The 56,483-nt window shown below is 68.8% G+C and carries 52 protein-coding genes, 1 tRNA gene, 3 pseudogenes and 1 riboswitch (2 of these 57 running past the window's edge); of the genes and pseudogenes, 34 read left to right on the forward strand and 22 right to left on the reverse strand.

What is annotated here, in order from left to right; all coding sequences use genetic code 11:
* Nucleotides 1–242, forward strand: partial view of an FAD-binding oxidoreductase gene (locus KQY30_RS22870; RefSeq protein ID WP_217311262.1) — the 3' portion only. 1,126 nt of this gene lie to the left of the window's left edge; 242 of the gene's 1,368 nt are visible here — the last part of the coding sequence; the start codon falls outside the window, past its left edge; its stop codon occupies nt 240–242.
* 84 nt (nt 243–326) lie between these two features.
* Here KQY30_RS22870 and KQY30_RS22875 read toward each other — a convergent pair.
* Nucleotides 327–694 (reverse strand): annotated as a pseudogene (locus KQY30_RS22875) (SsgA family sporulation/cell division regulator).
* A gap of 446 nt (nt 695–1,140) precedes the next feature.
* Between KQY30_RS22875 and KQY30_RS22880 the strand changes: the two are divergent.
* Together KQY30_RS22880 and KQY30_RS22885 are read left to right on the forward strand one after the other, a co-directional pair.
* Nucleotides 1,141–2,607 (forward strand): RDD family protein, encoded by a 1,467-nt coding sequence (locus KQY30_RS22880; protein WP_217308433.1) that lies wholly within the window; start codon nt 1,141–1,143, stop codon nt 2,605–2,607.
* Nucleotides 2,608–2,788: 181 nt separating this feature from the next.
* Complete coding sequence (locus KQY30_RS22885; RefSeq protein WP_217308434.1) at nt 2,789–3,517, forward strand: RDD family protein; 729 nt, start codon at nt 2,789–2,791, stop codon at nt 3,515–3,517.
* Between the two features lie 22 nt (nt 3,518–3,539).
* On the opposite strand, the gene KQY30_RS22890 is transcribed toward KQY30_RS22885, so the two are convergent.
* Nucleotides 3,540–3,830, reverse strand: coding sequence for a hypothetical protein (locus KQY30_RS22890; RefSeq protein ID WP_217308435.1), 291 nt, complete (start codon nt 3,828–3,830; stop codon nt 3,540–3,542).
* 416 nt (nt 3,831–4,246) lie between these two features.
* Here KQY30_RS22890 and KQY30_RS22895 point away from each other — a divergent pair, with 416 nt between their 5' ends.
* Together KQY30_RS22895 and KQY30_RS22900 are read left to right on the forward strand one after the other, a co-directional pair.
* Nucleotides 4,247–6,658: an immune inhibitor A domain-containing protein gene (locus tag KQY30_RS22895; protein ID WP_217308436.1), complete on the forward strand. Its 2,412-nt coding sequence runs from the start codon at nt 4,247–4,249 to the stop codon at nt 6,656–6,658.
* A gap of 124 nt (nt 6,659–6,782) precedes the next feature.
* Nucleotides 6,783–7,136, forward strand: a complete 354-nt coding sequence (locus KQY30_RS22900; RefSeq protein ID WP_217311263.1) for a hypothetical protein — start codon at nt 6,783–6,785, stop codon at nt 7,134–7,136.
* Nucleotides 7,137–7,335: 199 nt separating this feature from the next.
* Here KQY30_RS22900 and KQY30_RS22905 read toward each other — a convergent pair.
* A pseudogene (locus KQY30_RS22905) lies at nt 7,336–7,917 on the reverse strand (nicotinamidase); the annotation flags it as partial.
* Between the two features lie 203 nt (nt 7,918–8,120).
* Nucleotides 8,121–9,449 carry a nicotinate phosphoribosyltransferase gene (locus KQY30_RS22910; RefSeq protein ID WP_217308438.1) on the reverse strand — a complete coding sequence of 443 codons (1,329 nt, stop codon included), beginning with the start codon at nt 9,447–9,449 and terminating at the stop codon, nt 8,121–8,123.
* Nucleotides 9,450–9,615: 166 nt separating this feature from the next.
* Between KQY30_RS22910 and clpS the strand changes: the two genes are divergently transcribed.
* From clpS to KQY30_RS22960, 11 genes are all read left to right on the forward strand, one after another.
* Entirely contained in the window at nt 9,616–9,921 is a 306-nt protein-coding gene (clpS, locus tag KQY30_RS22915; protein ID WP_046500072.1) for an ATP-dependent Clp protease adapter ClpS, read from the forward strand.
* Nucleotides 9,921–10,499, forward strand: a complete 579-nt coding sequence (locus tag KQY30_RS22920; RefSeq protein ID WP_217308439.1) for a DUF2017 domain-containing protein — start codon at nt 9,921–9,923, stop codon at nt 10,497–10,499. Before clpS ends, KQY30_RS22920 begins: the two co-directional genes overlap by 1 nt.
* A gap of 512 nt (nt 10,500–11,011) precedes the next feature.
* A complete protein-coding gene (locus tag KQY30_RS22925; RefSeq protein WP_254407662.1) occupies nt 11,012–12,346 on the forward strand; it encodes an amino acid permease in 1,335 nt (444 codons plus the stop codon).
* 181 nt (nt 12,347–12,527) lie between these two features.
* Nucleotides 12,528–12,941 carry a Mov34/MPN/PAD-1 family protein gene (locus KQY30_RS22930; protein ID WP_217308441.1) on the forward strand — a complete coding sequence of 138 codons (414 nt, stop codon included), beginning with the start codon at nt 12,528–12,530 and terminating at the stop codon, nt 12,939–12,941.
* Nucleotides 12,937–13,063, forward strand: a riboswitch (cobalamin riboswitch). Its footprint overlaps the gene before it by 5 nt.
* Before the next feature lie 102 nt (nt 13,064–13,165).
* The gene (locus KQY30_RS22935; protein WP_217311264.1) at nt 13,166–14,161 is read left to right on the forward strand and encodes an ABC transporter substrate-binding protein; all 996 of its coding nucleotides are present in this window, start codon (nt 13,166–13,168) and stop codon (nt 14,159–14,161) included.
* Nucleotides 14,162–14,326: 165 nt separating this feature from the next.
* Nucleotides 14,327–15,448 carry an iron ABC transporter permease gene (locus tag KQY30_RS22940; protein ID WP_217308442.1) on the forward strand — a complete coding sequence of 374 codons (1,122 nt, stop codon included), beginning with the start codon at nt 14,327–14,329 and terminating at the stop codon, nt 15,446–15,448.
* Nucleotides 15,449–15,468: 20 nt separating this feature from the next.
* Entirely contained in the window at nt 15,469–16,287 is an 819-nt protein-coding gene (locus KQY30_RS22945) for an ABC transporter ATP-binding protein (protein WP_217308443.1), read from the forward strand.
* 180 nt (nt 16,288–16,467) lie between these two features.
* Nucleotides 16,468–16,602 (forward strand): putative leader peptide, encoded by a 135-nt coding sequence (locus KQY30_RS37175; protein ID WP_302185332.1) that lies wholly within the window; start codon nt 16,468–16,470, stop codon nt 16,600–16,602.
* Nucleotides 16,603–16,712: 110 nt separating this feature from the next.
* The gene (locus tag KQY30_RS22950) at nt 16,713–17,015 is read left to right on the forward strand and encodes a MoaD/ThiS family protein (RefSeq protein ID WP_046509348.1); all 303 of its coding nucleotides are present in this window, start codon (nt 16,713–16,715) and stop codon (nt 17,013–17,015) included.
* A complete protein-coding gene (locus tag KQY30_RS22955; RefSeq protein ID WP_217308444.1) occupies nt 17,015–17,965 on the forward strand; it encodes a PLP-dependent cysteine synthase family protein in 951 nt (316 codons plus the stop codon). The genes KQY30_RS22950 and KQY30_RS22955 overlap by 1 nt, the downstream gene beginning before the upstream one ends.
* Before the next feature lie 667 nt (nt 17,966–18,632).
* On the forward strand, nt 18,633–19,385 hold the full coding sequence (locus KQY30_RS22960; RefSeq protein WP_046509263.1) for an MBL fold metallo-hydrolase: 753 nt from the start codon (nt 18,633–18,635) through the stop codon (nt 19,383–19,385).
* Between the two features lie 100 nt (nt 19,386–19,485).
* Here KQY30_RS22960 and KQY30_RS22965 read toward each other — a convergent pair whose 3' ends face one another.
* Nucleotides 19,486–20,769, reverse strand: a complete 1,284-nt coding sequence (locus tag KQY30_RS22965) for a PTS transporter subunit EIIC (RefSeq protein ID WP_217308445.1) — start codon at nt 20,767–20,769, stop codon at nt 19,486–19,488.
* 275 nt (nt 20,770–21,044) lie between these two features.
* Entirely contained in the window at nt 21,045–22,316 is a 1,272-nt protein-coding gene (locus KQY30_RS22970; protein WP_217308446.1) for a PTS transporter subunit EIIC, read from the reverse strand.
* A 184-nt stretch (nt 22,317–22,500) separates the two neighbouring features.
* On the opposite strand from KQY30_RS22970, the gene KQY30_RS22975 reads away from it, so the two are divergent.
* The 4 genes from KQY30_RS22975 (at nt 22,501) to rdgB (ending at nt 25,264) form a co-directional block, all read left to right on the forward strand.
* Nucleotides 22,501–22,800, forward strand: coding sequence for a glucose PTS transporter subunit EIIB (locus KQY30_RS22975; protein WP_217308447.1), 300 nt, complete (start codon nt 22,501–22,503; stop codon nt 22,798–22,800).
* Between the two features lie 458 nt (nt 22,801–23,258).
* Nucleotides 23,259–23,990 (forward strand): ribonuclease PH, encoded by a 732-nt coding sequence (rph, locus tag KQY30_RS22980; RefSeq protein ID WP_217308448.1) that lies wholly within the window; start codon nt 23,259–23,261, stop codon nt 23,988–23,990.
* Nucleotides 23,991–24,219: 229 nt separating this feature from the next.
* Nucleotides 24,220–24,612 (forward strand): hypothetical protein, encoded by a 393-nt coding sequence (locus KQY30_RS22985; RefSeq protein ID WP_217308449.1) that lies wholly within the window; start codon nt 24,220–24,222, stop codon nt 24,610–24,612.
* Nucleotides 24,613–24,661: 49 nt separating this feature from the next.
* Entirely contained in the window at nt 24,662–25,264 is a 603-nt protein-coding gene (rdgB, locus tag KQY30_RS22990; protein WP_217308450.1) for an RdgB/HAM1 family non-canonical purine NTP pyrophosphatase, read from the forward strand.
* A gap of 54 nt (nt 25,265–25,318) precedes the next feature.
* On the opposite strand, the gene KQY30_RS22995 is transcribed toward rdgB, so the two are convergent.
* The 5 genes from KQY30_RS22995 to bcp form a co-directional block, all read right to left on the reverse strand.
* A tRNA-Leu gene (locus KQY30_RS22995) sits at nt 25,319–25,400 on the reverse strand.
* Nucleotides 25,401–25,452: 52 nt separating this feature from the next.
* Nucleotides 25,453–26,130 carry an HNH endonuclease gene (locus KQY30_RS23000; protein ID WP_217308451.1) on the reverse strand — a complete coding sequence of 226 codons (678 nt, stop codon included), beginning with the start codon at nt 26,128–26,130 and terminating at the stop codon, nt 25,453–25,455.
* Nucleotides 26,130–26,816, reverse strand: a complete 687-nt coding sequence (locus KQY30_RS23005; protein WP_217308452.1) for an HNH endonuclease signature motif containing protein — start codon at nt 26,814–26,816, stop codon at nt 26,130–26,132. Before KQY30_RS23005 ends, KQY30_RS23000 begins: the two co-directional genes overlap by 1 nt.
* Before the next feature lie 76 nt (nt 26,817–26,892).
* Complete coding sequence (locus tag KQY30_RS23010; RefSeq protein ID WP_217308453.1) at nt 26,893–28,299, reverse strand: MFS transporter; 1,407 nt, start codon at nt 28,297–28,299, stop codon at nt 26,893–26,895.
* A 270-nt stretch (nt 28,300–28,569) separates the two neighbouring features.
* On the reverse strand, nt 28,570–29,037 hold the full coding sequence (gene bcp / locus KQY30_RS23015) for a thioredoxin-dependent thiol peroxidase (protein ID WP_217308454.1): 468 nt from the start codon (nt 29,035–29,037) through the stop codon (nt 28,570–28,572).
* A gap of 173 nt (nt 29,038–29,210) precedes the next feature.
* On the opposite strand from bcp, the gene KQY30_RS23020 reads away from it, so the two are divergent.
* Nucleotides 29,211–29,531 (forward strand): DUF3618 domain-containing protein, encoded by a 321-nt coding sequence (locus tag KQY30_RS23020; RefSeq protein ID WP_217308455.1) that lies wholly within the window; start codon nt 29,211–29,213, stop codon nt 29,529–29,531.
* Between the two features lie 153 nt (nt 29,532–29,684).
* Nucleotides 29,685–29,987 (forward strand): co-chaperone GroES, encoded by a 303-nt coding sequence (locus KQY30_RS23025; RefSeq protein WP_046506547.1) that lies wholly within the window; start codon nt 29,685–29,687, stop codon nt 29,985–29,987.
* A gap of 146 nt (nt 29,988–30,133) precedes the next feature.
* Here the strand turns inward: KQY30_RS23025 and KQY30_RS23030 are convergent, their stop codons facing one another.
* Complete coding sequence (locus tag KQY30_RS23030) at nt 30,134–32,749, reverse strand: transglycosylase domain-containing protein (RefSeq protein WP_217308456.1); 2,616 nt, start codon at nt 32,747–32,749, stop codon at nt 30,134–30,136.
* A gap of 342 nt (nt 32,750–33,091) precedes the next feature.
* On the opposite strand from KQY30_RS23030, the gene KQY30_RS23035 reads away from it, so the two are divergent.
* From KQY30_RS23035 to KQY30_RS23050, 4 genes are all read left to right on the forward strand, one after another.
* Nucleotides 33,092–33,892, forward strand: a complete 801-nt coding sequence (locus KQY30_RS23035; RefSeq protein ID WP_217308457.1) for an ABC-2 family transporter protein — start codon at nt 33,092–33,094, stop codon at nt 33,890–33,892.
* Between the two features lie 85 nt (nt 33,893–33,977).
* Complete coding sequence (locus tag KQY30_RS23040) at nt 33,978–34,823, forward strand: ABC transporter permease (RefSeq protein WP_254407663.1); 846 nt, start codon at nt 33,978–33,980, stop codon at nt 34,821–34,823.
* A gap of 111 nt (nt 34,824–34,934) precedes the next feature.
* Nucleotides 34,935–35,999, forward strand: a complete 1,065-nt coding sequence (locus tag KQY30_RS23045; RefSeq protein ID WP_217308458.1) for an ATP-binding cassette domain-containing protein — start codon at nt 34,935–34,937, stop codon at nt 35,997–35,999.
* Between the two features lie 181 nt (nt 36,000–36,180).
* Nucleotides 36,181–36,852, forward strand: coding sequence for a DUF1707 domain-containing protein (locus tag KQY30_RS23050; RefSeq protein WP_217308459.1), 672 nt, complete (start codon nt 36,181–36,183; stop codon nt 36,850–36,852).
* 105 nt (nt 36,853–36,957) lie between these two features.
* Here the strand turns inward: KQY30_RS23050 and KQY30_RS23055 are convergent, their stop codons facing one another.
* Nucleotides 36,958–38,355, reverse strand: a complete 1,398-nt coding sequence (locus KQY30_RS23055; RefSeq protein ID WP_254407286.1) for an SGNH/GDSL hydrolase family protein — start codon at nt 38,353–38,355, stop codon at nt 36,958–36,960.
* Between the two features lie 266 nt (nt 38,356–38,621).
* Here KQY30_RS23055 and KQY30_RS23060 point away from each other — a divergent pair, with 266 nt between their 5' ends.
* Entirely contained in the window at nt 38,622–40,223 is a 1,602-nt protein-coding gene (locus KQY30_RS23060) for a DUF445 domain-containing protein (RefSeq protein WP_254407287.1), read from the forward strand.
* A gap of 390 nt (nt 40,224–40,613) precedes the next feature.
* Here the strand turns inward: KQY30_RS23060 and KQY30_RS23065 are convergent, their stop codons facing one another.
* Genes KQY30_RS23065 through KQY30_RS23075 form a run of 3 tightly spaced genes read right to left on the reverse strand, consistent with a single transcriptional unit; the run spans nt 40,614 to nt 42,140 of the window.
* Entirely contained in the window at nt 40,614–40,943 is a 330-nt protein-coding gene (locus tag KQY30_RS23065; RefSeq protein ID WP_217308460.1) for a hypothetical protein, read from the reverse strand.
* Nucleotides 40,944–40,953: 10 nt separating this feature from the next.
* Nucleotides 40,954–41,649 carry a hypothetical protein gene (locus KQY30_RS23070; RefSeq protein WP_254407288.1) on the reverse strand — a complete coding sequence of 232 codons (696 nt, stop codon included), beginning with the start codon at nt 41,647–41,649 and terminating at the stop codon, nt 40,954–40,956.
* Nucleotides 41,646–42,140, reverse strand: a complete 495-nt coding sequence (locus tag KQY30_RS23075) for an ATP-binding protein (protein WP_254407289.1) — start codon at nt 42,138–42,140, stop codon at nt 41,646–41,648. The genes KQY30_RS23070 and KQY30_RS23075 overlap by 4 nt, the downstream gene beginning before the upstream one ends.
* 374 nt (nt 42,141–42,514) lie before the next feature.
* On the opposite strand from KQY30_RS23075, the gene KQY30_RS36645 reads away from it, so the two are divergent.
* The 3 genes from KQY30_RS36645 (at nt 42,515) to KQY30_RS23090 (ending at nt 45,886) form a co-directional block, all read left to right on the forward strand.
* Nucleotides 42,515–43,861, forward strand: a complete 1,347-nt coding sequence (locus KQY30_RS36645) for a hypothetical protein (protein ID WP_254407290.1) — start codon at nt 42,515–42,517, stop codon at nt 43,859–43,861.
* Between the two features lie 20 nt (nt 43,862–43,881).
* Nucleotides 43,882–44,757, forward strand: a complete 876-nt coding sequence (gene ribD / locus KQY30_RS23085) for a bifunctional diaminohydroxyphosphoribosylaminopyrimidine deaminase/5-amino-6-(5-phosphoribosylamino)uracil reductase RibD (RefSeq protein WP_254407664.1) — start codon at nt 43,882–43,884, stop codon at nt 44,755–44,757.
* 145 nt (nt 44,758–44,902) lie between these two features.
* On the forward strand, nt 44,903–45,886 hold the full coding sequence (locus KQY30_RS23090; protein WP_217308462.1) for a hypothetical protein: 984 nt from the start codon (nt 44,903–44,905) through the stop codon (nt 45,884–45,886).
* 155 nt (nt 45,887–46,041) lie between these two features.
* Here KQY30_RS23090 and KQY30_RS23095 read toward each other — a convergent pair whose 3' ends face one another.
* From KQY30_RS23095 to KQY30_RS23115, 5 genes are all read right to left on the reverse strand, one after another.
* The gene (locus tag KQY30_RS23095; protein WP_217308463.1) at nt 46,042–47,646 is read right to left on the reverse strand and encodes a P-loop NTPase fold protein; all 1,605 of its coding nucleotides are present in this window, start codon (nt 47,644–47,646) and stop codon (nt 46,042–46,044) included.
* Complete coding sequence (locus KQY30_RS23100; protein ID WP_217308464.1) at nt 47,643–48,392, reverse strand: hypothetical protein; 750 nt, start codon at nt 48,390–48,392, stop codon at nt 47,643–47,645. Before KQY30_RS23100 ends, KQY30_RS23095 begins: the two co-directional genes overlap by 4 nt.
* Nucleotides 48,393–48,642: 250 nt before the next feature.
* The gene (locus KQY30_RS23105) at nt 48,643–49,569 is read right to left on the reverse strand and encodes a YDG/SRA domain-containing protein (RefSeq protein ID WP_217308465.1); all 927 of its coding nucleotides are present in this window, start codon (nt 49,567–49,569) and stop codon (nt 48,643–48,645) included.
* A 27-nt stretch (nt 49,570–49,596) separates the two neighbouring features.
* Nucleotides 49,597–50,601 (reverse strand): SEC-C metal-binding domain-containing protein, encoded by a 1,005-nt coding sequence (locus tag KQY30_RS23110; protein ID WP_217308466.1) that lies wholly within the window; start codon nt 50,599–50,601, stop codon nt 49,597–49,599.
* 300 nt (nt 50,602–50,901) lie between these two features.
* Nucleotides 50,902–52,407, reverse strand: a complete 1,506-nt coding sequence (locus tag KQY30_RS23115) for an MFS transporter (RefSeq protein ID WP_217308467.1) — start codon at nt 52,405–52,407, stop codon at nt 50,902–50,904.
* A 299-nt stretch (nt 52,408–52,706) separates the two neighbouring features.
* Here KQY30_RS23115 and KQY30_RS23120 point away from each other — a divergent pair, with 299 nt between their 5' ends.
* The 4 genes and pseudogenes from KQY30_RS23120 to KQY30_RS23135 all read left to right on the forward strand — a co-directional run bounded on the left by KQY30_RS23120 (nt 52,707) and on the right by KQY30_RS23135 (nt 55,992).
* A complete protein-coding gene (locus KQY30_RS23120) occupies nt 52,707–53,237 on the forward strand; it encodes a helix-turn-helix domain-containing protein (protein WP_217308468.1) in 531 nt (176 codons plus the stop codon).
* Between the two features lie 178 nt (nt 53,238–53,415).
* Entirely contained in the window at nt 53,416–53,760 is a 345-nt protein-coding gene (locus KQY30_RS23125) for a DUF6412 domain-containing protein (RefSeq protein ID WP_217308469.1), read from the forward strand.
* A gap of 325 nt (nt 53,761–54,085) precedes the next feature.
* Nucleotides 54,086–54,787: pseudogene (locus KQY30_RS23130) on the forward strand (YidC/Oxa1 family membrane protein insertase); the annotation flags it as partial.
* A gap of 344 nt (nt 54,788–55,131) precedes the next feature.
* Nucleotides 55,132–55,992, forward strand: coding sequence for a fumarylacetoacetate hydrolase family protein (locus KQY30_RS23135; RefSeq protein ID WP_217308470.1), 861 nt, complete (start codon nt 55,132–55,134; stop codon nt 55,990–55,992).
* A gap of 124 nt (nt 55,993–56,116) precedes the next feature.
* Here KQY30_RS23135 and KQY30_RS23140 read toward each other — a convergent pair whose 3' ends face one another.
* Nucleotides 56,117–56,483: the 3' portion of a heme-degrading domain-containing protein gene (locus KQY30_RS23140; protein WP_254407665.1), read on the reverse strand. 71 nt of this gene lie beyond the right edge of the window; only the last 367 of its 438 coding nucleotides appear in the window; the start codon falls outside the window, past its right edge — the gene reads right to left on this strand; the stop codon is at nt 56,117–56,119.

A 56,483-nucleotide genomic window follows, 5' to 3' on the forward strand; every position in this document is an offset into this window, starting at 1 on the left:
ACCCGACCGTCTGCTTCGACCCGGCCGACCCGGACGAGTCCCGGCGCGCCCGCGAGTCCTTCGACGAGATCATGGCGCTCGGCCTGGAACTGGGCGGCACCATCACCGGCGAACACGGCGTCGGCGTACTGAAGAAGGAGTGGCTGTCGCGCGAACTGGGGCCCGTGGGGCTGGAGTTGCAGCGCGGCATCAAGCGCACGTTCGACCCGCTCGGCCTGCTCAACCCGGGCAAGCTCTTCTGACGGGCCGGCCCCGGCCCGCCCGCACCTGTCCCGTACCGGTGACGGTTCGCGCGGCACGTCGCATGGCGCGTCGCGTGCCACGGTCTACCGCTCGCCGTCCGCCGATCCGTCCGACGGCCACGGGTCGCGCAGCCACAGATCGTCCCCCGGGGTGGCGGCGAGCAGCCGGGCGAGGCCGTCGTCGATGCCGAGCTGCTCGCTCTCCGTCCCCGGCGGCACGATCCGCAGCGTGCGCTCCAGCCACGCGGACACCGCCACCAGGGGCGCCTCCAGCAGCGCGTCCCCGTCGGGCGAGGAGAGCGCGACGCACAGCACGCCGCGCCCGTCGATCCTGGTCGGCCAGATCCGTACATCGCCGTGCCCGCAGGGCCGGAACACCCCTCCACCAGCAGCTCGCGCGCGAAGTTCCATTTGACCGGGGTGTCGGAACCGGTGTGAAAGGTGATGTGCACGGCATACGGATCGTCCGTGCGGTAGGTCAGCCGGGCCGGAACAGGAATCCCGCGCTCCGGCGACAGCACCAGACGCAACTCCAGATCGCGCTCCACGACAGTGTCCATGAGCGGCACTTCCTCTCCTGACGGTGGCCCCGCGACGGGCCCGTACCAGGAGAGAGGCCCCGGCCCGCCGTTTATTACGCGACTTTCGGCGACGACTTCGAAGCCGCCCGCGCGCGGCCCGCGCACCCCGGCGCGTCACCCGCGCTGCCTGCCCGTTCGTGCGCCCCCGGCTCGCCCTTTTGGCACTGGAGCCCGGCTGTTCGTACACCATGGCGAACATTTCTCTGCCCACATCCTTTCGAATGCGGCCTTTCTGCTGTTCCCCTTCTTCAGGCATCTGAGTTCTTCGTTAATGTCTTCCCTGGCGAACATGGTGTGAGTGAACGGAGTTGGGGTCAGTGGCTACTCCTCCTGGTGACGGCGGGAACGTACCCCGGGAAGGGTTCTACCCAGACCCCTCCATCCCTGGATATGTCCGCTACTGGAACGGCGCGGCCTGGGTGCCCGGTACGAGCCGGCCCGCGCCCCAGGGCGGCGAGACGGCGCAGCCGGGTCCGGCCGCCGCGCCGCCCGCGGTCGACGAGACCGGACCGGTCTTCCTCGACGAGGAGCCCTCCGAAGGACCCCGGCAGGAACCGGCGTCCGCCTGGCAGGCCGACGCCTCCCGGCAGACCGGCTTCGGCGGCGAGCGGGACGAGCGGGTGTCCTGGGGCGCGGGCGGCCAGGATCCCCGGATCCCCGCGCCGTCGGCTCCGCTCGACCCCGCGCCGCCCGCGCTGCACGAGGTGCCGCCGCCCACCCCCGGCGATCCGACGGGCGGCGCGCTGCCCGGCGTACGCGCCCTCGGGCCGGGCACGGACGACGGCCCGCCGTCGGCGCCCTCCGAAGGCACGGTCGCGATCCGCGCGATGCGACGGGGTGTCAGGCCGGACACGGGCCGGGACTCCGGTCCCGGCGCGGGAACCGGCGCCGATACGGGCCGCCCGCCGGCCCCGCGCGACCCGGAAGCCGGAGCGGGCGCGGGTGCCGGAGCGCAGCCGCCCGTCGACAGCACCGTCGCCATCCGCGCCCTCCGCGCGGCCCGCCGCGCCAAGGACGACGACGCTGTCGCCGCCGCGGGCCGGACCGAAGGCACCATGTCGATCCGCGCGCTCAACCAGGGCGCCTCCCACACCGGCACGGCCGTACCGCCCGCGCACCCCCGGTCACCGTCCCAGCCGCAGGCCCCCGTCAGCTCCGGCTCCGGCGGCGGCGCCACGTCGTGGGCCCAGCAGGCGCATCCGCTGGCCCAGCCGATGACCCCCGGCGCGCCGGACCATCCGGTCGTGCCCTGGAAGCCGCCGGTCGACGACCCGTTCCTACAGGCGGCGCAGGCCCAGGCCGCCGCCAGGCCCGCCGGGCTGGCCAAGCGGCTCGTGGCCAGGCTGATCGACTCCCTCGTCCTGGGCGCGCTCGTCGGCGCCGCCTCCCTTCCCCTCTACTCCCGGGCCCGTACGCATATCGACGCCAAGGTCGAGGCGGCGAAGGAGACCGGAGAGACCGTCACGGTCTGGCTCATCGACGGCACGACGGCCGGCTATCTCGGGATGGCGCTGGCGGCGCTGCTGATCCTCGGGACGCTGTACGAAGCGCTGCCGACGGCCCGCTGGGGGCGGACACTCGGCAAGAAGCTCTGCGGTCTGGAAGTACGGGACATCGAGTCCCACGAGGCCCCGGCCTTCGGTGCGGCGCTGCGCCGCTGGCTGGTCTACGGTCTGCTGGGCGTGCTGGTCGTGGGCGTTCTGAATGTGCTGTGGTGCCTGGTCGACCGGCCCTGGCGGCAGTGCTGGCACGACAAGGCGGCGCGTACGTTCGTGGCGGGCTGACGCCGAACGCGAAATGGAGGCCGGCCCGTAAAGGCCGCCGCACCCGTGAAGGACGTCGGCCCGTAACGGCCGCCGCCCCCCTGAACGCCGCCGCGTCCACAGGACTCCGGACGCCCGCCGGACTGCTCCGAACGGCGGGTGATCCGTTGCGTGTCTCTGCCCCGCGCGGTGCACTGCCCCCATGAGCAACGATCAGCCGCCGCCAGGACCGGCACCCGATGACGACCCGTTTCTGAAGAAGCCGCAGGAACCCCCGTCACCGGAAGGCCCGCAGGGCCCGCCGTCCCCGGGGGCCGGCTCGCCGTACGGTGCTCCTTATGGCGGCGACGGCGGTCCGCCGCCGGGCGGCCCCTACGACCGGGACGTCCACGGCCGGAACGCCTACGGCGGCGGGCCGTTCGGCGGTACGGATCCGCTCGCCGGAATGCCGCCGCTCGCGCCCTTCGGCAGACGGCTGCTGGCACGGATCATCGACGCCCTGATCATTTTCGTACCGCTGGCGATTCTGTCCGGATTCTTCGGAAGCTGGCGCGGCCGGGCGAACAGCAGCAACTGGGACGACTTCGCCAATCAGGTGAATACGGGAACGCAGTGGCTGTGGTCGGTCATTTCCGTGATCGCCTTTGTCGGCTACGACACCCTGATGGCCCGGAAAACCGGCCAGACGCTCGGCAAACGCTGGATGAAACTGCGCGTCGCGATGCTCAACAACGGCGCGGTGCCCGACACAGGCACCTCGCTGCTGCGCGCGATCGTGCTCTGGCTGCCCGCGCTGCTGTGCTGCCTGATCATCTGGTGGGCCATCATCATCCTGAGCATCGTGGCCAGCAGGCCCTACCGGCAGGGCCTCCACGACAAGGCGGCCAGGACCGTCGTCGTACAGGAGCCGGAGCAGCGGCCCACGCCCTAGGAGGCAGGACGCCGGACACGACCTAGCGGCGCAGCGAGTGCTGGAAGCGCGACTCGGCGCCCCTGCGGATCCGCGCGGCGGGCGCCCGGTCGCGGGACGGCTCCGCGCTGCCCGCCGTACGAGCCGCCCGGTCCGACGCCCGGCCCGGCGCGGGCACGGTGACCGTGACCAGAAGTCCCAGGGCGAGCGCGGCGATTCCGATCACCACGGCGCCGGCACCGGTGGTGATCCCCGAGAGCAGCAGCATGACGACGGTGGAACAGACGACGGTGGCGGAACCATAGGCGAGCTGTGCTGCAGTCGGACGCGGCATGGCGGAATCCGTCCTCGGAGCATCGGTATCGGGGGTGTCTCGCGCACTCCGCACAGGCCGCAACGGCAGGGCAGATGCGAGCAGTTCGCACTCTCAGTCGACTCTAAGGCGGTGCATGCCCGAGGGGAACGGGCCGTAAGCGTGACCTCACCCACGGTTCCGTCGCATGGGGGGCGCATCGAGTCACACCCCTCGCCAAGCGGCTTGAATTGTGTGCCTGTTGTCCGAATTCCTCCATGTCCGCGCTGTTCGGCCGGCGGAAACCGGGCCCTCGTATAGTGCAGTTGACCAGTGCAAGTCAAGGTCTGTCTTTTCTCTCTTAACTCCGGTCGAATGTCGTCACTTATGACGCAGACGCGCGCGGATCCCTCACTCCCGGTCCGCGGATCGCGTGCGCCGGGGAGGAAAAGCATCAAGTGATCAGAAACAGACGGGCGAAGAGAATGTCCGCGGTGATCGTGGCCCTGGCCGCGACCGCCGCCACGGCTTCGGCCTTCACCACGGCCCAGGCCGAGGACAGTCCCGCATCCGGCCCCGCGGGTATCGAGCGCCGTGACCCGGCGCCGCAGAAGGGGCAGGTCGAACACGACCTGGAAGGCCCGTTCAGCAAGCAGCAGGAACAGCAGCGCGAGGCAGCGCTCCAGCAGGTCATCTCCGGTGCCGCCAAGGTGGAGAAGCGCGGCGGCTCCAACGTGGTCAGGCTCGACAACAAGAAGTACGTCGAGCTGGGCCGGGAGAAGACCGACAAGATCTTCACGATCCTCGTCGAGTTCGGCGACCAGGTCGACAACACCACGACGTACGACCCGGACGGCCCGGGTCCGCTCCCGCCCGTCCCGCGGTACGGCGGCGAGCCCGGCCCCCAGCACAACCAGATAGCGGAGCCCGACCGCAAGGTCGACAACTCCACCGCCTGGCAGGCCGATTACAACCAGCAGCACTTCCAGGACCTCTACTTCGGTACCGGCAAGGACCGCAAGGGGAAGCAGAAGGAGTCGCTGAAGACCTACTACGAGAAGACGTCCTCCGGGCGCTACTCGGTCGACGGCGAGGTCTCCGACTGGGTCAAGGTCCCCTACAACGAGGCCCGTTACGGCTCCAACTACTGCGGCTCCAGCAACTGCGCCAACGTCTGGGACGCGGTGCGCGACGGCGTCAACGCCTGGACCGCGGACCAGAAGGCCCAGGGCCGCACCGACGCCCAGATCAAGGCGGACCTCTCCCAGTACGACCTGTGGGACCGCTACGACTTCGACGGCGACGGCAACTTCAACGAGCCCGACGGCTACATCGACCACTTCCAGATCGTGCACGCCGGTGAGGACGAGTCCGCGGGCGGCGGCGTCCAGGGCGAGGACGCCCTGTGGGCGCACCGCTGGTACGCGTACGGCACCAACGCGGGCAGCACGGGTCCGGCCGACAACAAGGCGGGCGGCACCCAGTTCGGCAACACCGGCATCTGGGTCGGCGACTACACCATGCAGCCCGAGAACGGCGGCCTCGGTGTCTTCGCCCACGAGTACGGCCACGACCTGGGCCTGCCCGACCTGTACGACACCGCGGGCGGCGACAACTCGACGGCCTTCTGGACGCTGATGTCGTCCGGTTCCTGGCTCGGCACCGGCAAGGACGCGATCGGCGACCTGCCCGGTGACATGACCGCCTGGGACAAGCTCCAGCTCGGCTGGCTCAACTACGCCGAGGCCAAGGCCGCGACCAGCTCCACGCACAAGCTGGGTGTCTCGGAGTACAACACCAAGAACCCGCAGGCGCTGATCGTCGAGCTGCCGAACAAGACCCGTACCACGACTGTCGTGAAGCCCGCCGAGGGCTCCAAGCAGTGGTGGAGCGACATGGGTGACGACCTCAAGAACACCCTCACCCGCCCGGTCGACCTGACCGGGAAGTCCACGGCGACGCTGGACCTCCAGGGCTGGTGGGACATCGAGGCCGACTACGACTACCTCTACACCGAGGTGTCCACGGACGGCGGCGCCAACTGGACGGTGCTCGACGGTACGGCCAATGGCGTGCCGCTGCCCCGTGACGCGGCGGACAAGCCGTCGCTGACCGGCGTCTCGGGCTCGTACCAGCAGCTCTCCTTCCCGCTGGACGCCTACGCGGGCCAGAAGTTCGACCTGCGCTTCCGCTACCAGACGGACGGCGGGGTGGCGCAGAAGGGCTTCGCCGCGGACGCGATCACCCTGACCGCGGACGGCGCGGCGGTCTTCTCCGACAACGCCGAGGGCGACGACGCCGGCTGGACCGCGGACGGCTTCTCGCGCATCGGTGAGTCCTTCACCCAGGACTACCCGCAGTACTACATCGCCGAGAACCGCCAGTACGTCTCGTACGACAAGACCCTTGAGGTCGGCCCGTACAACTTCGGCTTCACGGCGCCGAACGACAACAAGGTCGAGCACTTCCCGTACCAGCCCGGTCTGCTGATCTGGCTGTGGGACACCTCGCAGGTGGACAACAACACCAGCCAGCACCCCGGTGAGGGTCTGGTGCTGCCCATCGACGCGCACGCCAAGCCGCTGAAGTGGTCGGACGGTACGGTCATGCGCAACCGGATCCAGGCGTACGACTCCACCTTCGGCTGGTGGCCGACGACCGGGCTGACGCTGCACAAGGCGAATGTCCCGACCCGGATCAAGTCCCAGGCCGGGGCCCCGGTCTTCGACGACCGCAAGGGCACCTACTGGAGCGCCGAGAACCCGAGCGCGAGCGTCAAGGTTCCTGACACCAACACCAAGATCAGCGTCATCGGCCAGCCGCTGGACGGCCAGACGCTGACGGTGACGGTGGGCCGCTCCGGTCGGTAACCGGAAGTAACCGCAGGTCAGAGCAGGATCGGCCGTCGCCCTCTAGCGGGCGGCGGCCGATCGTGTTTAGGTGCATCCTGCGGTTCTCTTATTGACGGGATGTCTCACGGGGGAGATGAGCGACATGGCAGGCGGAGGCTTCAGCAAGCTCCCGAACGGCACGGTGGTGGTGGCACTGACCCTGCCCAGCCCGGCGGCCGAGGGCGGTACGGTACGGGTCCTCGTGCACGCGGTGAACCGGGCCCGCGCCCTGACCAGGCTGCGGAATCTGGGGCTGCGCGCGGTGTATCTGCGCGGCAACGCGGAGCCTCCGACGCCGGACGAGATCACCGCCGTACTGCACCATCCGGACGGCCTGCTGTGGCGTGCCACACCGGAGCGCAGGAACCAGCTCTGGCAGCCGATACGCGCCCTGCTGCGCCCCTCGGCGAGCCCCGCGAACGCCGGATACCAGGGCCCGGCGTACGAGGCGTCATAGGCGCCCTGGACGCCCTGGGCGCCCTGGGCGCATAGGGCCTCTCGTTTGGATCTCGCTGGGCTCGCGGCGCCGGTCCGGCCGATGGGCCCGGCGCCGGTTCGTCCTCGGGCGGACCGACCGGTCAGCCGGACGCGCCGGTCGTGCCCTCCTGGGGCGCGCCGGCCGTGCTCCGGGGGGACGGCGGCGACAGACGGTTCACCACGACCGGCTTGCCGATCAGCTTCACGCCCGCCTCGCGCAGCTCCTCCAGCGCCTTCTCCGTGGTCTCCACGGCCACCCCCGCCGTCAGATCGAGCAGCACATGGGTGGTGAAGCCCTCCCGGGCCGCGTCCAGCGCGGTGGCGCGGACACAGTGATCGGTGGCGATACCGACCACGTCGACCTCGGTGATCTCGCGGGCCCGCAGCCAGTCCACAAGCCGCGTCCCGTTCTCGTCGGCCCCCTCGAAGCCGCTGTACGCGCCCGCGTACGCCCCCTTGTCGAAGACCGCGTCGATCGCGCCGGAGGCGACGGCCGGGGCGAAATTGGGGTGGAAGCCCACGCCCTCCGTACCCGCGACACAGTGCGCGGGCCAGGTGCGGACGAAGTCCGGGCTGTCGGCGAAGTGGTCACCGGGGTCGATGTGGTGGTCCCGGGTGGCGATCACATGCCGGTATCCCGGCGCCGCCTCGCCGATCAGATCGGTGATGGCGGCGGCGACCTGCGACCCTCCCGTCACCGCGAGGCTGCCGCCCTCACAGAAGTCGTTCTGAACGTCTACGACGAGCAACGCGCGGTGCATGACGGCCATCCTTCGGCGGGGGAGCGGACGAGCGGCGGACGAGCGGGGCGGGCGGACGGGACGGGTCTCGCGGCGACGGCGGGGAAGGGCGTACGGGCCGCGGCCCGTACGGGCCGCACGAGCTGTGCGGGTCGTACGAGCCTAGAGACGCGGACCCTCCGGCGGGAAGAGCCGGACATCCTTCACCACCGCCCCCACGCGACTCATATGTACTCGGTCGGGATCACCGGCTCGCCCCGCGAGAGCTGTGTCGCCGACAGCGGCAGCGCCTCCCGCGCCGCGAAGTGCCGGGCGCGCGCCGTCTCCAGCGGCTCCCGCGCGACGATCTCGCCGCCCTTGACGAGCTGCACCAGGAGCTGCCGCTCCAGCAGCTCCGGCGGCACCGCGCCCGTACCGAGCACCTCGGCCTCGGCGCACCCCCGGGCGTCCTGACGCCGCGCGGCCCACTTGCGGCCGCCGATCGAGGTTTTCCCGCCCAGCGACTTCTTCGCCACCGGCTGGAGCGGCGCCTTCGGGTCCGCGGAGGCCGCGCGGGCGACGATCTTGTAGACCATGGAGCAGGTCGGGTGCCCACTGCCGGTGACGAGCTGGGTGCCCACGCCGTACGAGTCGACCGGCGCGGCGGCCAGCGAGGCGATCGCGTACTCGTCCAGGTCGGAGGTCACCACGATCCTGGTGTTCAGCGCGCCCAGCTCGTCGAGCTGCTGCCGCACCCGGTGCGCGACCAGCAGCAGATCGCCGGAGTCGATACGGACGGCCCCCAGCTCGGGCCCGGCGATCTCCACCGCCGTCCGTACGGCCTCGGCCACGTCGAAAGTGTCGATCAGCAGGGTCGTGCCCCGGCCGAGCGAGGCGACCTGCGCCTGGAAGGCGTCCCGCTCGCTGTCGTGCAGCAGGGTGAAGGCGTGCGCGCTGGTGCCCACCGTCGGAATGCCGTACCGGAACCCGGCCGCCAGATCGGAGGTCGAGTCGAAGCCGCCCACGTACGCGGCGCGCGCGGCGGCCACCGCGGACAGCTCGTGCGTACGGCGCGCGCCCATCTCGATCAGCCCGCGCCCGCCCGCGGCCGCCGACATCCGGGAGGCCGCCGCCGCGATCGCCGAGTCGTGGTTGAGGATCGACAGGACCACCGTCTCCAGCAGCACGCACTCCGCGAACGAGCCCTCCACGCGCAGGATCGGAGAGCCCGGGAAGTACACCTCGCCCTCCGGATAGCCCCAGATGTCCCCGCCGAAGCGGTACGAGGCGAGCCAGCCGAGCGTCTCCTCGTCGACGATGCCGTTCCCCCGGAGGAAGCCCAGGACGTCCGAGTCGAAGCGGAAGTTCTCCACGGCGTCCAGGACCCGCCCGGTGCCGCCGACCACTCCGTACCTGCGCCCCTCGGGCAGCCGGCGGGTGAAGACCTCGAAGACCGAGCGGCGGTCGGCGGTGCCGGCCCGCAGCGCGGCACGGAGCATCGTCAGCTCGTACTGATCGGTGAAGAGCGCGGTCGACGGGACGTCGACCGGCAGTCCAAGATCCGCTGTGTTCATAACAAGAATTCTACCCCTACCTCTCGTCAGACTGACGATTTCTGCGTGGCCGTTTGTGCGACAGGCCGTCCCGGGTGGCAGCATGGGTCGTGTGACGCTGTGCCCCGGCGTGTGACGCTGTGACCCGGCCAGAGAAGCCCGGCAGAGAAGAAGGTCGTCCGGAACCGTGAGTGTTGCTCCCACTGAGATCGAACGCCCCGAATCGGCCGAGGAGACTTTCGCCGTCCCGGAACCCGACGTCCCGTGGGTGACGATCGTCCACAACGACCCCGTCAACCTCATGAGTTATGTGGCGTACGTCTTCCAGACCTATTTCGGATACCCCAAGGACAAGGCGCACCGACTGATGCTCGACGTCCACCACAAGGGCCGCGCGATCGTCTCCAGCGGCAGCCGCGAGGAGATGGAGCGCGATGTGCAGGCCATGCACGGGTTCGGGCTCTGGGCCACCCTCTCCCAGGACCGTGCCTGATGGCCGGGCGCTTCGAGGCCATCCCGGGCGGCGGAGCGGCCGTCGCCCTCGACGAGGTCGAGATCTCGATCCTGCGCTCGCTCGCCGTACAGCTCCTGGAGCTGATCGGGCCCGGTGACGAGCCGGCCCAGGGCGAGGACCCGCTCGCCTCGCTCTTCGCCGAGGGCCCCAGCGAGCCGCCCGCCGACCCGGCGCTGGCCCGGCTCTTCCCCGACGCGTACGGCGATGACGACGACGAACTGAAGGAGTTCTCCGCCGAGTTCAGACGCTTCACGGAGAACGACCTGCGCAGCCGCAAGCGCGAGGACGGGATGGCGGTCGTCCGCACCCTGGACGGACTCGGCTCGGCGGGCGCCGGCGGCGCGGTGCTCAAGCTGACGTCCGAGGACTGTCTGCACTGGCTCGGCGCGCTCAACGACCTGCGGCTGACCATCGGGACACGGCTGGAGGTCACGGACGAGGACGAGGGCGGCGAGCTGTACCGGCTGCCGGACTCCGACCCGCGCAAGCCGATGGTGATGGCGTACCTCTGGCTCGGCGCGCTCCAGGAGACCCTCGTCGAGACGCTGATGCCGTAGGGGCCGTCCGCGGCCGCAAGCAGCCGCGAGGCCTTTCCGTACGTGCCGTACACCCTCAGAACACCCTCAATTCGCCATAACGATCGCGTCAACGCTCCGGCGTCCTTTGCTCTTCGCGGTGCGATTCGTCCGCTTCTGCCTGTGGGCTCCGCCACAGAACCGTGCGCCGGTGACCCCCTCCGCCGTGATAGATCTTCACGACCCCCCGGGGACTCCACCCCTGTCCCCGGGGGTGTTCTCCGCCGGCCGACCGCCGGCGGAACTCCATCCGTCATCCGGGGGGATCACGAACCGGTCCCGTGGCCGCGTGCGGCGCGGACCGGTATGGAGAAAGGCGCACGACCATGACCTCTGCGCAGGTCGACAAGGAATACGGCGGCGAACACGGCGGTACGGGACACGGTGGCGACCGCGCCGCGGCGGACCCGGCCGGAGGCGGCCCCTCCGGAGACCGGCCGGCCGGAGCGCCCGAAGAGGGCTACGAACGGGGACTCGGCAGCCGGCAGGTCCAGATGATCGCCATCGGCGGTGCCATCGGGGTCGGCCTCTTCATGGGCGCCGGAGCCAATATCGCCAAGGCGGGCCCCAGCATCATCCTGATGTACGCCCTCGCGGGTGTCGTGATCTTCTTCATCATGCGGGCGCTCGGCGAACTGCTGCTCTACCGGCCGGTCTCGGGCTCCTTCGCCGAGTACGCCAGAGAGTTCCTCGGCCCGTTCTTCGGCTTCGCCACCGGCTGGACGTACTGGCTGATGTGGGTCGTCACAGGGATGGCCGAACTCACCGCCGCCGCCATCTACATCCACTTCTGGTTCCCGCAGATCCCGCAGTGGGTCAGCGCGCTGGTGTTCCTGGTGGTGCTCTTCGGGGTCAATCTGATCTCGGTGAAGATCTTCGGCGAGGTCGAGTTCTGGTTCTCGATGATCAAGGTCACCGCGATCATCGGCATGATCGTCATCGGTCTGGGCGTGCTGACGCTGGGCTTCTCCGACGCGGGCGAGACCGCATCCGCGTCCAACCTCTGGGCGCACGACGGGATCTTCCCGAACGGCATCGGATCCAGCCTGATGACCCTTCAGGGCGTCATGTTCGCCTACCTCGCCGTCGAACTGGTCGGGGTCACCGCGGGCGAGTCGGAGAACCCCGAGAAGACCCTCCCCAAGGCCATCAACACGCTGCCCTGGCGCATCATCGTCTTCTACGTAGGCGCGCTGTCCGTGATCCTCGCGGTCGTCAAATGGACCGAGTTCTCGGCGGGCAACAGCCCCTTCGTGCACGCCTTCGAGACGATGGGCATCCCCCTCGCGGCCGGCATCGTCAACTTCGTCGTCCTGACCGCCGCGCTCTCCTCCTGCAACTCGGGGATGTACTCCACCGGCCGGATGCTGCGCGACCTCGCCGCCAACAGCGAGGCGCCCAAGGCCTTCGGCAGGCTCAACTCCCGCAAGACGCCCGCCCTCGCCATCACCGTGTCCGCCGTACTGATGGGGATCGGCGTGGTCCTCAACTACGTCGTCCCGGAGAAGGCGTTCGGCTATGTGACCTCGGTGGCCACCGCGGCCGGCATCTGGACCTGGATGATGATCCTGATCAGCCATATCCGCTACCGCCGCGCGGTGGACGCCGGACGGCTGCCCGCCTCGTCGTTCCCCGCCCCCGGCGGCGCGCTGCTGAGCTGGGTCGCGGTGGCCTTCCTGGCACTGGTGACCTGTCTGATCGCGTACGACAAGGACGCGCGGGTCTGCCTGTATGTGGCGGCCGTGTGGGCGGTGGGGCTGGCGGTCGGCTGGCAGGTGCTGAAGCGGCGCGACGTGCCTGTGCTGCACATCAGCCCGTCCGGCGACTGAGGACACGGCGCGGCCGAAGGCTGTGCGGTGCCGGTGACGTCCGTACCGGCCCGCGCCACCGGGCACACCGCGCGGGCCGGCCCTGTCGTACCGGGGCCGGTCCATGCGCTCGTACCGGGGCCGGCCCACGTGCTCGTACCGGGACCGGACCGCGCGCGGCGGTCCCGTTTATATTCTCTGCATGCTCACCATCACCCAGGCCCTGCACGACCAGATCGTCGCGCACGCGCGAGCCGACCACCCCGACGAGGCCTGCGGGGTGGTCGCGGGCCCCGCGGGCAGCGGACGGGCCGAGCGGTTCATCCCCATGCTCAACGCCGCGCGCTCGCCCACCTTCTACGAGTTCGACTCGGCCGATCTGCTCAAGCTCTACCGGGAGATGGACGACCGCGACGAGGAGCCGGTGATCATCTACCACTCCCACACCGCGACCGAGGCCTATCCGTCCCGTACGGACATCACCTACGCCAACGAGCCCGGCGCCCACTATGTGCTGGTCTCCACCGCGGACACCGACGGCGAAGGCCCCTTCCAGTTCCGCTCGTACCGGATCGTGGACGGCGAGGTCACCGAGGAGCCCGTCGAGATCGTCTGAGAGACTCGACGCAGAAACGAGGCGGCAGGACCCAGGAAGCCGGTGCGAAACCGGCGCGGTCCCGCCACTGTGACCAAGCTCCGCTTGGCAGCCAGGAACTGACCTGCCGCCTTTCTCCCACCAGCCAGGGGACGCGGAAATCCCCCGGAGGAGGCCCTGTCGTGTCTGCCGTGCCCCGGCGCCGCCGCGCGTTCGCGCCCGCCGCGCCGTCCGCCGTATCAGCCCTGTCGTCCGCCCTGCCCGCGGTGTGCGCCGTGCTCGTCCTGCTGCCGCTCACGGCCTGCGGCGGCCCCACCGCGGCGGACTCCGCCGCCACGCAAGGCAAGCCCGCCGCATCCGCCGCGCCCGGCTTCCCGTACACCGTCACCAACTGCGGGGTGACGACCACGTACCAGGCGCCGCCCAAGCGTGTGGTCACCATGAACCAGCACGTGACCGAGATCATGCTCGCGCTCGGTCTGGAGAAGTCCCTGGTCGGCACCGCCTGGCTGGACGACCGGATCCTGCCCGCGTACGAGAAGGCGTACAAGAGCGTGCCGGTCCTCGCCGCGGAGTACCCCTCCAAGGAGAAACTCCTCGCCGCCGCACCCGACTTCGTGTACGGCGGGTACGCGAGCGCCTTTGACGCGAAGGACGGCCGGAGCCGCGACGAACTCAAGGCGGCCGGTATCAACACCCGGCTCAACCTGGAGAACTGCGCGGACGGCCGGACCACGATGGAGGACGTCTACCGGGAGGTCGAGGAGACCGGCCGTGTCTTCGGCGTCCCGGAGCGCGCGAAGCGCTGGATCACCGAGGCGCGCGCGACGGTCGAGTCCACCGCAGGCGAACTGAAGGGCGTCAGGCCCGTGTCGGTCTTCGTGTACGACAGCGGCGACCGGACCGCGTTCACCGCGGGCGGCAAGGGCATCGGCAACGAGCTGATCCGGCTGGCCGGCGGCCGCAATGTCTTCGCCGACCTCGACAAGACCTTCGGCGACGCGACCTGGGAACAGGTCGTGGCCCGCCGTCCCGAGACCGTCGTCATCTACGACTACGGCTCGACGACGGTCGCCCAGAAGGAGAAACGCCTTCTGGACGACCCGGCGCTGAAGGACATACCGGCCATCAAGAACCGCAGCTTCGCGGTGATGCCACTGTCGGACGTGGTCCTGGGCGTACGGGCGCCGGAGGCGATAGAACGCCTGGCGACCCAACTCCACCCGACGCGCACGAAGTAACGCCCGATGCACGACGACCCAAAGCCTCCGACCGGGGCAAGTTCAGCCCGTCCGGTGTGTGAGGGCAAGAAACAGCCCGTCCGGCGCTTGAGGACAAATCCAGCCCGTCCGGCGTTTGAGGACACCGGGGTCCGGGGCGGAGCCCCGGTTCCGGGAAGGGGCGGGGTGGGGGAGAAGCCCGCCGCAGGCGCTCCCCACGGCTCCGCCGAAACCGGCCCGCGGTCCTCGCCCACGCCCCCGCCCCCGACCCCCGCCCGGCCGCAGCCCGCGGCCCGGCGCCTCCGCCTCCCCCTCGCCCTCGGCTGCCTCGCCCTCGCGCTAACCGCAGCCATCGTCGCCGGCCTAGCTCTCGGCTCCGTACGGATCCCGCCCGGCCAAGTGATCGAGGTCCTCACCGGCCGCGCGGCTCCCGGCCCGTTCCGGACCATCGTGCTCGACGTACGGCTGCCCAGGGTGCTGCTGGGGGCCGTGGTCGGCGGAGGGCTGGCCGTCGTCGGGACCGTCCTCCAGGCGCTCGTACGGAACCGGCTCGCCGACCCGTTCCTCCTCGGGATCTCCTCCGGCGCCTCCACCGGTGCCGTCCTGGTCCTCGTGCTGGGTATCGGCGGCGGGGTGACCACCACCGTCGCCATGCCCGCCGCCGCCTTCGCCGGTTCGCTGCTCGCGCTGGCGCTCGTGTACGGGCTGGCCCGGCGCGGCTCGACGATGAGCGGGGGCGGGCTCGTCCTCGCCGGGGTGGCCGTCTCGTACATCCTCTCCGCGCTCACCACCCTGATCCTGGTCGTCTCCGCCAGGCCCGAGCACTTCCAGGAGGCCCTCTACTGGTCGCTGGGCGGCCTCGGCAGTGCCCGGTGGGCCACGCTCGTACCGCCCGCCGTCGCGCTCGTCGCGGGCACCGCCCTGCTCATGGCGCTGGCCAGACCGCTCGATCTGCTGCTGGCGGGGGAGGAGGGCGCGACCGTCCTCGGTCTCGACACCTCGCGCTTCCGGGCCGCGGTCTTCGTACTCGCCTCCCTGGTCACCGCCGTGATGGTCGCCGCGAGCGGCGCGGTCGGCTTCATCGGGCTGCTGGTGCCGCACGCCGCGCGGATGGCCGTCGGCGCCGGCCACCGGGCACTGCTGCCGGTGGCCGCGCTGGCCGGGGCGGTCGCGCTCGTCGTCGCCGACCTCGCGGCCCGTACCGTCGCCGCGCCCCAGGACATCCCGGTCGGCGTCCTGACCGCGCTCATCGGCGGCCCGGTGTTCCTGTGGCTGATGCGGCGCCGCCCGGAAGGAGCCCCGGAGTGAGCACTGGAAGGAGCCCCGGAATGAGCGACCGTACGAGCACCGGCACCCCGGACCGCCCGCCCGCCCCGGTCCCCGCCGCCGAACTGCGCGTCGAAGCGCTTTCGTACGAAACCGACGGCCGCCTCCTCGTCGACCGCGTCGGACTGACCGCGGCCCCCGGCGAGACCGTCGGACTCGTCGGCCCCAACGGCAGCGGCAAGACCACCCTGCTCCGCTGCGTGTACGGAACGCTCCGCCCCACGGCCGGACGCGCCCTCCTCGACGGCGACGACCTGCACACCATGGCACCCAAGGCCAGGGCCCGCCGCGTCGCCGCCGTACCGCAGGACGGCAGGGTCGACTTCGAGCTGACCGTCCGCGAGGTCGTCGCCATGGGCCGCTCGCCCCACAAGCGCTTCTGGGAGGCCGACACCGCCGCCGACACCGCACTCGCCACCGCCGCCCTCGACCGGGTCGGTATCGCCCCGCTCGCCGACCGGGCCTTCCCGTCCCTCTCCGGCGGCGAGCGGCAGCGCGCCCTCATCGCCCGCGCCCTGGTGCAGCGGCCGGCCCTGCTCGTACTGGACGAACCGACCAACCACCTGGACATCCGCCACCAGCTCGATGTCCTGACCCTGATCAGCCGGTCGGGCACCACCAATCTGCTCGCCCTGCACGATCTGAACCTGGCCGCCTACTACTGCGACCGCATCCATGTCCTCCAGGACGGCCGGATCGTCGCCTCGGGCCCGCCGCGCTCCGTGCTGACCCCCGAACTGCTCGCGGAGGTGTACGGAGTGACGGCCGAGATCACCACCCACCCCGTCACCGGCGCCCCCAGCGTCGTCTACCTCCCGTAGCCCCCGAGCCGTCACCCGTCCCGTAGCTCCCGACCCGTCATCCCGTCCCATGGCTCCCGGCCCCCCGCGCGCGCCCGGCTCCGCACCCCCTCAGGCCTGCCGTCCACGTGACGAACGTTCTCGGTCCGCCATACGAGATCACATGCCGGGCCGCGGACCGGGAATCGATACGATGAACCCATGGTTTTCCATGACGTGAGCGACAAGACGCCGAGCACCCCGCTGCTCGTCGCGCGGCTGCACGTCGACCTGTGCCGCCTCGCCAGCGCCATCTGTCCGGGCGGCGCGGTCCTTTCCGCCGGCCGCGCAGGCTGAGCGACGGCCGCGAGCGCCGCCCGCCGTACCCGACCCGTACCGCATCACCCCCTCGCGCGGGGGCCCGAGCCGCGCGCCCGTCACGCCATCTCCCGACAGGAGCCCACGCCATGGCCATCGAGGTCCGCATCCCGACCATCCTCCGCACCTACACCGACGGCGCGAAGGCCGTCGAGGGCACCGGCGACACGCTCTCCGAGCTGTTCACCGACCTCGAAACCCGGCACGCCGGCATCCGGGAGCGGCTCATCGACCCCGCCGCGGGCGACCAGCTCCGCCGCTTCGTGAACGTCTACCTCAACGACGAGGACGTCCGCTTCCTCGACGGAGTCGCCACCAAGCTCGCGGACGGCGACAGCGTCACGATCCTCCCGGCGGTGGCCGGCGGGGCGCTCGAATCGAACCCGGCCTGATGCGGTACGACTCCCCGCTGGCGGCGGTCGGCAACACGCCCCTGGTACGGCTCCCCAGGCTGTCCCCGTCGGACGACGTACGGATCTGGGCCAAGCTGGAGGACCGCAACCCGACCGGTTCCGTCAAGGACCGGCCCGCCCTGCACATGGTCGAGCAGGCCGAGAAGGACGGACGGCTCACCCCGGGCTGCACCATCCTGGAGCCCACCAGCGGCAACACCGGTATCTCGCTCGCCATGGCGGCCCGCCTCAAGGGCTACCGCATCGTCTGCGTCATGCCGGAGAACACCTCCCAGGAGCGGCGCGACCTGCTGACGATGTGGGGCGCGGAGATCATCTCGTCCCCGGCGGCGGGCGGCTCCAACACGGCGGTACGGGTGGCCAAGGAACTGGCGGCCGACAACCCGGACTGGGTGATGCTCTACCAGTACGGCAATCCCGACAACGCGGGCGCGCACTACGCCACCACCGGGCCCGAGATCCTCGCCGACCTGCCGTCCGTCACGCACTTCGTGGCGGGGCTCGGCACGACGGGCACGCTGATGGGCGTCGGGCGGTTCCTGCGCGAGCAGAAGCCCGACATCAGGATCGTCGCCGCGGAGCCGCGCTACGACGACCTCGTGTACGGGCTGCGCAACCTCGACGAGGGCTTCGTACCCGAGCTGTACGACGCGTCCGTCCTCACCACCCGCTTCTCCGTCGGCTCGGCCGACGCGGTCGCCCGTACCCGTGAACTGCTCCAGCAGGAGGGCATTTTCGCGGGCGTCTCGACCGGCGCGGCGCTGCACGCGGCGATCGGAGTCGGCCGCAAGGCGGTCAAGGCGGGCGAGAGCGCGGACATCGTGTTCGTCGTCGCGGACGGCGGCTGGAAATATCTGTCCACGGGCGTCTACACGGCGGCCACCACGGAAGAGGCCATCGAGACCCTGCACGGCCAGCTCTGGGCGTAACGCGATGACACGCGGCGTTGAGGTGACGCTGTGAGGTAGCGGTGTGAGGTGACGCGCGACATGTGAGCGCGCGGCGCGCCGGCCCGGGCCTCCGGGCCCGGGCCCCGGTGCCCATGGCCGGAACACCCCGTGCGGGTCCCAGGGCCCGGTGCCATGGCCGCAACATCCCGGGTGGGGTCCCAGGGCCCGGCGCCAGACCCGTACCCCTGCCCCGTACCCGCCGTACCGGACCGCACCCCCGGCCCCCCGCCCGATCCGGGCCGGGGGCCGCAGCCGTCTCCAGGGCTTCTCCGGGGCCGCTCCAGGCGCTCCCCAGGCCCCCTCCGGCATCCAGGCCGTATGTCAGAAGTCCCGTCTGCCTCGCGACGCCCGGCACGCACACTCGCTGCGTTGTCGGAGTCGCCCGAGTACGTCCAGTACACGGGCGATCCTCCGCCTTGCGATTGCACGCACCGGACGCCGCGAGGCCCGCCCTGCGGGCGGACGACGCTACCTCGGACACACGGCCTAGACCCCGCCGTGGCAGTCCATCCGAACCGGTGACAGCGCAGGTGAGTTCTCCCACAACGGACCGTCGTGGAGGAGCGACCAGCCCTTTCGCGCTTTACGCTCGACAAACCGCACAACCCCCGTCGCCCCCCTTCCACGCCACGGAGGTTCACGCTCCATGAAGCTCACCGTCGTCGGCTGTTCGGGCTCGTTCCCCTCCGCGGGATCGGCCTGCTCCAGTTACCTCCTAGAGGCCGACGGCTTCCGGCTGCTCCTCGACATGGGTAATGGCGCCCTTGGCGAGCTGCAGCGCCATGTTGGTCTCTACGACCTCGACGCCATCTTCCTCAGCCATCTCCACGCGGACCACTGCATCGACATGTGCGGCTATTTCGTAGCCCGCTACTACCGGTTCGACGGCGGACGCTGCGACGCGATCCCGGTGTACGGACCCGAGGGCACCGAGCAGCGCCTCACCACGGCCTACGCGGACACCCCGACGGACAAGTCGATGAGCGAGGTGTTCGACTTCCACACGCTCAAGCCGGGCTCCTTCGACATCGGCCCCTTCTCGGTCCGTACGGAGAAGGTCTCGCACCCCATAGAGACCTTCGCCATCCGGGTCGAGCACGGCGGCCGGTCCCTCACCTACTCCGGGGACACCGGGGTCTGCGAGCCGCTCGTCGAGCTGGCGGAGGACACCGACCTGTTCCTGTGCGAGGCGGCCTTCACATACGGCAAGGAGGACATTCCCGGTCTGCACCTCAACGGCCGCGAGGCAGGCGCCCACGCCGCCCGCGCCCGGGCACGCCGGCTCGTCCTCACCCATGTCCCGCCGTGGACGGACGGCGAACAGAATCTGGCCGACGCCCGTGCGGTGTACGGAGGCCCGGCGGAACTGGCCGTTCCCGGCGCGGTGTACGAGATCTGACCGGCCGTCGGCGCGCCGACCGGGCGGTCTGCCGGTCGGCGCCGGCCGGTGCCGGACGGGCGTACGGTCCGTCCGTCCGGCAGCCGGTGAACGGAAAGGCCTACTTGGCCTCGGCCTTCTGAAGCTCCGCCAGTTCCTCGTCGGACTCACGGCCCGGCGTAGGGATGTTGAACCGGACGATCGCGAAGCGGAACACCGCGTAATAGACCGCCGCGAAGCACAGACCGACCAGCGCCAGGCCCCACGGATTCGTCGCGATACCGAGGTTGAGGAAGAAGTCGACCGCGCCGGCCGAGAAGCCGAACCCGTCCTTCATCCCCAGCGCCCAGGTCAGTGCCATCGAGACACCGGTCAGCACCGCGTGGACCGCGTACAGCGCAGGCGCGATGAACATGAAGGTGAACTCGATCGGCTCGGTCACCCCGGTGACGAACGCGGTGAGCGCCAGCGACAGCATCATGCCGCCGACGGCCTTCCGCCGCTCCGGGCGCGCGCAGTGCGTGATCGCCAGGCAGGCCGCGGGCAGGGCGAACATCATGATCGGGAAGAAGCCGGTCATGAACTGCCCGGCCGTCGGGTCGCCCGCCAGGAAGCGATTGATGTCGCCGCTCTTGCCCTCGTACGTACCGGCCTGGAACCACGGGAACGAGTTCAGCAGATGGTGCATGCCGACCGGGATCAGCGCCCGGTTGGCCACCCCGAAGATGCCTGCGCCGACCGCGCCGGAACCGACCAGCCACTCGCCCAGGTTGTGCAGGCCCGTGCCGAGGACCGGCCAGAGATAGCCGAAGACGATGCCGATGACCAGACCGGCGAAGGCGGAGAGGATCGGGACCAGCCGCCGGCCACCGAAGAAACCCGCCCAGTCGGGCAGCTTCGTACGGTAGAAGCGCTGATACAGCAGGGCCACGACGATGCCCATGACAACACCGCCGAGGACCTTCGCGTCGACCGGCGCGTCCGTCATGACGACCTTGCCGTCCACCACCGAGGCCACCTTGGGCAGGTTCGAGTCGGTGAAGGTGCCCAGGACGCTCTTGAAGACCAGATAGCCGGTGACGGCGGCGAGCGCGGTCGAGCCGTCGGACTTCTTGGCGAAGCCGATCGCGATACCGACCGCGAAGAGCAGCGGCATGTTGTCGAGGATGGCGTTGCCGCCCGCGGCCATGAAGCCCGCGATCCTGGTGATGAACGCGGGGAACGACTCGCGGCCGAGCATGTCGGGGTTGCCGAGGCGTACGAGCAGGGCCCCGGCGGGCAGCACGGCGACGGGCAGCATCAGACTGCGGCCGATGCGCTGCATCACGGCCATCACGCGGCTGCCCGGCTTCTTCCGCGCCGCCGGCTCGTGCTGTGCCGCGGGGGCGGCGTCGGCCGTACTCATCAACATCCTCCAACCAGGTGCCCGGAACGCGGCGCGCACGGCCACGTGGTCTACACCATTCCAGTGGTGTAGACCTGTTCTAGCACGGGGTGGGTTCGATAAGGAACCTGCGAAAATGTGGCCTGGGCCATAGCGGGTTCGCGGGCGAGGGCGGGGGGCCGGCGGCTCCGGGGCGGCAGGCGGGGGCCAGGGCCAGCAGGCGGGAGGCCGGGGCCTCTTCGCTCAGGGGCCTCTCAGCTCAAGGGCGTGTGTTCCGCGTGCTCAAGGGCGGTTGCTCAAGGGCGCGTGTTCTGCTGCTCCGCTTCCTCCGCCAGTTCCTCCGGCTCCCGCCCTGGAGTCGCGATGCGGAACAGCGAGATCGCCACGCGGAAGACCACGTAATACACCACCGCGAAGCACAGCCCGATCGGAATGATCAGCCAGGGCTTGGTGTCGAGATGCCAGTTCACGACATAGTCGATCAGACCGGCCGAGAAACTGAACCCCGCGTGCACCCCAAGCGCCCAGGTCACCGCCATCGACACCCCGGTCAGCACCGCGTGCGCCCCGTACAGCAGCGGCGCCGCGAACATGAACGAGAACTCCAGCGGCTCGGTCACCCCCGTCACGAACGAGGTCAGCGCCACGGAGAACATCAGCCCGCCGACCCGCTTGCGGTTCTCGGGCCGCGCGCAGTGCGTGATGGCGAGCGCGGCGGCCGGCAGCCCGAACATCATGACCGGGAAGAACCCCGACATGAACTGTCCGGCCGTGGGGTCGCCGGCGAAGAACCGGGTGAGATCACCTCGTACGACCGTGCCGTCCGGCTCGGTGTACTCACCGGCCTGGAACCAGAAGAACGTGTTCAGGAACTGGTGCATGCCGACCGGAATGAGCAGCCGGTTGGCGAACCCGAAGATGCCCGCGCCCCACGCGCCCAGATCGATGAGCTGCTTGGCGAACGCGGTCAGCGCGTCTCCGACCGGCTCCCACAACAGCCCGAAGGCCACCCCGAGCAGCGTGCAGAGGAAGGCCATCAGGATCGGCACCAGACGGCGGCCGTTGAAGAAGCCGAGCCAGTCGACCAGCTTCGTACGGTGGAACCGCTGCCAGACCACCGCCGTGAGCAGCCCGATCAGAATGCCCCCGAGCACCCCGGGATTCTGCGGAGTGCCGTCGGGCCGCGCCTTCGTGACCGAGCCGGCGACCGGGAAGGCGGCCAGGACACCGTGATAGACGAGAAAGCCGGCGACGGCGGCGAGCGCGGTCGAGCCGTCCGCCTTCTTGGCGAAACCGATCGCCACCCCGATGCAGAAGAGCAGCGGCAGACCGAACGCCCCGTCCAGAATGGCGCCGCCGCCCAGGCTCAGCACCTTCGCGGTCCTGTCCCAGAACGGGCCGTGCAGATAGGCGGAGAACAGATTGCCCAGACTGACCAGCAGCCCCGCCGCGGGCAGTGTGGCCACCGGGAGCTGGAGGCTCCGGCCGATCTTCTGAAGCCCCTGGAACAGCCCGTTCCACCACTTCCTCGTCCGCGGCGGGGGCGCTGCCGTGCTGTCGCCGCTCATCGGGTCCTTCCGTCTGGTGGCGCCGTCCGGGGGCGGTGGCGGTGGCGGTGCCGGGGCGGTCGCGTGCCCGACTGGTGTAGACCACCTGCGGTAGGCTCGCGGGGCCGGTCGGTCGCGGGCGGGGTGCCGGTGATCGTCATCATTGAGTACGGCGTGAGGGCGCGCCCGCGAAGATGGTCCAACTGTGCGTTACCGTGACGAAGCGGTACGACAGCGACAGCGACAGCGAGCGACAGTCAGGGAGAACACCATGGCCACCAAGGCTGAGAAGATCGTCGCCGGGCTCGGCGGGCTCGACAACATCGAAGAGGTCGAAGGCTGCATCACCCGCCTCCGCACCGAGGTCGTCAACCCGGACCTCGTCGACGAAACCGCTCTCAAGGCCGCCGGGGCGCATGGTGTGGTCAAGATGGGCACCGCGATCCAGGTAGTCATCGGCACGGACGCCGACCCCATCGCCGCGGACATCGAAGACATGATGTAAGACCCCCCTTTTTTGGAGGGCTCGGTTCGCCTCCGGGGCGCTACATGTCGGTGCCGACGGTCGACCGTGCTCGGTCCGCTCGTTCCTCGCTCCCCTGCGCGCGCTCTCCCTTTCGGCGCCGACCGCGCCCCTTCGGCTCACTCGCCGGGCGGCCGACAGCAGCCCGGACGTGTCCGTACCCTGGGCGGTCGGGGTGACCGGGCCGTGAGCGAGGCTCCGCCCGGCCGCTGTGGTGACGTCGATGTCCTGGCCGCTCACGGCGGCCTGGCGAGTGAGCCGAAGGGCGCCGGGCGCTGTCGAAAGGGAGGCTGTGCTCGATATGCGGCTCCGCCGCGCGGGCGCAGGCCCCGAGGTACGAGGGGGCGAGCACGGTCGACCGTCGACAGGGTCTTGAGGCGCTCGGAGGCGAACCGAGCCCTCAAAAAGAGACGGAAAGCCCTTGCCTATAGGCTCGCCGCATGTCACGAATCGACGGCCGTACCCCCGACCAGCTCCGTCCCGTCACCATCGAACGCGGATGGAGCAAGCACGCCGAGGGCTCGGTCCTCATCTCCTTCGGTGACACCAGAGTCTTCTGCACCGCCTCCTTCACCGAAGGCGTCCCCCGCTGGCGCAAGAACAGTGGCGAAGGCTGGGTCACCGCCGAATACTCGATGCTGCCCCGCTCCACCAACACCCGTGGCGACCGCGAGTCCGTACGCGGCAAGATCGGCGGCCGTACGCACGAGATCAGCCGGCTCATCGGCCGCTCGCTGCGCGCCGTGATCGACTACAAGGCCCTCGGCGAGAACACCATCGTCCTCGACTGCGATGTCCTCCAGGCCGACGGCGGCACCCGTACCGCCGCGATCACCGGCGCCTACGTCGCCCTCGCCGACGCGGTTGCCTGGGCCCAGCGCAAGAAGCTCGTCAAGGCCGGGCGGCGGCCCCTGACCGGCACCGTCGCGGCCGTCAGCGTCGGCATCGTCGGCGGTACGCCGCTCCTGGACCTCTGTTACGAGGAGGACGTCCGCGCCGAGACCGACATGAACGTCGTCTGCACCGGCGACGGCCGCTTCGTCGAGGTCCAGGGCACCGCCGAGGCCGAGCCCTTCGACCGCAAGGAACTGACCGCGCTGCTGGACCTCGCCACCACGGGCTGTGCCGACCTCGCCGCGATCCAGCGAGCGGCCCTGGACGAGACGGCGTAACGGAACCAACTCCCAGGCGGGGCAGGTGGCCCGGGCAGCCGCCCCGGGCGCGCCGGACCACCCCGGGTCGCCAGGCCAGCCGGGCCAGCCCGGCCGAGCCGGGCCCGTCAAGCCAGGCGGCCGAAAACGGTCGGCGGAAGCAACCGGGGAGATCCTCCGGGCGTCTCAACCGCACGGGTGCACGGACCGAACCGTGCGCCCGTCCGTACCCCGGGGAGGAACCCGCGCCATGCCCGCGCCCATACGCCGACGCCGCATCACCCTGGCTCTCGCCGCCACCGCCCTGGCACTGCCCCTGACCGCGGGCTGCGGCGCCCTCGACACGGCGCTGGACTGCGTACAGACGGCCGACGCCATCGCCACCAGCGTCAGCAATCTGGAACAGGCCATCTCCAGCGTCGGGGACAACCCGCTCAAGGCCGACGAGGCCCTCGACAACATCGACACCGAACTCGGCAACCTCAAGGACCAGACCGACAACGCCGACCTGAGCAAGGCCGTCGACAACCTCACCAAGGGTGTCGAGAGTGTCCGCAAAGCCGTTGAGAGCGGCGACGAGACGCCCGACCTGACGCCGATCTCCGACGCGGCGTCGGAGATCGGGAACATCTGCACCCCCTGAGAGGCGGGCGGCTGACCGGCGGGCGGGGCGGGCACGGATACTGAGGGGCATGACCCGCCTCATCCTCGCCACCCGCAACGCCGGCAAGATCACCGAACTACGGGCCATCCTCGCCGACGCGGGCCTGCCCCACGACCTCGTCGGCGCGGACGCCTACCCCGGTGTCCCGGACGTCAAGGAGACCGGCGTCACCTTCGCCGAGAACGCGCTCCTCAAGGCCCATGCCCTCGCCGACGCCACCGGACTGCCCGCCGTCGCCGACGACTCCGGGCTCTGCGTCGATGTCCTCGGCGGCGCGCCCGGCATCTTCTCCGCGCGCTGGGCGGGCGCCCACGGCGACGACACGGCGAACCTGAACCTGCTGCTGGCCCAACTCGCCGACATCACCCCGCCCCACCGCACGGCCCACTTCGCCTGCGCGGCAGCCCTGGCGCTCCCGGACGGCACCCACCGCGTAACCGAGGGCCGCCTCCCCGGCACCCTCCGCACCACCCCCACCGGCACGGGCGGCTTCGGCTACGACCCGATCCTCCAGCCGAACGGCGAATCCCGAACCTGCGCGGAACTGACGGCGGCCGAGAAAAACGCCATCAGCCACCGAGGCAAGGCCTTCCGCGCCCTGGTCCCGGCGGTACGGGAACTACTGGGCTGACGCCCGCAAACAAGCGGGGCCGCCCACGGATCGTGGGCGGCCCCGCTGTTCATGTGCGGCCGGTGGGACTCGAACCCACATGGGCGAACCCAGAGGCACCTAAAGCCTCCGCTTATTCCAATTCAGCAACGGCCGCCAGCCACCTGTCATGATAGCGGGCCGGTGGCTGGGTGGGCATGCAGCGTGGGCTAGATGTGGTGCCTGCCGCTCTTTCGGCGATCGCCGCCACGGCACCAGGTGCTCGTGATCGCATGACAGTTGGGGCACATCAGCCGGAGGTTCTCGGCCCGGTTGTCGCTCCAGTCGCCATTGATGTGGTCGATCTCCAGAGTCATGGGCTTCCCCAGCCACTCCGGTCCGGTTCCGCAGCGAGCGCATCTCTCAGCGATGCCGACTTCGAGCAAGCATCGGCGCAGTATCCGCGTTTTGGTGCGTCGGCGTCCGTCATGCTTCACCAGAACCTGCTCCGCGGTTTTCACCGGGATCGGGCCCTGTTTGCCTCGTTGCTGTGCCTGTCCGAGAAAGTGAGATGTGTCGATTTCATCCTCCTCGACCCACTGATGGAAGAGCGTGCGCATACGCATGCTGTCCGGCTGCTTCAGGCTGCGCAGGGTGGCAGCTATCGAACAGGATCGACTGACGGCCCCCTGCAATTCGGTCTTGGTCGGCCTAGCCGTGGTTCCGCTCCTCCGGCGGCGTGGGAAGTGCGAGACGTCGATGCCCAACTGCTCGAACCGTTTGTACAGATGCTGCCGCAGGTTTCTGTACGGCCGTGTGCCCAGGAAGGCGATCACCTCGTCGATGTCGGCGCACGTTGCTGCCGCATCGGCCAGTCGCTCCCGCGTGTATCGATTGCTCTCGGCCATCAGTCCTCACCGCCGAGCCGAGGAGTTGTCGTACGGGCGGCTCTGCGGGGCCCACCACTTCTGCGGTACGTGTCAGTCGTGGAATGGCAGTTGGGGCAGAGGAAGCGCAGGTTCTCGACGCGGTTGTTGCGCCAGTTGCCGTCGAGGTGGTCCACCTCAAGAGGCAGCGGGTGTCCCCGCCACATCGCCTCGCAGCCGCAGAGCGCGCAGCTTTCCGGCAATCCGAGTTCGAGCAGTGCTTGCTTGAGCCGCCAACTGGGAGTTCGGCGTGCGTGGGCCGAGTTGTCCTCGATCAGGATCTCCTGGCGCGACCGGGGGCGCCGACTGCCGGGCCTGTTCTCCGTCCGTCTGTATGGATCGAAATGTGAGGTGTCGATACCAAGAGCCTTGACCCGGCGGCTGATGTGGGTGTGCTGGCCACCGACGAGTTCGGCTCCGAGCCGACGCAGCACCTCGTTCATGTTCGTCGATGCGGCAACGGCGGATTCGAGTACCTCCTTGGTCCATCGCGCGCCCTCGCGCTCGAAGTGGGACGTGTCTATACCCATCCGCTTCATGCGATCGTGGACGTACCGTCGCGACGAACTCTTCGGATCGACCCCGAGCTTCGTCAGTGCCTCCGACAGCGTCCTTGACGAGCTTGCCGCCTCCGCGAGGCGCTCTCGTGTGTACGGGCTCACCGGCATGTGCTTCGTTCCCCTTTGTGCGGCCACGTGTTCGTGGCGTCGCACTGAGTAACGAATCACATCCCCCACAGTTACGTCAGAACTTCCCTCCCCGCCCCCGCGATTGGCGAATTGCCTCCGCTTCCGCCTCCGTTGACACCGACGGCGGTGACCCCGGCAAGGGCAGTCGCGCCGTTTCCCTTGTGCGGGTTACCGCAACCACCCCCACCAGGGCCGCCGCCATCGCGTAGTAGGCCGGCATCAGGTCCGTACCCGTCAGGGCAATGAGCGCCGTGATGGCCAAGGGAGTTGTGCCGCCGAAGACCGAGACCGCGACGTTGTAGCCGATGGACAGCGCGCCGTAGCGGACGTTCGTCGGGAACAGGGCCGGGAGCGTGGCGGACATCGTGCCGAGGAGGCAGACCAGGGACAGGCCCAGCATCAGCATGCCTGCCGCGATCGCCGGGATGCCGCCCTGGGCGATCAGGAGGAACGACGGCAGCGCGAGGAAGAAGAAGCCCAGCATCCCGCTCATCAGCAGCGGCTTGCGGCCGAAGCGGTCGCTGAGGGTGCCGACCCGGTTGATGACCAGCAGCAGACAGGCCATGACCCCCAGCAGCACGAGCAGCCCATCGGTGTCGCTGTAGCCCAGTTCGTCGGAGAGGTACGCCGGCATGTACGACAGCAGCATGTAGTCCGTGATGTTGTACGCACCGACCAGCGCGACGCACAGGGTCAGCGTCCGCCAGTGTCCCCGGAAGATCCTGCCCAGGTCGCCCTTCGCCGTGGCCGTCACCGCCTCCGGTGCCAGCCGCCGGAACGCCGGTGTCTCGTCCAGCCGTAACCGCAGATACAGGCCGACCAGCCCCAGCGGTCCCGCGACCAGGAACGGTACGCGCCACCCCCACGCCTCCACGGCCTGCGCGCCGAGCCCGGTCTGTAGCGCGGTGACCAGGCCCGCCGCGCCGATGTAGCCGGACAGCGTGCCGAACTCCAGGAAGCTGCCGAAGTAGCCCCGCCGCTTGTCCGGCGCGTACTCCGCGATGAACGTGGACGCCCCGCCGTACTCGCCCCCGGTGGAGAACCCCTGCACCAGCCGGAAGAAGACCAGCAGGACCGGCGCCCAGAACCCGATCGTCGCGTACGAGGGGATCAGACCGATGGCGCAGGTACCGGCCGCCATCAGGATCATCGTCAGCGCGAGCACCTTCTTGCGGCCGATCCGGTCGCCCAGCGGGCCGAAGACCATGCCACCGACCGGACGTACGAGAAAGGCGACGGCGAAGGTCGCGAAGGAGGAGAGCAACTGGACGGTGGGGTTCCCGGACGGGAAGAAGACCTGCCCGAGGGTCGCGGCCAGATAGCTGTAGATGCCGAAGTCGAACCACTCCATGGCGTTGCCCAGCGCGGCGGCCTTCACCGCCCGCCGGACAGCGCGCTCGTCGGTGACGGTCACCGTCACGTCGACGGGGGTGTCGGACCGGTGCGCCCCGGGGTCGGCCATGGCGGGGGTCCCTTCCTCAGGGGTACGGTCCGCGCGGACCGTCCACAGGAACCTTCGGCACGCTCATGGCGACGGCCGACCGAAGTCCCACGGGAGAGTGGGACCCCGGTCACCTCAGGCCACCCCGTAGGTCACCCGGATCCCGAGATCCGTCCGGTCCCCAGACCGTCAGGTCCCCGGATTTGCCGGGTCCCCGGATCCGCCAGGTCCCCGGATCCGCCAGGTCCCCGGATCCGTCAGGTCCCCAGGTCCGTCAGACCCCCGGATCCCTCAGATGCCGAGATCCTTGATGATCTTCGCCACATGGCCCGTCGCCCGCACGTTGTAGAAGGCGTGCTCCACCTTCCCCTCCTCGTCCACGACCACCGTGGAGCGGATCACGCCGGTCACGGTCTTCCCGTACATCTTCTTCTCGCCGAACGCGCCGTAGCTCTCCAGCACGCCCTTGTCCGGGTCCCCGACCAGCGTGACCTTCAGGTTCTCCTTCTCGCGGAACTTCGCGAGCTTCTCCGGCTTGTCCGGGGACACCCCGATCACGTCGTAACCGGCGTCGGCGAGCAGCCCGAGGTTGTCCGTGAAATCACAGGCCTGCTTGGTGCACCCTGGAGTGAGGGCGGCGGGGTAGAAGTAGACGATGACCTTGCGGCCCTTGTGGTCCGCGAGCGAGACGTCGGTGCCGTCCGCGTCGGGCAGGGTGAAGGCGGGGGCGGTGTCGCCGGGCTTGAGTCGCTCGCTCATGGTTCTCCTCGGTGGAGGTCGGGTGTACGCGGCCGAGCGTAATCGGGGGTGCCGCCGGGTGCGGCCACGGTCAAGCTGACAGACTGTCGAGGAAGTACTGAGCTGAGTACCGAACCGGGTACTGGACGCAGTACGGACGAGGCACTACCGGACACGACGACGGAGGCAGCGCGGTGTCGGATTCCAGGACCCCGGCGCAGATCGAGGCGGACATCGTCCGCAGGCGCGGGCAGCTCGCCGAGACGCTGGACGAGATCGGGGTGCGGGTGCACCCGAAGACGATCGTCGGCGACGCGAAGGCCCGGGTGGTCTCCAGTGTGGATCACACGGCCGGGCGTGCGTTCGTGGCGGTGAACAAGGTGGTGTCGGGGGTACGGGCGCAGTTCGTCGGGCTCGACGGCGGGCCGCGGCTGGACCGGCTGGTGCCGGTGGCGCTGGTGGCGGTCGGGGTCGTGGGGCTGCTGGCGGTGTCGGTACGGCGCCGTCGGCGCTGAGCCCCCGGCGACGGGTCGTCGGCCTGCGGGGGGCCGTGGGGTTTACCCCTGTGGCATACGGAATGAACGTGAGCAGGTAGGTTCTGGGACGTGAGCGAGAAACCCCTCAGCCAGCTCGGCAGGCACGACCAGCACGACAAGCTGCCCATCCGGATGCTCCATGACCGGGTCCTGGTCAGGACGGACATCCCGGAGGGTGAGCGGCGCTCGTCCGGCGGCATCGTCATTCCCGCGACGGCCGCGGTGGGCCGGCGGCTGGCCTGGGCCGAAGTGGTGGCCGTGGGCCAGAACGTACGGACGGTGGAGCCGGGGGACCGGGTGCTGTACGACCCCGAGGACCGGGCCGAGGTCGAGGTGCGCGGGGTGGCGTACGTCCTGATGCGGGAGCGCGATCTGCACGCGGTCGCCGCCGACAGGTTCGAGGGTTCCGAGGACTCGACCGGGCTGTATCTGTAGGCCGTCTGTATGCCATCTGCAAGCCGCGGTTTTCCTGAGCGGCGGTTTTCGTAAGCCGCCGCCAGAGCCCGAAAGAGCCCCGGAAACCCGGGATCGGGCCGGGCCGCTCCCGCAGCCGCCCGGCCGGATCCCGTCGAGGCGCCGGATCACCAGTCGAGGCCAGGGATCCTCCGGCCGGCCGGGCTGCTGCCCGTGCTCCATCCGTAGCTGTCCGTACGGCCGGGCCTGTTGTCGTCGATGTCACCCAGACCGGAGTCGGCACTTCCGCCGAAGGGCACGGCCTGCCCCTGCGACGCTCCCTGGCTCTGGCTCTGGCCGCGGGTCGGTCCGTACAGCAGGCTGTGCGGGCCGTACGACTGCCCCGGGTAGCCGCCCCCGCCGGCCTGCGACATGCTTCCGGGCCTGCCGGGGGACCGCCCGTCCGTGCGGTCCTGGTTCGGATACGGGCCCAGCGCCTCGTCGTCGGAGCCGGGCACCGGGCCGTTGCCCGGCTCGTCCTTGACGATCCCGGCCGCCGAGTCCGATGAGCCGGGCGATTCCGGCGAGTCCTCCGAGGACGAGAACTGGCTCGACCGTTCGTCGGTCCGCAGGTCGAAGTCCTTGGACTGGGTGTCCTTGAGCACGTCCGCCGTGAACTGCCCCCAGATCTCGGCCGGGGGGCCGCCTCCGTTGATGCGGGTCTGGCCGAGCGCCCCGTACAGCGGTCTCTGCGCGGCGGTCTTCGGGTCGGCGCCCATCATCGCGATGACCGTGGTCAGATCCGGGGTGTAGCCGGCGAACCAGGCCGCCTTGTCGTCCTCCGCCGTTCCCGTCTTGCCCGCGGCGGGGCGGCCCGCGGAGAGTGCCGCGGTGCCCGTACCGCCCTCGACGACGCCGCGGAGCACGGCCGTGGTGGTGTCGGCGGCCTCGCGGCTGATGACCTGCTCGGTGCTGCGGCCGGGCAGTCCGACGTCCTTGCCGTTCCTGCTGATCTTGTCGACCAGGGTGTACGTGCCGTGCCGGCCGTGGTTGGCGAGTGTCGCGTACGCCTTCGCCATGTCCAGGACGCTGGCGGTGGCCGGGCCGAGCGCGATGGAGGGGGAGGGGGTCAGGTCGGGGGTGTTCTGCGGGATGCCGAGGGCGATGGCGGTGTTCTTGACGGTGGCCGGGCCGACGTCCTCGGCCATCTGTGCGTAGACGGCGTTGACGGACTTGTCGGTGGCCTCGCGGACGGAGATGGGGCCGTAGCTGATGTCGTCCTCGTTGGCCGGGGCGTAGCCGATGGGTCCTTCCGGGCCTTCGACCTCGCGTTCGTTGTCGCCGTCGTACACGGTGCCGGGGGTGATGGTCTCGCCGTACCGGGTCCGGGACTGGTGCTCGATGGCGGCGGCGAGGACGAAGGGCTTGAAGGTGGAGCCGACCTGGTAGTCGCGGCGGGTGGCGTTGTTGACGTACTGCCGGGTGTAGTCGACGCCGCCGTACATGGCGACGACTCTGCCGCTGGCCGGGTCGATGGAGACGCCGCCGACGCGTACGTTGCGGTCGGCGTCGCGTTCGTCGGTGTCGAGCCGGCTCAGCACATGGTCGTCGACGGCCTTGTCGAGGGCGTCCTGCTTGGAGCGCTCCAGTGTGGTGGTGATGCGGTGGCCGCCGGCGGCCAGGGTGTTCTCGTCCATGATCTTGTTGCTGGTGAGGTAGTCCTCGACGGCCTGGACGATGTAGCCGCGCTGTCCCGAGAGTCCGCCGGAGGCGTGCCGGATCTTGCCGGGTGCGGGGAACTTGAGCGCGGCGCGGTCGGCCCGGCCGAGCCAGCCTTCCTTGACCATGCCGTCGAGGACGTAGTTCCAGCGGGCCTCGGCGGCCGGCCGGTTCTCGGGGTGGACGGCGACGTCGTACTCGCTGGGCTGGTTGAGGAGTGCGGAGAGGTACGCGCCCTCCGCGACGCCGATCCGCTCGATGTCCTTGCCGTAGTAGGCCTGTGCGGCGGCCTGGATGCCGTACGCGTTGCGGCCGAAGTAACTGGTGTTCAGATAGCCCTGGAGGATGCTCTCCTTGCTCTGTTCGCGGTTGAGTTTGATCGCGATGAAGAGTTCCTTGCTCTTGCGTACGAGGGTCTGTTCCTGCCCCAGGTAGTAGTTCTTGACGTACTGCTGGGTGATGGTGGAGCCGCCCTGGGTGCCCTTGCCGGTGAGGGTGTTCCAGAAGGCGCGGGTCATGCCCTGGAGATCGACCGCGTGTTCGTGGTAGAAGTCGCGGTCCTCGGCGGCGAGTACGGCCTGCTGGACGCTCTTCGGCACCTGGGAGAGCCGGATGTTCTCGCGGTTGACCTCGCCGTCGCGGGCGAGCTGGGTGCCGTCCGCGTAGAGGTAGAGATTGGACTGGGCGGTGGCCTGGGCGTTGGCGGGCGGGATGCCGACGATCTGGTAGCCGATGACCAGGGCCGCCATCAGCAGGAGCGTGCTGATCAGGGTCGCGCCGAGGACGGTCCGCCGGGTGGGGAGGAGGCGGCGGAGGCCGGTGCGGTTCGGGCTGTTGGGGTCGTCGGGGTCGTTGGGCCGGCGGGGGGCGCCGGGGTGGCGGAGGCGTTTGGGGCGGTTGCGTTTTCCGGGGCCGCCGGGCCCGTTGGTGCCGGGTCCGCCGTTTTCGGGGCTTCCGCCCGGTTCACCCTTTCGGGTCCTTCCGCTTCGTCCGCCCTTCTGGCCGGACGGGAAGCGGGAGATCGTGGGCACGAGGACCGAGGGGTCCCTTGGGGCCCAGCCCTGCTGATATGGCTCATCGCTCATAAGTGTGGAGACTCCTCGGCCGTGGCCCGGTGATCGCTCTCCGGCTTGACGGTGTCCTTGACGGGGTCGTATCAGGCGATTCACGGCGCAGACCTGAGAAAAGCTGCGCAGTCCTATGAAACACGGTCAGAACGGATGAGTAGCGTCGCCCGGATAACGGGTCGCGGTGGCTGACTCCGGTGGGCTAGGGTCTTTCGCTTGGATCCGGGCGGCGAGATCCAAACGAGAGGCCCCGGGGCCATGCGCTGTGGTGCCTCGTGGGTACCTCGCCGCGGGCCGGTACGGGTCCGGCCCTCGGGGGCGGCGGGTACGGGGCGGCTTCGACGGATCTGAGGGGGTGTGGTGCGGCTCTATATCGCGGTGGCCGCAGGTGGGTTCCGGCGCTATGCGACCTACCGTGTGGCGACCTTCGCCGGGGTGTTCACCAACACCGTCTTCGGCTACATCATGGCGTACACCTATATGGCGCTCTGGAACCAGCGGCCGCAGCTCGGTGGCTACGACCTGCCGGAGGCCCTGACCTATGTGTGGCTGGGCCAGGCGCTGCTGGCGACCTGCGCGATGATGGGCGGCGGTTTCGAGAGCGAGCTGATCGAGCGGATCCGTACGGGGGACGTCGCGGTCGATCTCTACCGGCCCGCCGATCTCCAGCTCTGGTGGCTGGCCGTGGACCTCGGCCGGGCAGCCTTCCATCTGCTGGGGCGCGGGATCGTACCCATGGTGCTCGGCTCGTTCGTCTTCGAGCTCGCGCTGCCCGCGGATCCGCTGACCTGGCTGGCGTTCCTGGTCGCGGTGACGCTCGGGGTCGTGGTCAGCTTCGCGATCCGCTTCCTGGTCGCGCTCTCGGCGTTCTGGCTGCTGGACGGTGCGGGGGCGGCGCAGATGGCGCTGCTGGCGGGGCTGTTCTTCTCCGGGATGCTGCTGCCGCTCCCGGTCTTCCCGGGCGCGCTGGGCGAGGTGGCGGCGGCGCTGCCCTGGTCCTCGCTGCTCCAGATCCCGGCGGACGTACTGCTCGGCAAGCACACCGGCTGGGACCTGGCCGGGGCTTACGCGTTCCAGGCGGGCTGGGCGGTGGCGCTGCTGGCGGCCGGGCGGGTGCTCCAGTCGGTCGCGACACGGAGGGTGGTGGTCCAGGGTGGCTGAGCCTCGGGACGCGGTCGTGGAGTCCTGGGCCGAGGGGGCGTCGGCAGCGGAGTCCGCGGAGGGGCCCGCGGAGGCGTTCGCGGACATTCCGGAGCAACGGATTCCGCGGTCTTCGCGGGGCGCCGCCGTACGGGACGGGCTCCGGGCGTACGGCCTGATCGTGGCCATGTGGATCCGCTCCACGATGACGTACCGCGCGTCCTTCCTGATGACGGCCCTCGGGAACTTCGCGGTGACCGCCTTCGACTTCGTCACGATCCTGCTGATGTTCGCCCATGTGGACAGCCTGGGCGGCTACGGGCTGCCGGAGATCGCGTTTCTGTACGGGACGTCCGCGACCGCCTTCGGCCTCGCCGATCTGCTGCTCGGACCGATGGGCCGGATGGGCAGCCGGGTGCGGGACGGCACGCTCGACACGCTGCTGCTGCGGCCCGTACCCGTACTGGCACAGGTGGCGGCGGACCGGTTCGCGCTGCGCCGAGTCGGCCGGCTGGGGCAGGGGGTGCTCGTGCTGGTCTACGCCCTGTCGGCGCTGGACCTCGACTGGACGCCGGTACGGGTGCTGATGCTGCCGATGATGGTGATCAGCGGGGCGGTGATCTTCGGCGCGGTGTTTGTGGCGGGCGCGGCCTTCCAGTTCTGGGCGCAGGACGCCTCGGAGGTGCAGAACTCGTTCACGTACGGCGGGCAGACCTTGCTCCAGTACCCGCCGACGGTCTTCTCGAAGGACCTGGTGCGCGGGGTGACCTTCGTGGTGCCGCTGGCCTTCGTCAACTGGATGCCCGCGCTGTACGTCCTCGGCCGCGAGGATCCGCTGGGGCTGCCGGACGCGGTCGCGTTCCTGCCGCCGCTGGTGGCGGTGGTGTGCTGCGCGCTGGCGGGGCTGGCGTGGCGGGCGGGGCTGCGCGCGTACCGGAGTACGGGGAGCTGACGAGCGGCTTATGGAGTGTTCACGACGAGCGCGGTGTTCACGACGAGCGCGGTGTTCACGACGAGCGCGGTGTTCGCGACGAGTGCGGTGTCTGCGACGGATGGAGGGTTCATGAGTACGGAGGGCGCTGGTGGCGGGGACGTCGAGGACGCCGAGGACGGCTTCATCGAGCTGGACGGCGTCGAGAAGGTCTTCGACGTACGGCGTAGAGCGCGAGGCGGAGGAGGTGGCGGAGCAGGTGGTGGAAGAGCTGACGGGGCACGGCGCGGCATTGGCCGGCTGCGCCGTGAGAAGCACCAGGTCCGGGCTGTCGACGGCATCAGTTTCCGCGTCCCGCGCGGTGAGATGGTCGGCTACATCGGCCCGAACGGCGCGGGCAAGTCGACCACCATCAAGATGCTCACCGGCATTCTGACCCCGAGCGGCGGCCGGCTGCGCGTGGCGGGCATCGATCCGTCCCGGGAACGCACCAGGCTGGCGCGGCACATCGGCGTGGTCTTCGGGCAGCGCACCACGCTCTGGTGGGATCTGCCGCTGATCGACTCGTACCGTCTGATGCACCGTATGTACCGGATCCCGGACGCGCGGTTCCGGGCGAATCTGGAGAGGTGTGTCGAACTCCTCGATCTGGCCGAGCTGTTGGACGTACCCGTACGGCAGCTCTCGCTCGGCCAGCGGATGCGCGGGGATATCGCGGCGGCCCTGCTGCACGATCCGGCGATCCTGTATCTGGACGAGCCGACCATCGGGCTCGATGTGATCTCCAAGGCCAAGGTCAGGGAGTTTCTGCGGAACCTCAACGCCGAGCGCGGTACGACCGTTCTGCTGACCACCCACGATCTGACCGATATTGAGCAACTCTGCAAGCGGGTGATGGTCATTGACCATGGCCGGCTGCTCTATGACGGGGTGCTGGCCGGGCTGCATGAGATCGGCCGGAGCGAACGGACACTGGTCGTCGATCTGGAACAGGAGCTTCCGCCGATCGAACTGCCCGGAGCGCGGGCGGTCAGGACCGAGGGGCCCCGGCAGTGGCTGGCCTTCCCCGCGACCGAGTCCGCGGCGCCGCTCGTGGCGCGGATCGCGGCGGACTATCCGCTGGTGGATCTTTCGGTGCGGGAGCCGGACATCGAGACGGTGATCGCCAAGATGTACGCCGATCGATCGGCTGTGTGACGCGGGCCCCGGCGGTGACTACTCTGCTGCCATGACGAGTGAACGGCCTGGCCCAGGTCCCGAGTCCGCACCCGGCCCTGGCAGTGCACCGGGCCCTGGCTCCGCACCCGGTCCTGGCGGCGCACCCGGTTCTGGATCCGGAGTCGCCGGTCGCTTCGAGGCTCCCCACCCTCGCCCCGATATGCCCGATACGCGAGCTTCCGACGCCGAGCGGGAGCAGATCGCGGAGCGGCTGCGCGAGGCCGTCGCCGAGGGGCGGCTCGACATGGAGGAGTTCCAGGAGCGCCTGGACGCGGCGTACAAGGCGCGCACGCATGGCGAGTTGGTGCCACTGGTACGGGACTTGCCCGCGCCCGGGACGACGACGGGTGTCGCGGTTCCCCCTTCGCCCGGTGGCGGCGTGACCGCCTGGTCCGACCGGATCGGCCGCGAACGGGCCACCTCCAAGGGTGCCTTCGCGTTCTGGGGCGGCTTCGGGCGCAAGGGCACCTGGACGGTGGGCCGTACGTTCACGGCGGTCGTCCTTCAGGCGGGCGGCGAGATCGATCTGCGCGAGGCGCGGTTCGAGGACCGCGATGTGGTGATCCGCTGCTTCACGCTGATGGGCGGGGTCCATGTGGTCGTGCCGCCGGACATGGATGTCGAGGTCAGGGGCTTCGGCCTGATGGGCGGCTTCGGCGAGGTGGGCGACGGAGAGGTCAGCCCGGGCTCGCCGCGGGTGATCGTCACCGGGTTCGCGCTGATGGGCGGGGTCGGGGTGGAGCGCAAGATCCGGGAGTCGGAGAAGCGCCGGCTGAGAGAAGAACGGAAGCGGCAGAAGCTGGAGAAGAAGGACCGTAGGGAGCTGGACTGAGGGGCGAGGGGCGAGGCGGTCTTGTCCTGGGCTGCAGCGGCGCGGGGGTGCGGGTACCCGCACCCCCGCAGCATGCGTACGCCGAAGGCTCTGTACGTGTACGGGTCAGAGCTCGGCCGGGACCTTGCCCTCCAGTGACGTGAGATCGAAGTGGCGCCCCATCGCCAGGTAGCCCGCGTCGCTCGGATGCAGACCGTCCCCCGAGTCGTACACCGGCCTGATCCGGTCCGGCGCGTACGGATCGCTCAGTACCTGGTCGAAGTCCACGACCTCGTCGAAGATCCCGCCCGACCTGATCTCCTCGTTGACCTGCTCGCGTACGGCCTCGGTCGCGTCGTCGTATCCGCCGTGCGCGCCGAACGGCAACAGGGTCGCGCCGACGACACGGATTCCGCGGGCGTGCGCCTGCCGGGTCAGGTCGCGGAGCCCGGCGGTGATTCTGGCGGGGTCGCGTTCGCCGCCGCGCAGGATGTCATTGACGCCGAGGTCGATGACGACGGCCCTGACCCCGGCCCGGCCGAGCACATCGCGCCGGAAGCGGGCGAGGCCGCTCTCGCCGCAGCCGCGCCACGACTGGTCCCCGAGGACCTGGTTGCCGCTGATGGCCGCGTTGACCACGCCGATGTGCTGGTCGCGCAGGCGTGCGGCAAGGGTGTCGGGCCAGCGGCGGTTCGTGTCGGGCCGGGAGCCGTCGCCGTCGGTGATCGAGTCGCCGAAGGTCACGACCGTGCCGGGTGACTCGCGGTTGAGCACGTCGACGGCGGTGACATAGCGCCACGAGCCGGTCGGCTCGGTGTACGCGTCGCCGTCGAGGTCCTCCGTACGGTCGCCCCGGGCGAGATACGACGTCTGGAACGCCATCGGGTGGTACGTGACCGGGCCGCCGGGCGCCGGGGTGTGCAGCGTGACCAGCAGGTCGCCGTCGTACGGAACCGGCAGTTCCACCGGGTCGCTGATGATCTGACCGTGGGGCGGCACGGTCACGGCGGGCTGCCGCGCGAAGGTGAGCCTGCGCATGGTGCCCGGGACGGCGGCGGCGCCCTCGCCGTCCCGGACGGCGACCGAGGCGTGGCCGATCAGGAGGCCGGCGGAGCTGTAGAGGTTGGACAGGGTGACGCGGACACTGGTGCCGCCGATGCTGGTGTGCACGACGTTACGGATGGTGCGCCCGGGGCGGCCGAACGGGGCGCCCGGTTCGGGCCCGGCGGGGGCGGCGGCCCAGGTGGCGGTCCAGGCGCTGTCGGAGGCGGACTGCTCGGCGGTACCGATACGCGTACGGTCGTTGGCGCGGTCACGGGTAGGGTCCTGGACCCCGTCCCGGGTACGGTCCCGGGCGCGGTCCTGGGCGCGCTCCCGGGCACTGTCCTGGTCATGGTCCTCGGCGCGGTCCTGGGCGCGGGACGGCCAGGGTTCGCCGAAGGCGAGGCCGCCGGTGCGGGTGCCGATGCCGGAGCCGTCGAGCAGGGCGAACCCGCCGATGATGGCGGCGCATACCAGCGCCACTAATCCCAGAAGCGCTCCGAGCAGGGCATATGTGCGGTATCTGGTCATGCCCGGGTGGTCCCCCCTCACGGTCGTACATGTTGTGCCTTGGCGCAGAGACATCATCGGGCATGACGCCGGGAACTCGGCACGCGCCCCGGGAGTACCTCAGACAGGGACAATGTCAGTGGACAAGGGCGGGCTTGCGGTCACTGTGCGGGCGCGGCGGGTGCTGCGGGCATGGCGGGGACAGCGGGTACGGCGGGTACGTGGACGGGTGGAACGGAATGGAACGTACGGATCCGGAGAGCACGCCGGAGGCGACGGGCCCCGGCGACAGGTCCGGCCACAGGGCCGGGCTTCCGGAGGGACGTGAGCTGGGGGGCGGCTCGGGGACGCGGGGCGGGTCGGACGTGCCGGGCGGGTCGGGTACGGGCGGCGGGTCCGGTTCATCGGGCGGGTCCGGTACGGGTGGGTCGGGTACGACGGGCTCGTCCGGGTCGGGTACAGGCGGCGCGGCAGGTACAGGCGACGGAGCCGGTTCGTCCAGCGGGTCTGGCGGGTCCGCCGGTTCCGGTGCGCCCGCCTCGTCCGGGAAGCGCTCACCCCTCGGTGCCGCCCTGGGCTCGTTCTCGTACACCGCCGCCGACGAGGAGAAGCGGCGCGGCGTCCGCCGTATGAAGACCACCGCCACCGGTCTGCTGCTGCTCGTCGCCCTGATCTATGTCCTGGCCACCTGGGCCAAGAACTCCGGCGCGGGCGGCTGGACCGGCTATGTCGCCGCGGCGGCGGAGGCGGGCATGGTGGGTGCGCTGGCGGACTGGTTCGCGGTGACGGCGCTGTTCCGGCACCCGCTCGGCATCCCCATCCCGCACACCGCGATCATCCCGAACAAGAAGGACCAGCTCGGCACGTCCCTGGGCTCGTTCGTGGGCGAGAACTTCCTCTCCGCCGAGGTCGTACGGGCCCGTCTGCGCGCCCTCGCCATCGGCGGCCGGCTCGGTGCCTGGCTCGCCGCGCCGGCGCACGCCGACCGTGTCACCGCCGAGCTGTCCACGGCGCTGCGCGGGGCCTTGCGGGTCCTGCGGGACTCCGACGTACAGGCCATTGTCGGCGAGGCGATCACGCGCCGCGCCAACGCGGCGGAGGTCGCTCCGGGCATCGGCAAGACCCTGGAGAGAATCGTCGCGGACGGCTCGCACCGCCGTGCGGTCGACCTGATCTGCGCCCGCGCGCACGACTGGCTGGTGGAGCATGGCGACTCGGTCGTGGACGCGGTCCAGGGCGGGGCGCCGGGCTGGACCCCGCGCTTTGTCGACCGCCGGGTCGGCGACCGCGTCTACAAGGAGCTGCTGCGCTTCGTCACCGAGATGCGCGACATGCCGGACCATCCGGCGCGTGGCGCGATCGACCGTTTCCTCGGGGACTTCGCCGTGGACCTCCAGGCGGACACGGAGACCCGGGCCAAGGTCGAGCGGCTGAAGTCGGAGCTGCTGGCGCGCCCCGAGGTGCAGGACATCATCGCCTCGGCCTGGGCCTCCGTACGCGCGATGATCATGTCCGCGGCGGAGGACGACCGGAGCGAACTGCGTCTGCGCGCCCGGGCCTCGCTCCTCTCGCTGGGCTCGCGGCTGGCGACGGACAGCAGGCTCCAGGGGAAGGTGGACGGGTGGGTCGAGGATGCGGCGGGCTATGTCGTCTCGACGTACCGCAGCGAGATCACGTCCCTGATCTCGGACACCGTACGGAGCTGGGACGCCGCCGACACCTCGCGCAAGATCGAGGCGCACATCGGCCGCGACCTGCAGTTCATCCGGATCAACGGCACGGTGGTCGGCGCGCTCGCGGGCCTGCTGATCTACACGGTGGCGCACGCGCTGGGCGCGTAGCCGGGGGCGCGGGGGCCCTGTGGCGGCGGGGTCGTGCGGGCGGCGGGGCCACCGGGGGCCGGGGCCGCGCGGGCGGCGGGCATGCGGGGGAGCGCCGGGAACCGGGGCCGGGCGCCCGGTCGGCGGCGGGTGGCGGGCGCGCGGGGAACGCTGGCGCCGGGGCGCGGGGAGTGCTGGCCGAGGGCGTGCGAGGAGCGCCGGGCGCGTGAGCCGGGGGCCGGGTGGAGCACTGGGCCAGGTGGAGCGCTGGGCGCGCGCCACGGACCATGTCGCCCGGCCACGCGCCCAGCCACCAGGGGGGTGCCGCCCTTGAGTACGGGCCGGAGCCCGAAACCGTTCAGCGGAACGACAATTCGCTCGCGGCTCAGCGTGCGAGGAGGGCTGCCCCCGTCACCCGCCGACGCGCCGGGTGACGGCCCACGACGCGGCGGCGACCCCGCCCGCCACGGTGAACACAGCCGGCCAGGCCCCGATCTTCTTGGCCAGCGGATGCGACCCGGCGAACGCGGCGACGTACGCGACGCTCAGCCCGACTGCGGCCTTCGTCCCGCCGGTACGCTGCCACTCCCGCGCGGCCACCGCACCCGCGGCGGCGAGGGCGACCCCGCCCAGGGGCCGCTTCTTCGTCCACCGGGCAATCCCATACCCGCCAACGAGCCCACCCGCAGCCACCACAGCCGCCGGAACGCTTCCTGATGCCAATGCCGGTGCTACTCCCATGCCCCTGAGCCTAACGACCCGCTCGCCGGAGCCGCGCGTTTTGCCGTCCCCCGAACACCTTCTGCCGCGCTTCCGTCTGCTTGAGGTAGGCGGCGTGTTCGGCCTCCAGGTCCACGACGGTGAACTCAAGGAGTTCCACGATCAGTTGGCTGGCGAGCACCCAGGGGAGCCGCCAGCTCTCGAAGGCCACGCCGCCCACGTCGTACGCCACGGGAAACAGTCCGCCGGGCTGGTACAGCGCTCCGTGTACCCCCGCCATCACAAAGCTCTGCACCCGCAGGGCGACATGGCGTTTGCGTAAGTGGGGGCAGGCCTCGACCGAGGTGACCGCGCACGGTACGCACAGGGGCGGGTGGGTGGTGACGTAGCCGGGCTTGTGCAGCTCCGGCTCGTCCGCGTCCTCGCCCACGACCCACAGCGTGCCCTCGTGGGTACGGTCGGAGGGGCCGCCGCAGATCTGGCAGAGCAGTTTGCGCATGGCGCGGCGCTGCCGCAGGAAGTGGACGTTCCCGAACTCCGGCCGTCCTTTGCCCGGGCTGATCCCCACCCGTTTCCACAGGACGCCCATGTCGTCGCGCTCGTAAGGCCCTTCGTCGGCGTACGCGATACCCCCGCCCCCGGTCACGAGAATGCCCGGCGGACGGTGCTCCGAAGACCAGAAGGCGATGTACGGAACGACTGGAGCCCCGCCCACCGGCGGGATCACGAGCAATCACCCTCATCGGGCAGTCGGCTCGGGAGAGACAGCTCAGCCCAGACGACCTTCCCAGGTGCCCCGTCGTCTCGCTTATCGGCCCCCCACTTGTTGGCCAGAGCGGCTACGAGGACGAGGCCTCGGCCGTCAACGGAGTCCGGATCCAGGCCCCGCAGCTCGGGTCGGCAGGCCGACGAGTCATGCACCTCGATCCGTACGACGCCGGGCCTGGACAGGTAACGCGTCTCGATCTCCCGCCCCAGAGAGACACGGGTGTGCCGCGAGGCATTGGTGAGCAGTTCGGAGAGCACGAGCAACGCGGAGTCTTCCAGCTCGGACAGCCCCCAATTCGCCAACGTCTTACGCAACTCCACCCGCGCCAGCCCGACGCAACTGGGATGCGGACTCCACCGCAGCACGACTGTGCTTCTCTCTTGGCCGCCCCCGGCTGGAAGTAAGTGCCGCAAGAGCGGCTCGAAGAACTGAGCGATAGCCTTCACCACGTCATCAACTCCTTGCAGTTGAGACCACGCCCCCGGACCGTTCGCGCGGTTGCGGGGGTTCTTGCCGAGCACTGTGTGTGCGTCGTTGCCCTAAGAGCTTCCAGGCGATGGGGAGTTACCGGAACACCAAACGGGGAACCCCACAAGGGACTTTGGGGATCCCTGCCCCGTAGGACGGGGATACGCTGGGTGGAGTCACTTCCGTTCCTGCTAGGTGGCCCATGGGCGAACGCGAGACACGACGCAGCGGCTATCCGCTGACGATCCCTGATGCTCTACTGCAGAGCGAGGCCATGAGGGAGGCCTGCGCCGTTCGGAACTTTCGAGAGATCTTCCGTCTCGTGAACAGACGGACGGGCTCCAGCCACGCGGCCATGGCAGCCGCTGTCGGAAAGATGACGAGTTCGCGAGTAAGCGACATCATCCGTGGTGTCCGCGGCGTCCGTGGACAGGGTGTCATTGAACGTATTTGTGATGGATTCGGCATTCCTGGGAAAATGCTGGACGTGCCTGAACGGCCTTGGGAGAGGGGTTCCCCGGATGGCAGTCACCCATCCGAAACATGGGCCTACCCTGGATCAAGCCGCCCGGATGCACTGTTGGACATCGCGGACAAGAGCTCCGCGCATGTTCTTCCTGACGTGCTCTTGGTCTCGGTATGGATTGAGGGGAGGAAACAAGTCGTGCCCATCAGTCGGCGAACTCTGGTCACGAGTGCAATTGGCGCCGCCCTGCAAATGACGGACGTGCCGCGAGTTTCAACTTCCAGTCACGCAACCATCCCAGGCTCCGCATTACCGAAACTCGATGCGTCCCGAATCGACGCGGCAACAGCGCATCTCCAAGAAATGTGGCACACCCTCGTTCAGGCCGACAATCTTTTTGGTCCGAGCCACGCGCTTGCTTCGGTTCGCCAGCAACTCTCTATCCTCGAATCACTGCTCGAATATGCCAGGGGCGCCCAGCGCTCTGAGCTACTGAGACTTGCAGCCAAATACGCGGAATCTGCCGCCTGGCTGAATGAAGACTCCTCAGACATGCAGAGCGCGGCAAAGTGGACGAGCCAAGCCATGGAGTGGGCAAATGAATCAGGTGACCAAGCCATGGTCACTTGGACGCTTTTCCGTAAGAGCCAGCAGGCCACTACGAGGAAGAACGCTGCACAGACTGTGAGCCTTGCTCAGGCCGCCCAGCGAAACGACTCTGTTCTTACCTCGCCCATGCGCGCAGCCGCTATGCAGCAAGAGGCGCATGGGTACGCATTGGATGCGGATGAAGTTTCTTGCCATAACCGGCTGGATGAAGCTCACGAGTTTGCGGCCTCGCCGGATACCAAAGGTGATGCGCGCACGGGGCATGGGGACTTCTGCACCGCAAGTTACATCGAGATCCAGCGAGCCAATTGCTGGCTCACCCTTGGCCGCCCTGATCTCGCCGTTCCGATCTTCGAAACTGCATTGAACGAACTTCCGGATGCCTACCAGCGAGACCGAGGCCTTGCGCAAGCTCGTCTGGCACTCGCCTATGTGGGAATACGGGAATATGACTCGGCGGCGGTGCAGGCAGCGTCCGCGCTGAACGTTGCGCGCAGTTCGGGGTCGTTGCGTACGATGCATGAGACGGTCTCCGCAGTAAATGCACTCGGAGAAGTTCACACTTCCCAGGCGGTGTCTGATTTGTTTGACGCCATTAGAGAAGAGGGCGGATTGCTGACGTCATGAATGTGTATGAGAAGGGGGCCATGCGTCGAGCTATCGCGATTTCCGCCCAAGGATTGGGATCGACCAGCCCTAACCCGCCTGTTGGTTGCGTAATTCTCGACAGTGATGGGCGAACCGTTGGCGAGGGATATCATGTGCGTAAGGGCGAGCCACACGCAGAAGTCAATGCGCTTACTGCCGCTGGCAAACGGGCGGAGGGGGGAACGGCTGTTGTAACACTGGAGCCATGCAATCACTATGGGCGCACGCCACCATGTCGTGAAGCTCTGATTAATGCGAACGTAGCTAGAGTACTCATTGCGGTAATGGATCCAACGTCACGCGGAGAAGGTGGGGCGACACTCCTGCGAAAAGCCGGCATAGAAGTTGAGCAAGGATTTCTTGAAAATGAGGCGCTTCTGGTCCTGGGGCCTTGGCGAGCCTCTCTGAAAGGTGATCGTCCCTTTATTACGTGGATCTACGAAGCGGATGTAGACGGAAACCCGAACCCCCGTCCCATGCGAGGTGTCGCCTTTGAAGAAATGAATGCACTTCGAGCCTCATACGACCTCGTGGTTGACCAATCGGGTGTCGGAGAAGGAAGGCCGGGAAGTCACGGTAACGACGTATTCCGGCTTCCACACGGATCGCTGGACGGTAACGCTGCTGAAATGGTAAGAAAACTCGGTGAAACGGGGGCGCGATCCATTTTGCTATTCGGTGTGATCGATGAACTGTCCCCCATCACTTCAGCGAGAGTGGTTGATCAAGTAATCGTCTATCTCCCGAAAACTCCACACTCGTGGTCGCCCGAGACTGATTCGGCCCAAATTGTGGCAGTACCGAATGGTTATCAGCTAACCGAGGCTACTCGACGAGCAGCCCATGTGCGCCTGGTGGGACGCAGGACTCATTAGATCGGAGAGCCAGGCATGCCCTGGATTCGGCCTCCGAAGCATGTCCGGCCCGCAGACACGGCCTAACGCAACCGAGGACACAAGAGATCGTCACAAGCCACCGCCGAGTGTTCCGTTCACGGAGTGGCGTGGGCAGTGAACCCCCATGTCCCGAACCACCGCCGCCGACCCGGCCATCGCCCAACTGTCCCGTACACAACAGCGCCTGGCTACCACCCGCCAGTTACGCGCCACCGGCCTCGCCGCCAGCACCGTTGCTGCCAGGTGCAGACCGGCCGGCCCCTGGCAGCGTCTGCTGCCCGGCGTCGCCCTGATACAGACCGGCGAGCCGAACCTCCGCCAACGGCTGCTGGCTGCTGTCCTCTACGCGGACCCCGGGCCGACCGCGCTCTCGGGTACGAGGGCCGTGCTGACCGGTGAGGCGGCGCTGACGCTGTACGGAGTACGGGGCGTGGCGGCCGATCATGCGGATGTCCTGATCGGCGCGCACCGAGGACTGCGGGACAGGGCGTACGTACGCCTGCGTCGCACCAGCCGCTGGCCACCGACCCTGCTGGTCGACGGCATCCCCTGCGTACGTCCGGTCCGCGCCGCGTCCGACTTCGCGGCCCACGAACCGTCCGCCGAGCGGGTACGCGCGATCCTCGCGACGACGGTCCAGACATGCAGTTGCCACCCGGAAGATCTCCGCGCGGAACTCCGCGCGTCCCACGCCCTGCGCAACCCGGCCGTCCGTACCGTCCTCGACGAACTCCGCGCGGGCACCCGCTCCATCGCCGAGGGCCAGGCCCGCGACACCCTCCTCGCCGCCGGCCTCCCCCACCCCCTTTGGAACCCCACCCTCCTCACCCCCACCGGCACCTTCCTCGCCCGCCCCGACGCCTACTGGCCACACGCCGGAGTGGCCCTGGAAGTTGATTCGGAGGAATTCCACCTGGGCATTACCGCCTACCGCACCACCCTCCGCCGCCGCCTCCTCCTGGAAGCCCACGGCGTGGACGTAGTAACAGCGGTGCCTGCCCTGGTCCGAGACCACCCGGCCGAGTTGGTAGCCGCAGTCCGCACCAAACTCCACCAAGCCAAGTCCCGCGAATCCCTCCCCAACCTCATCATCCGCCCCTACCTCTAACCACCACCCCACCCACAAACCCGTCCCACGCCTCTCGCCCGAAGACAGTCAGCCCACTGCTGCAGCCACCGGTCGCAGAGCCCGGAGAAACAAACCGTCAGCATAGCGGGCTGAATTGAAGGTGACTGGCTTTCAGACAACAGGGAGAGCGTATTTCAGCCAGACAGGTATTCCATGACCGCGGCCGTTGCGATATTCATCATTTGACGTGACCGCACCGGACCTACCCATTTCGCTTGTTGGAAATCGGCCTCAGAGGCTGCGAGGATCTGTCCCACAGTGTCGAAGCCGAGTTCTTTGAGTCGTCCCCGAGCGAAAGCAGTCATGTCCAGCTCGTCTACGGTCCGGCCAAGTTGTGACTTGATGAACTCTTGTCGTTGCTCATCCATTTTTTCGACGTCAAGTCGAGCGATGCTTTCATAGAGTTCATGATTGGCCCCGAATTCAACCATTCGCTTAATCGATATGGATCCCCGCAGCCAGTTCGTTGCGGCGACGGGATCAGCTTCTGGTCCGGTTCGTGTTCCAACGTTCAACATGTATCGGGTCCCAGTTAGACCACGAGTCGCAACCAATCCACTTCCAGCCTCGTGGAGAATTCCACTGTAACAGAGGAGGCGCAGAGCCTCTTTTACGGCAGCGGGAGCATCGCGATGAATCCACAGAAATATTCGCTTGTCGGGATCTTCTGTTTGGCGCTGCTTCTTCCGCAGCATTGGGATCATATGCTTTTGCAGGAAATCGCGACCCCAATCAATGACGTCTCGGTGGCCGATGTATCGTTCGCCTAGAGCGGTATGCTCGCTCCATATGGTATCGCGATAGTATTCCCTCATCACGCGCTGGGCGTTGTTCGTGGTCAGTGGCGAAGTGGCCGATACTGTCTTGAGGAGCGTTCGAGGATTTCCGCTTGATGCAAATGCGAGCGCGTCGAATACGGCTCCATGTCGATTTATCGAAGATTCCAGCTCTGGGTCTTGGCGAATCACGATTTCACGCATGGAGCTAAGATATGCCGGATCTAGGATGTTGCGATTAACGTTGATCAGCTCTGCATCGTGACTCAACTGAAATGAATCGCCAAAATATGTCACGCCTGGATAAACTGCAGCCTTAACGGAAAGGTATGGACTTCGCAAGTCGCGCATGACCGTGAAGAATTGCCGTTGTTGCTCAGGGATGAATACGTGCGCCGCTTCATCGATAAGCATTACAATCCTACTCGTGCCTGACTGATCGCATAGGTCTTCGACTGCATCTTTAATCAGCTCCGGGTCAATTCCGGAACTGGTATCGATTGAAGTCGATTCGTTCTTCCAGGCATCCTCTAGGTTTTTCCATAGCGTCTCAAGCTGAGACGCTATGACCTCATCGCTTTGGCCGTGAGAAAGCGTAGCAAAGACGCTACTCTGGCTTTGTAGCAATCCTTTTTTTCGAGCCTCGCGAATAATCCTGTCACAGATCTTTGCCAGCATCCAATGCTTGAAACGGCCAGGATCTGAGGTCTGGAGGAGGCCTGCTTTATTGAAGGTGACATAAACAGCAAGTGTCTTGGAGTCAGAGAAGTCCTCGTTCATCTCCTTCTGGGCCACCTTTAGGAGGAACGACTTTCCCACTCCTCGCGCACCCTGCAAGACCACCGTCTTCCTGCCTTTGAGGGTGTCGATCGTCTGGCGATCGAACTCTGTTTCGACGAAGTATTTTCCGACGTCCTCCAGCGTGAGGTCTTCAGTTCGGAAGTGAAGTTCGTTTGCGCTCACGAGGTTCGCTCCTCTAGCGGAAGACCTAGCAATTGTCTAGCGGATATCAGATGGGAAAAGTGATCCTCAAGAGAGCCTTCGACCGCGCCTTTTCCAGTCTCCGGCAAGTCTTTGTAGTATCTGACCATTAGGCAATGGATTACTGCAGTGAGGGTAGAGGTGGCGACGGAAAGCCATTCTTTGGCGATGTCTTCTCGATAAGAGATATTGGTGGGCAGTAGTTGGGAGGTCGAAACGTTTCCGTGGATGTATTCTGAACATCTCCTGTATGCCTGGCGTAGCTTTTCGTGCATCTCCTCTCGTTCTTCTATAGCTTCGGGGCAAAACTCTTTTAGGAATGGAGTCGAGTAAAGCCCGTCGTCCTTTGATGTAATTGAAGACCAGCTTATGTCCAAGATCCCGCTAACCCACTGGCGTCGCTTGAACTCTAGAGAGCTTAGGTAGGTGGCGCCAACCGTAACTTCGAGGAATGACCTCAAGCTAGAGAATGCTTGGCGATAAAGACCGCTCATTGCAGCGTAGAAGGCGAGCCCAAAGTCGCGATGTGCCGATCGTAGTTGTTGCGATTCTGGTTTTGACTCTAGCACTCCAAGCCATGCTGCCAGATCGGCCTCAAGATGGAGAACTTGGTTAATTTCGTGTTCGTTTGATTTGGTTGCCTTCGCGATGTGATCCGTGCATGACTTGTGTAGCTTGAGCATTGTTTTTTCAACGCTCGAAGCATTTTCGGTACTTCCCTTCAGCATGACTGCAATTTACCACTTTCATTGTTTTGTGTCGTCCGGTTTTACTGAGATCGTAGCTGTTGAAAACTTCACCGTGCGGGGTTGCAAGATGGTAAGGGTGAGGGGGCGGCGATTGACGGGTCAAAATGCGCAGAACTCTGATCTTTCCAATCGTGCTTGCGGGATCCTTGCCATCGAGATACGAGGGCGATGGAAGAGCGGCGAAGGTTAGAGGCGACTCTGCCTGGTACCCCAATCAAGATTAGTAGTGCTAAGGAAGGCGATCGGCCCAGCGCTCTCGATGCTTTTGGAGGAACTCAGTGCTGATCTTGTGGGATTCAATGCGCTTTAGCTCGGCGACAAACTCCCTCGTTATGCTGTTGAACACCTCAAAGGAATCGGTTACATAGAGAGCTCCGCGATCGAATTGTGCGTGGCAGTTGGGGCAGAGGCAGAGGACGTTCTGGATGATGTCTCGGCCAAAGTGCGGCTTTCCAAGTGCCTGGATATGGGCTGCCTCGCTATACGCTTCACCAGCGGGCGAGACCACCATGCGCAAGGAACATATCTGACATGTATTGTTGTAGAGATCTTTGATCTGTCGTGCCACTTTGGAGTCACGTACCAGGCGATTCTGGCTGATGTACCGCCTGACTTGCTCCTCGAAGTCTGTACTCTGACCCGATGCCGGATCTACCGGTTGAGGCGAAACTTCCTCGCCTGGAGCAATCTTCAGGAGGCGGAATCGACAGATGAGGAAACCTTCCTGCCCAAAGGTTGTCCAGTGGTCTGCCACGCGATAGAGCCCGCGATACCGGTAGCCGCCCATGGCTCTCTTGCGCTTTGTTCCCCTAATATCTAGGCCCTCGATCACGCGGACAGGGTGACCGAGGGCTTGAGATACCACCAATGCGGCGTTGCCTTCATCGGTGAGCGACTGATCTGCGACCATTCGACCTGATTCTCGGTCGCGGCCGCCCTCGCCGGTGTAGATGATCTCGTCGCCGTCGTCCGCATCATCTACGTATCCGCCAGACAGGACAATGGAATCAGCGCCAGTCTTTGCTGTTCCAGAGATCCCGCGACCGCTAAAGCGATGCACCCCACTGGCGTGGAGCTCTTGGTGTCCCTGGAACCAATCACCTTCAGTGACGCCTTCGGGGGTGCCAAACATGACCTGCTTTGATGTGGGCGGCATGGATAGATGCTCTCAGTTGCCGGCCGATCAGGAGGACGGGGTGCCGTGGCAGTCGCGGTAGGGCTTGCCGGAGGTGCACCAGCAGGGGGAGGTGCGGGGTGGGGGCCAGGGGGTGGCTCGGCCTCGGGCGGCGAGGGTGGTGGCGTATTGGGGGAGCAGGTCGGGGTTGGACGGGGAGGACTGTTCCGAGGCCGCGAAGGCTTCGTACGACGGGACCGTGGCGGTGACGATGCCGAGGTTGGGGGTGCCGGTGGCGGCCAAGTCGCGGAGCGAGGTCTCCAGTTGGGACAGGTGGGCCTCGTGCGAGGGGTATTCGGCGGTCAGGGCCGGGTAGGCGGCGAGGAGTTCGGTGAGTTCGGACTCCGGCCAGTGCAGGACCGCGACGGGGAACGGGCGGGACAACGCCGTTCGGTACGAGCCCAGTTCGGCGCGGAGGCGGGTGATCTCGGCCTGGAGTTCCGCCGGGTTGTCGGAGCCGAGTGACCAGAGGCGTTTGGGGTCGTGCAGTTCGTCCAGGGGGACCTGCGAGGGGTGGACACGGTCGGCCAGGGCATCCCAGTCGTCGTGGTCCAGGCCCAGCAGGCGGCGCACGCGGTGGCGCCCGACCAGCAGGCTGTGCGTCGGGTACGGGACCTCTTCGCCCGGGGTGAGCAGCAGGTTCAGGGCCGTCGTGAAGGCGTCGTGGGCGGCCGGCAGTTCGTCGTGCGACTCCAGCGTCTCGGCCACGATCTCCCAGGGCGTCGGTTCCGTCGGCGCGGCGGTGCGCAGGCCGTCGATGATCGCGCGGGCCTCGGCCTCGTGGCCGTACTCCCAGAGGTTGGCCGCTTTGAGAGCCTTTACCAGGTGGGGGTGGTCAGGGGAGCCCGCGAGGAGGCTGTCGTACAGGCCGGTGGCGCGGTCGCGGTCGCCGGCCAGTTCGAGATGGGCCGCGGCCTGGAGGAACAGAGGCTCGCGATCCTCGGGGTACTGGGCCGCCGTACGCAGCAGGCGCTCGGCTTCCGTGGGGTGGTCGGCAGGCATGTCGGGGCGCATGGTCCACACCGTACTGCTGTACGGGCCACGCCCGGCGGCCGAGGCCACGCCCGGCTCGGCGCGGTACGACGCCCCCCAGTCGCCTTCGCTGGTTGCCTTCTCCGTCGCCTTCTCCGGTTGTCTCCATCCGGTTGCCCTCTACGGTTGTCTCTTCCGGTTGCCCTGCCCGCGCGCCGTCCCCCCCGGCCCTCGCCCGTCGGCCCGTCCCGTCAGCCCCTGTCCCCTGTCCTGGCCCTGTAAGCCCCCGGCCCCGTCCTGTCGGCCTGACCCGGCCCCGCCTCGGCACCCCGTCCCAGCCCGCTAAGCCCGCCCTGTCCCCGGCCCCGTAAGCCGCCCCCCACCCCTACCCCTCACCCACCCGTCCCCCCGCCGACCCCGGTCCCGTAGTGCCAGGACCGCGGCCGCGCCCAGCAGGGTCAGGGTCGCTGATACCAGCAGTGCCAGGTCCGTGCCGTGTGCCGGGTCGGTTACGGAGGTGGCGACCGCGATGATCAGGGCGACGCCCGCCGACGAACCCAGGTAGCGGGCCGTGTTGTTGGCGCCCGAGCCCATCGCCGCGCGCTCCTGGGGGACCGACTCGACCGACAGGCGTGGCAGTGCCGCGTTCAGCAGGCCGCTGCCGATGCCCGCGACGAACAGGCCCGGCACCAGACGTACCCAGGACCCCGCGCCCAGCGCGCCCAGCATCCCCAGCGCGCCCGCTGCGTGCAGGACGAAACCGAGGGCGAGCTGATGGCGGGCGGCCACCCGGCCCGCGAGACGCCGGGCCTGGAGGGCGACCGCGAAGCCCGTACCGGACCAGAGGAGGAAGAGCCAGGCCGAGCCCAGCGCCGACAGATGAATGGTCTGCTGGAGCAGGGACGGCAGGTAGCTCATCAGCCCGATCACGGCGAGTCCGGTGAACAGCCCGCCCGTCGACGCCGCCCGGAACAGCGGCCGGCGCAGCAGCCCCAGATCGAAGACGGGCGCGGCGGCGCGCCGTTCGATCACGGCGAACAGCCCGGTGAGTACGGCCGAGGCCAGCAGCAGAAGCAGCACCGGCGCCCGCAGCCAGCCGTCCCGGCCCAGGGTGAGCGCGCTCAGCAGCGCGGTGAACGCCAGCGCGAGGGCGAGGGCGCCCGCCAGATCGGGCCGGTTGCGGTGAGCGGCGCGCGACTCGGCCAGTACGCGGACGGCGAAGCCGGCGGTGACCAGGGCGGCCGCGCCGAGGACGGCGTACGTCAGGCGCCAGCCGGAACCGCTCACCTCGTTCAGCCCGCCGGCCAGCAGCGGCCCCAGGGCTATGCCCGCGCTGACGAACGCGCCCCACACCCCGGTCGCCCTGATCCGCGCGAGTCCGGCCGGGAACGCGTGGACCAGCAGCCCGAGACTGCTCGCGATGACCGCCGCGCCCGCCGCGCCCTGCGCCACCCGGGCCAGGGTGAAGAGGAGCGTGCTGTCGGCCAGGCTGCCGAGCGCGGTGGTGACACCGAGGGCAAGGGTGCCCAGAAGGAAGATCCGGCGGCGGCCGTAGTCGTCGGCGAGGCTGCCCGCGACGAGCAGGACGGCGGCGAGACCCAGGGGCATGCCGTTCAGGAGCCAGGCCTGGGCGGAAAGCGGGGTGCCGAAGGCGGCGCTCATGCTCGGCAGGGTGAGGAGCGGGGCCGTGTAGTTCATCAGCGCGACGACGGTGGCCGCGCTGGTCACGGCGAGGGTCGCGGCCGGGCGGGGGACCGCGCGGTCCGTGGGCGGGGCGCCGTGGTCGGTACGGGTGACGGCGCCCGCTCGGTCTGCGACGGGCTGCGGTCTGGGCTGAGCCTGGGCCATGACGGTCGTGCCCCCTCGGTGACGGATCTCGGCTGATGCTTGGCGGATCTCGGTGACGGGTCCATCGCGAACCCGATGACGTTTCCGTGGCGGACCCGGTGACGGATCCAACGCGGACCCGGCGATGGACCCGGTCACGGATCGTTGGCGGAACCGGTGGGACCGCCCGCCCTCAGTGGTCCCACTCGGTGGTTCACTCGGTGGTCCCACTCGTAGATTCGGTGAATGAACCCACCGGTCCCGCCGAGCGTAACAGTCTAGGTTCATTCAATGAACCCATATCTTGCTACGCTGATTCCATGGCTCTGGGCAAGGACTACGCCACACAGCAGTGCTCGATGGCCCGCGCGCTGGAGGTCATCGGCGAGCGCTGGACGCTCCTCGTCGTCCGCGACGCGTTCTACGGCATCCGCCGCTACAACGACTTCCTCGCCCATCTCGGCCTGCCCCGCGCCGTCCTCGCCGCCCGTCTCCGGGCCCTGGAGCGCGCCGGCGTCCTGGAGAAACGGCGCTACCAGGACTCCCCGCCGCGCGACGAGTACGTACTGACCGAGCGCGGGACCGACCTCTGGCCGGTACTGCGGTCGCTCGGTGTGTGGGGTACGGCACATGTGGACGGTACGAAGCCGCTCCGGGTGTTCACGCACGCCGCGTGCGGTACGGAGCTGGGCGCGTACGGCGAATGCCCCGCCTGCGGTACGGCCGTACCGCCCCGCGATGTGGAGATGCTGCCGGGCGAGGGGCTCGACCCGGATCCGGCCGATCCGGTGAGCCGGGCGCTGCTCCGGCCCCGCCGACTGCTTCAGCCCCTGGAGACCGATCGTGTATAACGGCTGAAGCGGTATGTCCCGTGCGGACACGCCGTGAAGCCATCCGGATGCGGTGAGGACATCGGGATTCGGATGCCGTGAGGCCGTCGGGATATGGCAGCCGTGCGGATACGGCAGCCGTCGCGATACGGCAGCCGTTCGGATACGGCACCGGACACGAGCGCGAGAGGGGCAGGCCATGGGCACGGTCCGCGGCTCGCTCCGGGCTCTCCGGAAGCCGCGCCCCGCCGGGCTGCTGCTCTTCCTTCTCACCGAAGTACTGCAAGTCCTAGTGGTCCTGCTGGTCGATGCCGGCAGCCTCTCCGCCGCCGTCGCGCTCGCCGCCACCGCCGCGGCGGGCTCCGCGCTCGCCGCCTGCGCCGTCATCAGCGCGCGCTCCGTACCGGCGCATCCGCCGCAGCGGGTACGTACGGCCATCCGCGACCGCGAGCAGCGCACCGCCTTCCTGTCCCAGCGGGATCCCGACGCCTCGGGCCGTACCAGGCCCCGGGCGCCCGGCCGCCGCCTCGCGACGGCCGCGTAGGGGCGCGTACCGCTTTACGTACCGCTTCCGGGTTTACGTTCCGCTTCCGGATCCGCGGAGTACCGCTTCCGGATCCTGGAGTACCTGTTACGGATCCCCGGACCGCTTCCGGATCCCGGACTCCCTGTTACGGATCCCCGTACCGCATCCGGGTCCCGTACCCCGCGCGGGTCGTCACGCCGAATCGCCGCCTGCGGCGCACTTCCCTGGACCAGCCCTGCCTCCGGCGCGGCTCCGTCCATCCGGCACGACGAGACCCCACGGAGGGCTCACCTTGTCCGCTTTCCTCTCTGTCTTCTCTGTCTTCCTGTCCGTATTCGCCGCCATGGTCACCGGCCTCGCCGATCTGCTCCAGCCGCTCTTCCACGCGGGGGCCGCCGCCGCGGCGATCGTCCTCTTCACCGCCTGCGTACGGATCGCGATCCACCCGCTCTCCCGCGCGTCCGCCCGCGGCCAGAAGGCCCGTACCAAACTCGCCCCGCAGATCGCCGAACTGCGCAAGAAGCACGGTAAGAACCCCGAGCGCCTCCAGAAGGCCCTTGTGGAACTGCACGCCAAGGAGAAGATCTCGCCGCTGTCGGGCTGTCTGCCCAGCCTGTTGCAGATGCTTGCGTTCTTCCTGATGTACCACCTCTTCTCCAACCGGACGATCGGCGGCCGGCAGAACGAACTCCTCGGCCACTCCCTCTTCGCCGCGCCCCTCGGCGGCCGCTGGACGGACGCGCTCGCGCACGGCGGGATGTTCGGCGCGGCGGGGCTGGTGTATGTGGCGCTCTTCGCGATCGTCGCCGGAGTCGCCACCTTCACCTTCCGGCGGACGCGCATCCAGATGGCGGCCATGCCCGCGATGCCGGCCGGACCGGACGGGCAGCAGGTCCCTGGCATGGGCGCGATGACGAAGATGATGCCGCTGCTCTCCTTCGCGACGCTGTTCACCGTGGGGGTGGTGCCGCTGGCGGCGGCGCTGTACGTGGTGACGAGTACGACGTGGACGGCGGCCGAGCGGTACTTCCTCTACCGGGACATGTACCGGGACATGGCGGCGGCGAAAGCGGAGCGCGCGGAAGTGGAGCGGCGCGCGGAAGTGGAGCGCCCGCAACCGGGGCGCGCGAAAGTCGAGCGCGCGCAACCCGGACGCGCGAAGGCGGGACGCACGAACGCGCAGCGCGCGAAAGCGGGACGTGCGCAAGCCGGACGTGGTGCAGGTCAGGGGCGTGGTCCGGGTTATGAACAGGGACTTGCGGAGTGATCGGATGTCTTGGAGGATCAAACAACCCCAGATGGCCGCGCCCATCGGCCCGGAAACACTCGACTCGGCGTTCGACTCGGCCTCGAAAACGCTCGACCAGCTCGACCAGAGGGAGACAGACGATGAAGCTGCTGCGTGTCGGTACGGCGGGGGCGGAGCGCCCGGCCCTGCTCGACCAGGACGGGACGACCCTCCGGGATCTGTCCGGGCTGGTCACGGACATCGACGGGGCGCTGCTCGCCGATGAGGCCGCGCTCGACCGGGTCAGGGCCGCGGCAGCCGCCGGTGAGCTGCCCGTACTGGACGGCGAGGGCGTACGGATCGGGCCGCCGCTCGGCCGTATCGGCAAGATCGTGTGCATCGGGCTGAACTACCACGACCACGCCCGGGAGACCGGCGCCGAGATACCGGCCGAGCCGATCATCTTCTTCAAGGCGCCGGACACGGTGGTCGGACCCGAGGACACCGTGCTGGTGCCGCGGGGCAGCCGCAAGACCGACTGGGAGGTCGAGCTCGCGGTGGTCATCGGACGTACGGCCCGCTATCTGGACTCCGTGGAGGACGGTCTCGCGCATGTGGGCGGGTACGCGGTGTCGAACGATGTCTCCGAGCGCGAGTTCCAGATCGAGCGCGGCGGTACGTGGGACAAGGGCAAGAACTGCGAGACGTTCAACCCGTTCGGTCCCTGGCTGGTGACGGCGGACGAGATAGCGGACCCGCAGGCGCTGCCGATGCGGCTGTGGGTCAACGGCGAACTCCAGCAGAACGGCACGACGGCCGACCAGATCTTCGGGGTGGGCGAAGTGGTGCGGTACGTCAGCCAGTTCATGACCCTGTACCCGGGCGACGTCATCAACACGGGTACGCCGGCGGGCGTGGCGCTGGGCAAGCCGGAGCCGAAGCCGTATCTGCGGGCGGGGGATGTGGTGGAGCTGGAGATCGAGGGACTGGGCAGGCAGCGCCAGGAGTTCAAGGACGCGTAACGCCTTCGGCGGGAGGGGCGGGTCGGTGCCGGGCCGGCCCGCCGGGTCCGGCCGGCTGCCGGTTGTCCTCAATCGCCGGACGGCTGATTTTCAGCCCGTCCGGCGATTGAGGACACACAAAACGTCAGCCGCGCAGGCGTTCCAGCGCTTCCACCACCATCGCGTGGTCCTCCGCCTGCGGGAGGCCCGAGACCGTGACCGTGCCGATGATGCCCGCGCCCTCCACCGCCAGCGGGAACGAGCCGCCGTGGGCCGCGTAGAAGTCCGGGTCCAGGCGGGAGGAGTCCTCGAACGTGGTGCCCTTGGCGCGGAAGCGGGTGCCCACGAGGAGCGAGCTGGCGCCGTACCGTTCCACGACCCGCCGTTTGCGGTCGATCCAGGCGTCGTTGTCCGCCGACGAGCCCGGGAGCGCGCAGTGGAAGAGCTGCTGGGGACCGCGGCGGATGTCGATCGCGACGGGGGCGTCGCGCTCGCGTGCCAGCTCGACGAGC

The sequence above is a fragment of the Streptomyces sp. GMY02 genome (assembly GCF_019056675.1).
In the GTDB taxonomy this organism is placed as follows: Bacteria; Actinomycetota; Actinomycetes; order Streptomycetales; family Streptomycetaceae; genus Streptomyces; species Streptomyces odonnellii.

Bases quoted from the DNA above. Each gene is read 5' to 3' on its own strand.
- KQY30_RS22885 (WP_217308434.1), top strand. From the start codon at position 2,789: ATGAGCAACGATCAGCCGCCGCCAGGACCGGCACCCGATGACGACCCG.
- KQY30_RS22890 (WP_217308435.1), bottom strand. From the start codon at position 3,830: ATGCCGCGTCCGACTGCAGCACAGCTCGCCTATGGTTCCGCCACCGTC.
- KQY30_RS22900 (WP_217311263.1), top strand. From the start codon at position 6,783: ATGGCAGGCGGAGGCTTCAGCAAGCTCCCGAACGGCACGGTGGTGGTG.
- KQY30_RS22910 (WP_217308438.1), bottom strand. From the start codon at position 9,449: ATGAACACAGCGGATCTTGGACTGCCGGTCGACGTCCCGTCGACCGCG.
- KQY30_RS22920 (WP_217308439.1), top strand. From the start codon at position 9,921: ATGGCCGGGCGCTTCGAGGCCATCCCGGGCGGCGGAGCGGCCGTCGCC.
- KQY30_RS22925 (WP_254407662.1), top strand. From the start codon at position 11,012: ATGATCGCCATCGGCGGTGCCATCGGGGTCGGCCTCTTCATGGGCGCC.
- KQY30_RS22930 (WP_217308441.1), top strand. From the start codon at position 12,528: ATGCTCACCATCACCCAGGCCCTGCACGACCAGATCGTCGCGCACGCG.
- KQY30_RS22945 (WP_217308443.1), top strand. From the start codon at position 15,469: ATGAGCGACCGTACGAGCACCGGCACCCCGGACCGCCCGCCCGCCCCG.
- KQY30_RS37175 (WP_302185332.1), top strand. From the start codon at position 16,468: ATGGTTTTCCATGACGTGAGCGACAAGACGCCGAGCACCCCGCTGCTC.
- KQY30_RS22950 (WP_046509348.1), top strand. From the start codon at position 16,713: ATGGCCATCGAGGTCCGCATCCCGACCATCCTCCGCACCTACACCGAC.
- KQY30_RS22955 (WP_217308444.1), top strand. From the start codon at position 17,015: ATGCGGTACGACTCCCCGCTGGCGGCGGTCGGCAACACGCCCCTGGTA.
- KQY30_RS22960 (WP_046509263.1), top strand. From the start codon at position 18,633: ATGAAGCTCACCGTCGTCGGCTGTTCGGGCTCGTTCCCCTCCGCGGGA.
- KQY30_RS22965 (WP_217308445.1), bottom strand. From the start codon at position 20,769: ATGAGTACGGCCGACGCCGCCCCCGCGGCACAGCACGAGCCGGCGGCG.
- KQY30_RS22970 (WP_217308446.1), bottom strand. From the start codon at position 22,316: ATGAGCGGCGACAGCACGGCAGCGCCCCCGCCGCGGACGAGGAAGTGG.
- rph (WP_217308448.1), top strand. From the start codon at position 23,259: ATGTCACGAATCGACGGCCGTACCCCCGACCAGCTCCGTCCCGTCACC.
- KQY30_RS22985 (WP_217308449.1), top strand. From the start codon at position 24,220: ATGCCCGCGCCCATACGCCGACGCCGCATCACCCTGGCTCTCGCCGCC.
- rdgB (WP_217308450.1), top strand. From the start codon at position 24,662: ATGACCCGCCTCATCCTCGCCACCCGCAACGCCGGCAAGATCACCGAA.
- KQY30_RS23000 (WP_217308451.1), bottom strand. From the start codon at position 26,130: ATGGCCGAGAGCAATCGATACACGCGGGAGCGACTGGCCGATGCGGCA.
- KQY30_RS23005 (WP_217308452.1), bottom strand. From the start codon at position 26,816: ATGCCGGTGAGCCCGTACACACGAGAGCGCCTCGCGGAGGCGGCAAGC.
- KQY30_RS23010 (WP_217308453.1), bottom strand. From the start codon at position 28,299: ATGGCCGACCCCGGGGCGCACCGGTCCGACACCCCCGTCGACGTGACG.
- bcp (WP_217308454.1), bottom strand. From the start codon at position 29,037: ATGAGCGAGCGACTCAAGCCCGGCGACACCGCCCCCGCCTTCACCCTG.
- KQY30_RS23025 (WP_046506547.1), top strand. From the start codon at position 29,685: ATGCTCCATGACCGGGTCCTGGTCAGGACGGACATCCCGGAGGGTGAG.
- KQY30_RS23030 (WP_217308456.1), bottom strand. From the start codon at position 32,749: ATGAGCGATGAGCCATATCAGCAGGGCTGGGCCCCAAGGGACCCCTCG.
- KQY30_RS23045 (WP_217308458.1), top strand. From the start codon at position 34,935: ATGAGTACGGAGGGCGCTGGTGGCGGGGACGTCGAGGACGCCGAGGAC.
- KQY30_RS23050 (WP_217308459.1), top strand. From the start codon at position 36,181: ATGCCCGATACGCGAGCTTCCGACGCCGAGCGGGAGCAGATCGCGGAG.
- KQY30_RS23060 (WP_254407287.1), top strand. From the start codon at position 38,622: ATGGAACGTACGGATCCGGAGAGCACGCCGGAGGCGACGGGCCCCGGC.
- KQY30_RS23065 (WP_217308460.1), bottom strand. From the start codon at position 40,943: ATGGGAGTAGCACCGGCATTGGCATCAGGAAGCGTTCCGGCGGCTGTG.
- KQY30_RS36645 (WP_254407290.1), top strand. From the start codon at position 42,515: ATGGCAGCCGCTGTCGGAAAGATGACGAGTTCGCGAGTAAGCGACATC.
- ribD (WP_254407664.1), top strand. From the start codon at position 43,882: ATGCGTCGAGCTATCGCGATTTCCGCCCAAGGATTGGGATCGACCAGC.
- KQY30_RS23090 (WP_217308462.1), top strand. From the start codon at position 44,903: ATGTCCCGAACCACCGCCGCCGACCCGGCCATCGCCCAACTGTCCCGT.
- KQY30_RS23100 (WP_217308464.1), bottom strand. From the start codon at position 48,392: ATGCTGAAGGGAAGTACCGAAAATGCTTCGAGCGTTGAAAAAACAATG.
- KQY30_RS23105 (WP_217308465.1), bottom strand. From the start codon at position 49,569: ATGCCGCCCACATCAAAGCAGGTCATGTTTGGCACCCCCGAAGGCGTC.
- KQY30_RS23110 (WP_217308466.1), bottom strand. From the start codon at position 50,601: ATGCGCCCCGACATGCCTGCCGACCACCCCACGGAAGCCGAGCGCCTG.
- KQY30_RS23115 (WP_217308467.1), bottom strand. From the start codon at position 52,407: ATGGCCCAGGCTCAGCCCAGACCGCAGCCCGTCGCAGACCGAGCGGGC.
- KQY30_RS23120 (WP_217308468.1), top strand. From the start codon at position 52,707: ATGGCTCTGGGCAAGGACTACGCCACACAGCAGTGCTCGATGGCCCGC.
- KQY30_RS23125 (WP_217308469.1), top strand. From the start codon at position 53,416: ATGGGCACGGTCCGCGGCTCGCTCCGGGCTCTCCGGAAGCCGCGCCCC.
- KQY30_RS23135 (WP_217308470.1), top strand. From the start codon at position 55,132: ATGAAGCTGCTGCGTGTCGGTACGGCGGGGGCGGAGCGCCCGGCCCTG.